Source organism: Streptomyces sp. BYX5S (genome assembly GCF_054724165.1).
The window spans coordinates 5,087,012-5,143,882 of the sequence record NZ_CM138829.1 but is presented as its reverse complement, the minus strand read 5'-3'; the positions used below and the strand labels follow the sequence as shown (position 1 = coordinate 5,143,882).

Sequence of the window (56,871 nt, the reverse complement as noted above, 5' to 3'; positions counted from 1 at the left end):
GGCCGGAACCCTGTGGCCGGACGTCGCCGAGGAGCGGGCGCAGGGCAGCCTGCGCACCGCGCTGTGGCGGCTCCGCCGCGCGCCCCGCCCGCTCGTCGACGGCGGCCACGACACGTTGACCATCGCGGACGGCGTACTGGTCGACGCGCACGGCCTGGCGTCCACCGCCTTGGACCTCGTGTCCATGCCGAGCCGGGGCGACGAGGTGCGGGCACTGCTCGGACGGCTGCGCGGCGGCGAACTGCTGCCCGGCTGGGACGAGGACTGGGTGATGTTCGAACGTGAGCGGCTGCGGCAACTGCGGCTGCACGCGCTCGACACGCTCTCCGCCCGCCTCGTGGAACAGGGCTGCCACGCGCTCGCCCTGGAGGCCGCGCTGGAGAGCGTACGCATCGAGCCCCTGCGCGAGAGCGGACACCGGGCGGTCGTCGCGGTCCACCTTGCCGAGGGGAACGCGGTGGAGGCCGGCCGGCACTACGCGTCCTACGAGCGGTTGGTGCGCGAGGAGCTGGGGGTGCGGCCGTCCGACCGTTTCGCGGTGATGCTGCGCGGGACGTCCGCGCTCGACTCGCCCCCGACCTCCCCCGATGATCCGCCGCTGACGGTGCGGTGACGCGGCCGCGCGACAGTGAAGGCTTCGCCGACGCCCTCCGAGGAGCGGATCGTCATGGACGAGGTTCCCGCGTCGCCCGGTGCCGTCCTGCTGATCAGTGTGTGGTGGGAGGGAGCGCCGCCCGGCCTGCGGGCCCGCCTCGTGCGCACCCTGGACGTCCGCGAGCCCGGGGGAGAGGCGCTGCTCCTGGCCGGGCGACGGGACGTGCTCGCCGCGGTCGAGGACTGGCTCGACTCCTGGGAACGCGCGCACGATTGACGGCCGCGTGACGGACCGATGACACCACGCTCCTAGCGTTGGCGGCCACCGAATCCCCACGGGGGCAGCGATGGGAACCGCGTATCCGGACGATCTCGCTCACGCGATGGGGTGCCTCGACGCCCTGCTGCGCGACACGGTGGCGCGCGTCCTGGCCGCGTACGGGGGACAGGCGGCCGACGATCCGTTCCGCGGCCTCTACATCAGTCGGGCGGACATCGGCAGGATGCTCGACACCTGGGACACACCCCCGGCCCACGCCACCGGGGACGCTCCGCCGCTGCTCGACGGATTCGTCGGGCCCGACGCCCTCGACGGCGGATCCCGGCTGCTCCGGCTGGTGCGTACGTACGGCCTCGACGAGACCGATCTGTGGTTGCTCCTGATCGCGCTCGCACCCGAGGTCGACCTGCGTTACGAGCGGTTGTACGGCTTCCTCCAGGACGACGTCTCCCGCCGGCGCCCCGGCGTGGACCTCGCGCTGACCCTCCTGTCCGCCGATCCGGCCGGGCGGTTCGAGCGGCGTGCGCGACTGACGGGCGACGCCCCGCTCGTCCGGCACGGACTGATCGAACTCCGTGACGAGTCGCAGGGCGCGCGGTGGCCGGTGCTCGCGCACTCACTGGTGCCGGACGGCGCGGTGGTGCAGTACCTGCTCGGGTTCGATGAACTGGGGCCCGAAGCAGGGGAGTTCAGCGCGCTCCTGCCTTGCCCGAGTGCGGCGGCTGCCGTGCCCGCGGACGTGCTGCCGCCCGGGATCCGGCGGCTGCCCCGCCCGATCGGCGCGGACCCCTTGCTGCTGTACTTCTCGGGCCCTCCTGGTGGTGTCCGTCGCCAAGCGGCCGAACGGCTCGCCGCCGAAGCCGAACGTCCCTTGCTGACCGCTGACTTGGACGCCGCCACGCTCCGCGGAGGGGACTGGCCCCGGATCCTGCTGCGGGAGGCGTCGCTGCGTGGGGCGGTCGTCTACGCGGAGCCGTACGACGCGCTGCTCGGCGAGGAGCGGACGACGCAGCGGCGGGCGTGGGACCGGGCGGTGGCGGCATATCAGGGCGCCGTGATCGTCGCCGGTTCGCCGGGACGTCCCGATGCGGCCGGGCGAGCGTTCCACGTGGCGTTTCCCCGCCCGGCGGCCCCGGAGCGGGGCGCGCACTGGAGCCGTTGCCTGGAGCGGGCGGGGCTGCCGGCGCGCGCGGACTGGGCGGCCGTACTGGGCGGGCGCTACCGCCTGACCTACGACCTGATCGAGGCCGCGGTCGCGCAGGCCGCCACCGGGGCGAGCGCCCCCACGCTCGCCGACCTGTCGCGAGCCGCCCGCGAGCAGTCCGCCCCCGAACTGGGGGAGCTGGCCCACGCCATCGAGCCCGTGCACGGCTGGGCGGACCTGGTGCTGCCCGAGGACACGCGCCGACAACTGGGCGAGCTGTGCCACCAGGTCGAATGCCGCCAACTCGTCCTGCACGAATGGGGATTCGGACGCCGACAGACCCTCGGCAAGGGCACATCCGCCCTGTTCTGCGGTCCGCCGGGAACCGGCAAGACGACGGCAGCCGAGATCATCGCGGCGGAACTGGGACTCGGCCTCTACAAGATCGACCTGGCCGGGGTGGTCAGCAAGTACATCGGAGAGACGGAGAAGAACCTGCGGCGCATCTTCGCCGCTGCCGAACACGCCGACGCCGTGCTGTTCTTCGACGAGGCCGACGCGCTGTTCGGGCGACGCTCCGAGGTGCGCGACTCCCACGACCGGTACGCCAACATCGAGATCGCCTACCTCCTGCAACAGTTGGAGAGCTACGAGGGCGTGGCCGTCCTCGCCACCAACCTGCGCCGCAACATGGACGAGGCGTTCGTGCGTCGCCTGCAGTTCGTCGTCGAGTTCCCCTTCCCGGACGAGCACCAGCGCGCCGACATCTGGCGCCTGCACTTCCCGCCGGAGGCTCCACGCGACCCGGACCTGGAACTGGGGCTGCTGGCCCGCCAGTTCAGGATCACGGGTGGCTCGATCCGCAACGCCGTACTCGCCGCGGCCTACCTCGCCGCAGCCGACTCCCGACCGGTCACCCTGCGGGACCTCCTGCACGCCACGACCCGCGAACTCGCGAAAGCGGGGCGGGTGGTGGCGGGGGAGGAGCTGGAGTTGTTCGAGCGAGTGAGGGCGCGATGAGGACCACCGTGCAGCGAAAGGCGCCGTCCCCGCCCGTCCGCGAGGCCGAACGGCGGGCGTCCGCGGGCCAGAACGGCACGCTTGATCCGATGGCTCTGGTCCAGCTCTGCCGAGCGGGCGGAAACAGCGCGACCGAAGCGCTCGTCCAACGCAAGACGCGGGTGAGCCGACCCGGCGACCCGCATGAAAGGGAGGCCGAACGGGCCGCCGAGCAGGTGTTGCGGACACCCGGCAACGACAACGGGCCCGAGCCCGATCTCACGGGACCACCTCCCCGGATCACGCCGCTGCGGGCGGGCGGTGCCCCCCAGCTGTGTCAGAGGTGCGCCACCGCGGAACACCGGGTGGGCGAACCCTCCACCGGCCAGTGCTGCGGTGGGCAGGTCCAGCGGCAGGCGGAGGAGGAGAGTCCGCAGCCGCCGGAACCGATGGAACGGGTCGCCGGTCCCGCTACGAATGGACAGCCCCTCACGGACGAGGACCGGACGTTCTTCGAGGACCGCCTGGGCCGGGACCTGAGCGCGGTGCGTGTGCACACCGGTGGCGACACCTCCGCGACGGCGCGGGCGTTGCGGGCCCGTGCCTACACGATCGGGCACGACATCGGATTCCGCTCCGGTGAGTACGCCCCGGGCACCCCTGCCGGGCGACGGCTGCTGGCCCATGAACTCGTTCACGTCGTGCAGCAGGAGTCGGACGGCGGGAGCCGGACCGCTGTGCAGCGGGCGACCGACCGTCAGGGGACGGCAGCGGACGACTCCTTCTGGCCGGTGCGGGCGGCGATGTACGCGCTCACCGGAAACGTCGTCGGGCTCGTCGGTGAGGTGTGGCTGCACCTGAGCCGTGAGCACAAGGAGAAGTACCTCGACCAGGCGCTGGCGGGGGCGACCGAGGCGATCTCCGTGCTGCCCGCCGATCCGGCCCTCGGGCTGCTCTGGCCCCTGTACCACGCCGGGCTGAGGGGATTCGTGGCGCGACTGCGCTCACCGAACATCTCCACGGCCGAGAAGATCCAGGCGATGGACAAGATCGCCGGGGTGGTCACCGGCCGCAGCACGGGATTCAACCTTGCTTTCCTCAAAGGGCTCGCCAAGGGCTTCTTCCTGGACGGCATGCTCGGCATCTTCCTGCTGATTCGCGACGTGTGGAAACTGGTGCCCCGTCTGTGGGGCGTGCTCGGCCAGGTGGCCCACGCGATCGGCGGATTCCCGCCGCAACTCGCCCACGCCATCCAGGGGTTCAAGGATTCCTTCGCGCATCTCAGCGCGGAGTCCGTCGTGGAACAGGTCGTTGCGCTGGCTCGGGATCCGAGGCCGCTGCTCGACGCGGTCGCCGGGCTCGGGGAGAGCGCACGGGAGATCGCCCGGGAGCAGGGCGGAAATCTAGCCGAGTTCCTGGTGCGCGCCGTCAACAAGCCGGGCAGCGAGGAGACCTTCGGGGACGAGGCCGGAAAAGCCGTGGGGCAGGTCCTCTGGGAGGCAGTGTTCGCAGTCGTCACCGCCGGTGGCGGAACGGCGCTCACCGGAGCGAAGGCGGGCCTGCGGGCGGTGCTCGGTGTCCTGGGCAAGCTGGGCGGCAGGATGTCCGGCGGCAGTGCCTTCATGTCTGTTTTCCGGGCTGTGCACGTGGCGCTCGGAGCGGCGGGCGAATGGATTCGCAAGGCAGCGCTTGTCGTGAAGGGGCGACTGGCGAAAGTCGGCGAACGCTTGGGTGAGCTGCTCGGAAGGGCGCGCGAGTTCTTCGCCCTCCTGTTTCGCAGCTGCCATGCAAGCGCGCTGCGCTGCAAGCTGCCAAACTTCAAGGTTCCGGCGAGGGGAAAGACCAGTGAGCTGAAGAAGCTGGCGAAGGAGCTCAGTGAGCAGCTGGACATTCCTGTCGACTACCGAATGATCATGGAAGCTCCCTGGGTCGGCAGAAAAGGGAGATTCGAAGAATACAGCAATGCGGCGGGCTACCTCCGCAGTAGCCGAAAGTTCTGGAAAGCGTACAGTCAGCATTTCGCGATGCACTCACATTTGGTGGGGAAAGGAAAGGTAGTGACGAAAGACCTCGCGGCAGTGCTCGGCTGGACCGCGCGGGTGGCCGAGTGCAAGTCGCTGATCGGCGGCAAGATGGTTCACCATCACATCCGCAAAGGCAAGTACGTCGTGGCGATACCCGCATGCCTGCATCTGTCGCGGTCCAAGCGCATTCACTAGTCGGAAAAGACTCCGGGGGAGGTGAGACAGCAATGTTCCATGACCTGGACAGCGCTCTGGCGCGGTTATTGCACGATGCGCCGGTTGTCGAGATGCCTGAGCTCCGGGCCGCCGACGTGAGTTTCGAGACGCCGGACAAGGTTTTCGCGCCCGGGAACGCGACCGTGGACCTGTTCCTGTACGAGGTGCGGGAGAACCGGGAGATACGGGACCCCGTGCCCGTCGTCGAGCGGGTCGGCGCCGGTGGCACGGGCGGATATGTGCGGAGGCGCCCACCGCTGCGGGCCAACTGCTCGTACATCGTGACGAGTTGGGCGTCGGGTGTCATTGGCGCCGCGCGCGTGGTCGCGGAGCACCGGCTGCTGGGTCAGGCGCTGGGGTGGGTCAGCCGGTTCCCAAGGATCCCTGAGGCGTATCTGGTGGGGGCGCTCGCCGGCCCGCACCGTGTCTTCCCGCTGCCCACGATGATCGCCCAGCTCGACCCGAACCAGCACGCGGGCGACTTCTGGGCGGCGATGGGGATCGCGCCGCGTCCCGCGTTCTATCTCACCGTCACCACCGAACTGCCGATGGGCTTCCCCATCGAGGGGCCGCTCGTGACCGCGGCCGTCGTCGACCACCAGCAGGACATGAATCTCGCCACCCGCGAAACGCTGATCGACTTCGGCGGCACCGTCCGCACCGCCGCCGGTGAGCCGGTGCCAGGGGCCTGGGTACGGCTCGATCCCCTCGGGCGGACCGAGACGAGCGACGACGACGGAAGGTTCCGGTTCAGCCAGGTCGTCCCGGCGCCGGGACACACCCTCCGGGCCCGTGCGCCGGGGCTCGGAGACGTCACCCGGAACGTCGACGTGCCGGAGCGGAGCGGCGACTACGACCTCCGGTTCACGTGACCCGTCGCGACGGAACGCAGAAGAAGGAGCGAGATCCATGGCCGTATCCACGAACTATCCCGGGGTGTACATCGACGAGTTCGAGCCCGCGCCGCCCATCCAAGGCGTCGGCACCTCCACCGCCGCCTTCGTCGGACGCGCTCTCAGCGGGCCGGTGGGCGTGCCCGTGAAGGTGACGCGCTGGGAGCGTTTCCAGGACGTGTACGGCACCGTCCCCCGGCCCGGAACGTACCTCTGGTACGCGGTCCGAGGCTTCTTCGAGAACGGCGGAAACACCTGCTACGTCGTCAGGGCCAGCGACGCCACGACCGGGCAGGCCACGTTCGACAACCGGGCGGGCCACGCGATGTTCACGGTGCGCGCCCGCCGCCCCGGCCGGTCCCAACCTGCGATCACCGTCACCGTGAGCCGAAACCCACTGGTGTCCGGTGCCGAGTTGTACCGGCCGACCGGGAACGTCACCGTGGCCGCCGTACGCGAGTTCACCGCCGACTCGGAGGACGTGGCCCGGCGCTTCCGGCCGGGCGACGAGGTGGACTTCGGCGGGGCGGACCGGCGCGTGCCGATCGCCTCGGTCTCGGGCACGGCCGTGCGGACGACCGTGGACCTCCAGCAGGCCGTGGGCACCGCCGGCGCGCTGAGGCTCGTGAACACCCGGATCGACACACGCACCGTCCGGATCGCCGCCACCGAGGAGATAGCTCCCAAGGATCTGGTCGCGGGCACCGTTCTGACGATCACGCAGGGCGCGGGGGCGAACCGGGCGGCCGCGACCCGGGTCGTCGAGTCCGCGCAGGCCGAGGGCGTCGCCGAATCGGCGGCCGGCACCGACACGTGGACGTACCGGGTCACGTTCCGTACGGGACTCGACGCCGTGTTCGACCTGGCCCCCGGGGACCCGCCGGGAGCCGCGGGTGTCGAGTCGGAGGAGTTCGACATCACCGTCGCCCCGGCGGACGACCCCCTCTGTGAGGGCCTCTCGGCGGACCCGGCGCACCCCCGCTATTTCGTCCGGGTCGTCAATGCCGCCGACCTCCCGGCCAGTATCGAGCCGGAGGATCCGCCCCCTGCCGACACCCTGCCGGACGCGCTGCCCGCGCAGGTCGTGGCGACGGCGTTGCCTCCCGGGCAGGACGAGACGGTCGGCCCGCTCGGCGCGGGTCCGTACACCACCGCTGTCGGCGCCCTGCGTACCACGGGGGACGTCAACCTCGTCGCCGTACCGGACAGCACCGATGGCGATGTGCAGCGGGCCGTGCTCGACCAGTGTGTGCTGCTGAGTGACCGGTTCGCGGTCATGGACGCCCAACCGGGTCTCGCGCCGGGGGACGCTGCCCTCCAGACTCAGCGGAACGGCCTGGAGAGCGTGGGCGGCTTCGCTGCGCTCTACTACCCGTGGCTGCGCGTGCCCGCCGCCGACGGCTCGGGCTCACTCCTGGTGCCGCCGTCCGGCCACGTCTGCGGCGCGATCGCCCAGGTCGACGGCGCCCAGGGCGTGTTCAAGGCCCCGGCGAACGTGCGGTTGAACGGGTGCAGTGACATCCAGGCCAGCGGCGCCATGACCAACCAGGAGCAGGGCGGCCTGAACCTGCTCGGCATCAACGTCATCCGTGTCTTCCGCAGCGGCGGACCACCCACCCTCTGGGGCGCGCGCACCGCCACCACCAACACCAACTGGGTGTACATCAGCACGCGGCGGCTCTTCCTCTTCCTCGAAGAGTCCATCCAGGAAGGCATCCGCTGGGCGGTGTTCGAGCCGAACGACCTCGCCCTGTGGCAGAAGCTGAAGCGGTCGCTGACCGCCTTCCTGTTCCAGCAGTGGCGGGACGGCGCCCTCTTCGGGGAGACCGCCGAGCGGGCCTTCTACGTGCGCATCGACGAGGGGCTCAACCCGTTCAGCCAGCGTCAGCTCGGCCGCCTCAACATCGAGATCGGCGTGCAGCCCGCCTACCCCGCCGAATTCATCGTCGTACGCATCGGCATCTGGGACGGCGGGGCGGAGATCACCGAATAGCCTCAGAAGGAGGGGACGCATGCCACGCGTGGACCCGTACCGGAACTACAACTTCTTCGTCGAGCTCGACGCCCTGATCGTCGGTGGATTCACCGAATGCACCGGATTCGGCGCGAGCGTCGATCCCATCGAGTACCGCGAGGGGAACGAGGCGCCGACGGCCCGCAAACTCGCCGGACTCACCAAGTACACGAACATCACCCTGAAATGGGGGCTCACCGACTCCCGCGTGCTGCACGACTGGTTCATGGGATTCACCAAGGGCATCATCGACCGGAAAACCGGCAGCATCGTGCAGGTCGACATCGACGGCGTCACCGAGAAGACCCGCTGGAACTTCTACGAGGCATGGCCCGTGAAATGGGACGGCCCCGACTTCAACGCCACGGCGAACGCCGTGGCCATCGAAACCCTGGAACTCGCCGTCGAACGCATGGAGAGGGCCTGACCTGCCATGATCGCCACCGAGCATCCGTTCACCCTGCCCATCGGCTACCTCGACGAGGACGGCACGCTGCACCGCGACGGCGTGATGCGCATGGCCACGGCGGGCGACGAGATCCTGCCCCTCAAGGACCACCGGGTCCAGGCCAACGAGGCCTATCTCGTCGTGCTGCTCCTGTCCCGCGTCGTCACCCAACTGGGAACGGTCCCGAGCGTCAATCCGAAAGTCGTCGAAAACCTCTACGCCAAGGATCTGGCCTTTCTCCAGGACTTCTACAACCACGTCAACCAGACCGGCGACAGCACCCTGCATGCCGCATGTCCGCGGTGCGCGCACGAATTCGACATGGAGGTGAGTGGTGCGGGGGGATCGTAGGCTACCGACTCGTCTCGCTGTACGAGGAGGTGGCCTTTCTCGCCTACCACTTCCACTGGCCGCTGACGGAAATCCTCGCCATGGAACACGCCGAGCGGCGGCAGTGGGTGGAGCAGATCTCGTCGATCAACCGGCGGATCTCGGAGGCCACGGAAAGGGGGACGTCATGAGGAGAATCGCCGTGGGGGCGCTGCGCCGGCGGTGCTGGGGTGCCGAGTTGGCGGGCCGGTACCGAGGCCGCGGCGGTGGCTACGGGCGAGGCCCGAGGTTCACCTTCGTGGGCCGCCGCGCCGGGGTGTGCCACGGGCGGGCGCGTGCCGTGGCACTCACGGTGCGTACGGTCGGGAGAGTCGGACCCGCCGGCCGGGCGGGGCGCAGTGCGGTGGCGGGCGCGACGCTCCGAGTGGTGAGGGAGCAGCGGCCAAAGCCCCGGCTGCGGAAGTGGGTTCGTCCGTCCGTCACGCTCCTGGTTCCTGTGCTCCACACCGAGCGCGTGGCCGGACCGCCGGTCACCGTCGGTCTGCTCGGTCCGGCGCCCAGGCGTCCCGCGCCGCCGATCCGGCCGCCGCGCGGACAGGACGCCCCTCACCTCCACCCGTCAACACCGGCTCGTGCACCGCGACGTGGTGGCGGTGGCGCCGGACCCTTCCCTGGAGCGCGGCAGACACCACGCGTGCGCACAGCGCAGCCGTACTCGCGTCAGCCGTCGGCCGCACCGAACACGAGCGCATCAGGCGTCGCCCTCATACGCACCCTCGCCCCCAGCCGTCGAGTCGAGCGCCTGGTCCCGGCCGCGCCCCCGGCCGTGGCGCCGCCCCCGGTCGTCCCGCCACTCAGGCAAGCACCCACTGCTCCACCCCGGCCGCAAGAAACCCGGTCCGTGCAACTGCCGAGTCCGGCACCGGCGCCAGCCGCGCCGGACCTGGGCCGGATGACCGACGACATCGTCCGGCGCATCGACCGCCGCATCACCGCCCACCGTGAACGCCTCGGCCGCATCTGAGACCCGGGAGCCGACACCATGCCGATGAAGAAGCTGACCCTCACCCCGCTCGACGGCGACGGACGGCCCCACACGGGCCGGACGGTCACCGTGGACTACAACCCGGAGGAGTTCAGCGTCAGCAAGGACAACAACTTCGCCGTCCAGGGCGTCCCCGGTCTCGGCTCGCCCGTCGTGCAGTTCGTCCATGGCAACCAGCGCACCCTCGACGTCGAGCTGTTCTTCGACACCTACGACACCCCGCACGCCGCCAAGCAGGACGTACGAGAACTCACCCGACAAGTAACCGACTTGATGGACCTCGACCCCGAACTCCACGCTCCGCCCGTCGTGGTGGTCGCCCTGGCCGGGTTCCGGTTCACCGGTGTACTCGCCCGCGCTCAGCAGCGGTTCCTGCTGCTCATGCCCGACGGGAAGCCCGTGCGGGCCCGGGTGACATGCGGCTTCATCGAGTACAAGGAACCCGCGCGGGCAGCGGTCGAGGCCAACCTCCAGACCGCCGACTTCAGCAAGGTCCACACCGTGCTGCCCGGCGAGACGCTGAGCGCGATCGCCGCCGCCCGGTACGACGATCCGGCGCTGTGGCGGCCCCTCGCCCTCGCCAACGGGATCGTCGACCCGCGTGCCGTCCGCCCGGGGCAGAGCCTGCGCGTCCCCGCGCTGCCGTACACCGACCCGCGTACCGCGGAGGTGCTGACATGACGGCGGCCGCCCTCCCGCGGCACACCTACGCGCCGGCGTTCGAGGTCACCGTCGGCGGGGCGCCGCTGCCACCGGGGATGCGTGCCGCCGTGACGGCACTGCGCCATCAGGACGGCATCGAAGGAGCCGACCGCGTCGAACTCACCATCGCCGACGACCGCGGGCGCTGGCTCGACCACCCCCAACTCGCCCTCGACGCACCCTTCGAGCTGCGCATGGGCTACGCGCCGCACGTCCTGGACCAGGTCTTCACCGGCGAAGTGACCGGCGTCGACGCCGCGTTCCCCGCCTCCGGCAGCCCCACGGTCACCGTCGTCGCCCACGACTTCCTGCACCGGCTCACCAAGGGAGCCAAGGACCGGGCCTTCGCCCTGAGCCTGCCCTGCATCGGGAAGTTCCCGCTGCCCGACCCCGTGATCGTCGCGGCGGTGGCGGCGACCGACCTGCTCGTCCCCGTCGTCGATCCGGCCGGGGCCGCGCTGTCGTTCCTGACGCTCCTCGCGACGTATCTGATCGACCCGGCGGACGCCTCGCGGTCCATCCGAGTCCAGAAGGGCCAGAGCGACTTCGACTTCCTCGCCGGGCTCGCCCGGCAGAACGGCTGGGACATGTACATCGAGCACGGCGCGCCGCCGAGCGGGCGGGTGCTGCGCTTCCTGTTCCCAGGTCCCGAGCTGCCGCCCGCCGTGCAACTCGACCGGGGGACCACGCTCGTGGACTTCACGCCGCGGGTCAGCGAGGTCGGGCAGGTGGTGGCGGTCGCGGCGCGCATCTGGGTGTCGGCGCTGAAGGCCGAGTTCGTCGTGGTGCTGGGCTGGGACCACGACCGGGCCGCGTTCGACCTCCAGGTGTTCCCGGGACTCGGCGATCTCGACGCCCTGCTGGGCGAGGAGAAGGCGCGCGGCACCCTCACGGTCACCGCCGACGGACCCGCGACCGCGCCGCGCCGCGTCCTCGGTGAACTCCTGCCACGGCTCAACAACCGGCTCACCGCCAGCGGTTCGGCCGCCGGAGACCCGCGGATCAAGGCCGGAAGGGTCATCGCGGTGTCCGGCGTCGGCCTCCGGTTCAGCGGCCTGTACCGGGTGGTCTCGGCCACCCACACCCTCGACAGCGGCGGCTACCGCACCTCTTTCGACCTGCGCCGCGAGGTGTGGTTCCCGCCGCTGCCCGTGCCCCGGGGAATCCGTCTCCAGGGCCGGCGACTGCTGTGAGGAGGTGAGCACGCCATGGCGTACACGCTGTACGAGTCCGGGGCGGGCGCCGCGAAGGAACCGCCCGTGCCCACCACTCGCCTGGTCAGCGGCACCGTCGTCAACGACTGCGAGGGCGCGGTCCACGGCAACGTCCTCGTGCGTGTCCCCGCGCTCGGCGAGGAACTGTGGGCCCGCCTCGTGGTGGCCGGCGGTGGTGACGGCGCCGGGTTCTACTACCAGCCGCGGGTCGGCGACGAGGTCCTCGTCGGCCTCAGCGGCAACGACGCCTTCGTCATCGGCGGGATGTTCGGCCCCAAGTCCGGCCCTCCGGTCGAGACCCCGGCGGCCGCGCAGACCCAGCGCGTCATCCGCAGCGGCCTGCGCGGACAGCGCGACGGGCACCGCATCGAACTCGACGACGCCCGCCGTTCCCTCAGCCTCACCAGCACCACCGGGCAGCAGGTCACCCTCACCCCGGACACCATCACGGTCTCCAACAAGGCCGGCTCGGTGAGCATCACGCTCGCCGACCGGGACCAGCGGATCACCGTGAAGGGCGCCGACATCGAACTCCAGGGCACGACGTCCCTGACGCTGAAGGCGCCCAAGGTCGACATCACGGCGACCACCGGCGCCGTCACCATCAGCGCACAGACCGGCGCCACCGTCATCAGCGGCCGCCCGATCAAGCTCAACTAGTGGGAACGCCGGGCGGGTTCACCCGCCCGGCCCAGGAGGTGACCAGACATGCCACCAGCGGCCCGCACCGGTGACACCACCAGCCACGGGACCCCGCTCACCCCGGCGGCCCCGCCCGGCGGCAGCCCCGACGTGCTCATCGGCGGCAGCCCCGCCTGGCGCGCCGGAGCCGACACCCACGTCTGCCCGCTCGTCTCGGTGAACGTGCCCCACACCGGCGGCGTCGTCGCCCAGGGCAGCACCACCGTGTTCGTCGACGGGCTGCCCGCCGCCCGCACCGGCGACCGCGTCATCGAGACCGGTCCGCCGAACCCCATCGGCGCGGGCTGCCCCACCGTCCTGATCGGAGGCTGAACCGATGGATGTCGCGGACCGCGCACCCGAGCCGAGGGACGACCGGGCCGAAATGGACCCGGCACCGGCCTTCCTCGGTACCGGCCTCGCCTTCCCGCCGCACGTCACGGCGGACGGCCGGATCGCCGAAGCCCAGTACGAGGACGACGTGCGCCAGGCCGTCCTCGTCGTCCTCGGCACCGAACCCGGCGAACGCGTCATGCGGCCCCGGTTCGGTGCGGGCCTGCGCACCTTCGTGTTCGAACCGCTGACGGTCGCGCTCACGGCCCGTATCGCGGAACAGGTACGCGGCGCGCTCACCGACTGGGAACCCCGGATCGACGTCGCCTCCGTCGACGTGACGGATCGCGACCGTGCCCGGGGTGTCCTGAACATCGACATCACGTACCGGGTGCGCGCGACCAACACACTGCGGAACCTCGTGTACCCCTTCTACCTGCGAGAGGGGGACGGAACATGAGTGTCCCCCGCGGCCCCGCCACCGGAGCGGGGGTCGACGAGTTCCTCGGCAGGCTGCGGGAGTTGAGCCCCGGTCTCGCGCCGGAATGGACACCGGGTGAACACGGCGCGGACGCCGCGCTGCTCCGCGTGGCGGCCCACCTCCTGCACACCGTCGCACAGCGCCTCGCCCAGGCCCCCGACAAGGACAGGGCAGCGCTGCACGCCCTACTCGGGCCGCACCGGACCGCGCCCCGACCCGCCAGGGTGCCGGTCGTGTTCCGGCTGGCAGAGGGGGCGAGCGAGGTGCGGCTGCCCGCGGGCAGCCGGGTCGCGGTGCCCCCGCCGCAGGAGGGCGGTACTCAACTCGTCTTCGAGACCGCACAGTTCACGACGCTCTGCGCCGCCGGGCTGCGCGAGGTCGTGAGCCTGTGGCCGGGCCGGGACCAGTACACGGACCACAGCGCGGACCTGGAGAACGGGCTGCCGCTCCGCCCCTTCGACCGGCAGGCGCTGCGCCCCGTCCCGCACGAGCTGTACCTCGGCCACGACGTACTGCTCGCCCTCGCGGGACGGAGCAGCACCACCGTCTCCTTCGACCTCACGACACCGGGCAGCGAACCCCTCGACATCCGCTGGGAGTACTGGGACGGCACCGGATGGCGTGCTTTTCTCGCGACGGACGAGGGCCGCGACGGTACCGGTGGGCTGCGGCACAGCGGCACCTACCGCCTGGAGACCGACTGCGCGGAGGCGGCTCGGACGACGGTCGACGGCGTCGAGACGCACTGGGTGCGGGGCCGTCTCGCCGCCTCGGAGCCGCTGCCGCCCGACCCCGGACGGGTGCTGCCCGAGATCGACGCGATCCGGCTGAGCACCGTGGCCGGGCACGGCTACACGAAGGTGTGGCGGGTCGCCACCGGCGACGGCACCCCACCGGCGGGCGAGGTCGCGGTACTCGTGCGGGACGCGACCGGGGTGCCCTTGGAGAACGTGGAGGTACGGATCGAGGGCGGAGAGCGGAAGCGGACCGGCCGCAAGGGCCTCGCCCAGCTCACCGCCGCGCCGGGCGACACCCTCGTCGTCGCCCTCGGGGCGTTCGAGCAGGAGCAGCGGATCGCCGTGGGAGCGGGCCACCTCGTCTTCACCCTCGATCTCCTTGGCCCGGACCGCGCGGTCGCGGCCGACGGCGCCGAAGTCGACCTCAGCGGCTCCTTCCAGCCTTTCGGTGCCCAGCCGCAGCCCGGCTCCGTCTTCCACTTCAGCTGCGAGGAGGCGTTGAGCAGGCCCGGGGCCCGGCTGCGCGTCTACGTCCGCCCCGCACCCCTCCAGCCCGCCGACGGCAGAGCCGCACGGCACGTGGTGAGCTGGGAGTACTACAACGGCCGGGCCTGGACGTCGCTGCGCACCGACGACACCCGCTCCCCGGGCGACCTCACCCGGCACGGCTTCGTCGACCTCCCTCCGGTGCCCGCCGACATGACGGCCGTCGAGGTCGCCGGAACCACCGCCCACTGGCTGCGGGTCCGGCTCGCCGGCGGCGGCTACGGCGCCACCCGGACCATCGCCGTCGGCGACCGCCCGACCGAACTGACGCTGTACGAGAACCGCCCGCCCGTCCTCGCCGACCTCCGCCTCGGCTACGCCTGGCAACAGGGGCCCGTCGCGCCCCAACACGTCCGGACCCACAACGACTTCGGATTCCAGGACCGCACGGCGCAAGCCGCCTGGCCCGGAGGCTCGTTCCAGCCGTACACACCGGTCGCGGAGGCGCTGCCCGCGCTCTACCTCGGCTTCGACGGCCCGCTGCCGGAGGGCCGCTTCGGGCTGTACCTGGACGCGGCGGAGCAGTCCGACAGCGTGCTCCCCCCACCTCTGGTGTGGGAGTACTTCGACGGCTCGGCGTGGGCCCGCCCGACGGTCGACGACGAGAGCCGGGACCTGCGGATGCCCGGGGTCCTCGCGGTGACCGGGATGGTCGGCGGGGCGCCGCTCGCGCGGTTCGGGACGGCCCGACACTGGCTGCGGGCCCGCCTGGCGCAGGACGGGCCGCCGCCGGCCGTCGTCCTCGGCGCGGTGCGGCCGAACGCCGTGTGGGCCGAACAGCGGCAGACCGTCCGGGCGCAGCCGCTCGGCACCAGCACGGGTACCCCGTCCCAGGTCCACGCCTTTCCACAGGCGCCCCTGCTCCCCGGCCGACGCGTCGAGGTGCGGGAGCTCTCCGGGCCGCGGGCGGCCGTCGAGTGGCGCGGCGTGGCAGCCCAACTCCTCGACGCGGAAGCCCCTTTGCTGTACGGGCTGGAACGAGACCTGGCAGCCGCCGGAACGGGTGAGGTGCGTCGCGGACCGCTGCGGCTGCACCGCGACCGACAGGGGAGGGTCGACGAAGTGTGGGTGCGTTGGGAAGAGCGCGCCACCCTCGCCGCGTCCGGGCCGCACGAGCGTCACTGCGCCGTGGATCCGCTGCGCGGCCTGCTGCAGTTCGGCGACGGGACGCACGGCCGGGTGCCACCGCCCGGCGCTTCCGTCGTCGCCGAGCTGTACCGGACCGGCGGCGGCAGCGCGGGAAACGTCCCGGTGGGCGCCGTCAACCAGGTCCTCGGCGCGGCCGCGGGCATCGAGGAGGTCACCAACCCGGTGGCCGGTGCGGGCGGCTCCGACGCCGAGACCGTCGAGCAGCTGCTGCGCCGGGCGCCGACGACCCTCAGGGCACGCGGCCGGGCCGTGACCGCCGCGGACTACGAGGCCCTCGCGCGCGCCGCGTCCCCGTCGGTGGCCCGGGTGCGCGCGTACCTGGGCCGCGACGCGGGCGGCCGTCCGACGCCCGGCCGGGTCACGCTCGTGGTCGTGCCCCTCGGTGAGCAGCCCCGGCCGGGACCGTCGTTCGGACTGCGCGAGACGGTGCGGCGCGCCGTCGCGGCGCTCGCACCCGCCGGTCTCGCCGACGCCATCACGGTGACCGGTCCTGCCTACGCGGAGGTCGACGTCGAGGCGACCCTCGTGGCCGCCGACCCGCCCGTCGGACCGGAGCCCGACGTCCTGCCGGTCGCAACGGCCGACGAGGCCGCCCGCCACGCCCTCGCCGCCTTCTTCGACCCCGTGCGGGGTGGCCCCGAGGGCGAGGGCCCGGAACCGGGAGCGGCGGTCTACGCATCCGATCTGGCGGCCGTACTGGGCGCGTTGGACGGTGTCGACAGAGTGCGGCAACTCGCCCTGAAGTACGCCGGGGTGGAACACGGTGACGTGGTGCGGCTCCCCGCCGGCCGGGTACCGGCCGCGGGCGCGCTGCGCATCCGGTGGGCGGGGGAGTGAACCATGGACCTGTCGCTGCCCCGCCTCGACGACCGGGCCTGGGCGGACCTCGTCGAGGAGGCCCGCTCGCTGATCCCCGTGTACGCGGCCGAGTGGACCGACCACAACGCCTCCGACCCGGGCATCACCTTCATCGAACTGCTCGCCTGGATCGCCGAGATGGACATCTTCCAGCTCGACCAGGTACCCGAACCGCTGCGCCGCGCCTTCCTCGCGCTCGTCGGTGTGGCACCGGCCGCGGCGACGCCCGCGCGCACGGTCGTCGAGGTGACCCTGCGCCCCGGCGCCCGGCCGCTGACACTCCCGGCCGGAGTGGAATTCGAGGGACACGACCCGCACGGCCGCGCGACGCGAGTGCGCACACTGCTTCCCTTGCGGGCCACCGCCTCCCGCCTGACCGCGCTGCACGCGGCGTCCGGCGACGGCCACTCGTCCCTCGATCTGGCCGCGACGCTGAGCCGTGGCGCTCCCGCGCTCCCGTTCGGAGACGACCCACGACCCGGCGACAGCATGGTGCTGCACATCGACCCGCCGGTACCACCACGCACGCCTTTGACGGTCGTTGCCGCGCCCGAATACCCCGATGCACAGAGCCCGTTGGAGCACCACAGCGCGCGCACCCAATGGGACGTGGCCAGTCCCTCCGGCCGGTGGCGGCCCTTGTCCGCGCGCGAAGTCCGTGATGCCACCCGGTGCCTCACCCGTACCGGCACGGTCGTGATCACCGCGAAGTCCGCGTTCTCACGGCTGCGGTGCCGCCTGGTGCGGGCCGGGTACGACGCCGCTCCGGTCCTGTCAGGGCTGGCGGTCAACGCCGCCCCGGCCGAGCAGTCGGTACCGGTCGGCACGGCGCGCTGGGAGACGGCCCCCGGAGCGGACGTTCCCGCCGCGGTGGCCCCGGGGCGGACCGTGCGGCTCGGTGTCCGGCTCGACGCGCACGGCCGGGTCACCGGCTGGGACCCGGGCGACACCGCGGCACCCACCGCTCTCGTGCTCGACCGGGGGCGGGACCACGTCACCGTGGAGGCCGCCGACCTGGGGCCCGCAACCGGCGCGCCCGAGCAGTCGTACGCCCTCGCCGGAGAACCGGCCCGGCTCTCCGGGCTGTGGACGCTGGAGGTGGAAGGCGACCAACACGTCTGGCGGCGCTGGTGGTTGAGGCCGAGCCTCACAGGCTCCGGCCCCGCCGCTCACCACGCGGCCGCGGATCCCGCGACCGGGCGGATCACCTTCGGTGACGGGGCGCACGGCCGTGTTCCGCCGCTGGGCGCCCGGATCCTCGCCGTCGGCCGCACGTCGGCGGGACCGGCCGGGAACCTGCCCGCTGGACACATCACCGCACTGGCCGACGGCGCCCACAACCGGGCCGTTCTCGCCGCCGCCCGCATCGCCCCCGAAGAGGTGCGGGCCGTCGCCAACACCATGGCCCTGAAAGGAGGTTCGGCGCCCGAGGCGCTGCCCCAGGCGGAAGCCCGTGCTGCCCGCACCGTTGAGGAGACGCCGCGTGCCGTCACCCTCGCCGATCACGAACGCCTCGCGCTGGGGACACCGGGCGTGCGCCTGGCCCGTGCGGCGGCCCGCGCGAACCGGCACCCGGCGTTCCCTTGCGTCACCGCGCCGGGCGTGGTGTGGCTGACCGTGCTGCCGTACCTTCCCGCCGGGCGGCCCGTGCCCGGCCCGGGGCTGCTCGCCGCCGTGCGCGCCCACCTGCACGCGCACCGCGTCCTCGGCACCCGGGTCGAGGTCACCGGCCCCGTCTACCGACGGGTCACGGTGCGCGCCCGGATCGAGGCCCGCGGGCCGGACGCCCCCGCCGACCTGGCCCGCGCGGCCGTACGTGCCCTCGACGCCCACTTCGACCCGCTCACCGGCGGTCCGCACGGCGAAGGCTGGCCGCTCGGACGCGACGTCGACCGCGCGGAGATCCTCCGCGTGCTCGACGCGGTGCCGGGCGTCTCGCACGCCACCGGCCTCGAACTGCTCACCGACGACGGCACGCACTGCGGCCGCGTCCGCGTCCCGCCGGGCGGCCTGGTCGAGTCCGGCCCTCACGAGATCGAGGTCCTCCGGACATGACAGCGCACCGGCAACGTTCCCTGGAAGTGAGCAGGTTCATCCACGAACCCGGCCAACTGCTGCGCGCCCGCGACCTGCGCGACCGGTTGTCGCAGGACGAGGAGATGCGCTGGTGGCACCACCGAGCCGTCCACACCGGACTCGGCGTGGTCGAGGGACTGGCCGTCGGCCTCACCGAGGGGGACCGGTCGGCGGTCGTCGCGCCCGGCATCGCGTACGACCCCCGGGGCCGAGAGGTCGTCCTCACCGCCCCGGTCACCCTGGCCCTGCCGGGCCGCCGCGCCACCCTGGTCGCCCGCCGCCGCGGGCCGGACCGTGCGTCCCTCGTGTGGCGGCGCACGGACGACGACATCGAGCCCTGCGCCGACGTGCTCCTCGCCGTCCTCACCTACGACGCGAAGGGCGCGCCCCGTCTCGCCTCCGCACGTCCGGAACACGAGCCACCCGCTCTCGGCTTCGGCACCACTCCCGCGGACGGTACGGAGTGGCAGCCCTGGGAGCCGCCGGAACTGGCCCCCATGGTCACCGGAGCGCTCGGCCTGACCGCGGCCGTCGACACCACCGCCGCCGCGTTCACCGGCACCCCTTGCTACTTCGCCTGGCTGCGGTGGCCCGCCCCGCCGCCCCCGGCCCTCCGCGCGCCGCAGCTCCGCATCGCCCAGCAGTACGTGGAGGAGTCCACGCCCCACGGCTTCCTGTTCCGGATCGCCCTGTCGCCCAGACTGCGGCCCCCGCACGGGGACACCCTCCCGGGCCCGCGCGACCTGCCCGACCGCACGCAGCTCCGCCTCGCCCGCGCCCAGCGCCTCTCGGTGGCCTGGCTGGGCATCGGCCACCGTGAAGGGACGTGACCGACCGATGAATCCCACCGCACCCGACCAGGATGCCCTGGAACGCCCGCTGTTCTTCGACGGACAGCAGCTGTACGCCGACAACCTGCAAGGCCTGGAAGCACACCACCGTGCGCTGCGCCGTCTCCACAACCGCAGCCTGCACCAGCCGGGCGTCGGCAGCGGCCTCGCCGTCGCGGGCCGCAGGGGCGAACGCGAAGTGCGGATCCAGCCCGGCTACGCGCTGGACGCCGCAGGCCGTGAACTGTTGCTCGGCGAGCCGGTCACCGAACCCGTGCCCCCGGTCGCGGGCGAACCGGACGGCGGCCCTGCCCACTTCGACCTGGCCGTCTCCCATCCCGCGGACGAGGACCTTGAGGAGACCGAGACCCGCGTCGGCGTGTGTGCGCCACGCGGCGCGGTACGGCTGCGCGAACACCCCCGGCTGGACTGGGTGCGGCTGCGGCCCGACCCGAGCGGCGAGCTGCTCCCCGTCGACGACGCCCAGCGCCTCGCCCTCCAGAACGGGCAGCTCATCGCGCTCGGCCGCGCCGCCGTCCGCGACTGCCGCCTGGACGCCGACGTGTCACGCGTCCTGCGCCGTACCGCACGTCCCCCGCAACGTCCCCGGGTCCGCTGCGGCAGCGCCTCCGTGACCTGGCTGCCCTGGTACGCCGACCCCGACGACGTCGAGTCCGCCCTGCTCGGCCTGCGCACCGAAGACCCCGTGGGCACCGGAGGTCTCCCCGCCACCCCCTGCTACACCGCCCGGGTCGAGGGCTGCCGCCCGCTGGTGCTCTCCGGCGGCGCCGACGAGCAGGCGCTGGTCGTGCTCGACGGGCCCGCATACGTGCAGGACCCGACGCCGTGGGGGTTCGTCTGCTGCGTACCGCTGCTCGTGTACGCCGGTCAACTCGGTTTGATATCAGACAAGTGGCTCAAACACGCCAACGCTCTCTGGCGTGTCATGTGGTACGCGATCGAGGAGTAGGCCATGACCGAGCCGCCCGCCTACCGCTGGCTGAACAGAGAGGGTTGCTGGCGCGGCATGAACCGTGCCGGACTGGAACTCGCCCCCGACGGCAGCCTCCGCCTCCAGCCGCTGCCCGCCGTCGACAGCCCGATCCCGGCCGACCCTGGACAGGGCGGCGGTATCGCACCCGGCGCGACGCGGGAGCTGCTTCCGGCGGGCCTCGCGGCACTGCCGACCGGAGACGTCTTCCTGACCTGCCCCGACACCGACCAACTCCTCCTCGTCCGGGCCTGCGCCCCGCAGGCGCCGCCGGTACCCTGCCCAGTCGGCCCGGCCCGGCTGTGCGGGCCACGCGGGCTGGCGTGGCATGCCGACCGCCGGGCCCTGCTGATCGCTGACAGCGGCCACGGCCGGATCGTGCTGCTGGACCCCGATCGCCTGCAACTCCTCGACATCTGGGAGGATTTCACCGCACCGAGCGGCGTCGCGACCGGCCCGGCGGGCCAGGTGTACGTCGTCGACGGAGGCCTCGTCCTGGCGCGCGACCGGTGGGGAAGCCCACTCGCCGGATTCCGCTGCGCGCTCCCGGCCCCGGCCGTGGACATCGCCACGACCGGCTCGGGCGACGCCCACCGCCTCTGCGTACGGGACGCGGAGGGACACCTCCACCTGCGCGCCGCCGACGGCACGCCGCTGGACGACTGGGCAACCGGCCTCGAACAGCCCCTCGGCCTCGCCGCCGCGGACGCCACCGTGTACATCGGCGACAACGCCGACCGGCACATCCACGTCTTCGGCACCGACGGACTCCGCATCGGCACGGCCCACGGGTACGAGCACGCCGTGACCGCCCTCGCCGTCGACCACCGCGACGGTCTGCTCGCGCACACGGGTGCCGCGACGCACCCGGTCCACCTCGCCCGGTACGGCGCTCGCCGCACACACGGAACACTGGTCGGCGGCCCGTACCGCAACCCGCGCTCCCGGGGTACCCCGCTGCACCTGGTGCGGGCGCACATCGCCAACTCCGGTACGGGCGCCGGGTTCCGGCTCCACGTGTGCAGCGCCGGCGGCGGTCGCGCCCCGGACGACTCGGCAGGCGCCTTCACCGACCCGGGCTGGCGGACGGTCGCGCGCGACGCCCCGTACACCCTGCTGGCGGGAGCGCCCGAGGACGACGTGTGGGTCGGGGTGTCCTTCGAGGGCGACGGGCACGACACCCCCGTCCTCGCGCAGATCCGCATCGACTTCGATCACGACACCTACCTGCGCCACCTGCCGGAGCTCTATCAACAACCCACCGGGCACGGCGACTTCCTCGCGCGCTGGCTCACCATCTTCGAAACCGCCTTCGACGACCTGCACAGCGGCATCGAGGAACTCCCCACCCTCTTCGACCCGATGGCCGCACCTCCCGCACACCTCCCGCGCCTCGCCGACTGGCTCGCCGTACCGCTGCCGCCCGGCGCCCCGGATCCGCTGCGCCGCCGACTGCTGCGCGACGCCGCGAGGGCCGACGCGCGCCGGGGCACCGCCGCCGGACTGCGCGACGCGATCCACGTACGCACCGGAGTGGACGCCACCGTCGACGAGCCCGTCGTCCACACCGATTGGTGGGCCCTGCCCGGGAGCGCACCCACGCCACCGAGTGGCACACCGACGGGACTCGGCCTCGACACCGTGCTCGCCGCAGCCGACCCCCAAGGCGCGGTGATCGGCTCGAGCGCGGTGCTCGACGGTTCGGTCCTCGCCGCGCACGACGCGTACGCGAGCCATCTCTTCGCAGAAGTCGCCCACCGGTTCACCGTCCGCTACCGCACGGACCGTGCCGACGACGCGCACGGCGAACGCACGGCCGCCGCCGTCCGGGCCGTCGTCGACGCCGAGAAGCCCGCTCACACCACGTACCACCTGTGCGCGATCGAACCCCGCATGCGCCTCGGTGTCCAGGACCGTCTCGGCGTGGACACCGTCGTCGCCGGCCCACCCCGGGCGACCCGACTGACGGCACCCGGCACCGCCCGGCTCCGCCTCGACGGCCCCGTGCCCGACCGGATCGGCACCACACGTCTGGGCCATCACCGAGAAGGAGACACCCCGTGACATCCCTGCATGGGCGGCGGCACACCGGACGCCCCGCCGCCATCGAGGCACCGGCCCGCAACCACTACTTCCACGGCCGCCTGATGAACGTGCCCACCTTCGAGCTGGAGACCGAGTACTTCCTGCGCCGTGACCGCCTTTTCACCCGCCTCGCCCTGGGGCCCGGGGTGGTCCGCGGCCTGGACGTCGAGGTCACCGACGACGACCGTGTCCGGATTCGCCCGGGGCTCGCCGTCGACGGCTGGGGGCGCCGCATCGCCGTCCCCGAACGCACGGACCCGCTGGAGATCCCGTACGACGTCATGGAGAGCGCCGTTCAACGCGCGGGTGCCTGTCGCGACGACGCCGCCGTGCAGCTCGTCCTCTGCTACCACGAGTGCCTGGACGACCCGGTCCCCGCGTACGCCGATGACTGCGGTGACCCGCGGGCCTGTCAACCCAGCACCGTCCGCGAGCGTCACCGCGTCGAGTTCCGGGACCGACCGGCCCGCAAACCGCCGCCAGGGCCGCTGGTCGCGGGTCTGCTCCGCGACGGCCGCGTCGACCAGGACGTACTCGCCCGATGGGTCTCCCGCGAGTGCCGCGTCCCGACCGCCGATCCCTGCGTCCCGCTGGCCAACCTCAAGGTGACCCCCGACCCGGACGGCTCGCTGCGCTGCCCGCCCGACGGCGCCGACATCACCGTACGCCCGGTCGCGCCCACGAACGCTGTCCTGACGGCGCTGCTCCTCGCGCTCCTCGACTACCCGCCGCCCGGCTACTGAGAAGGTGCCCACGATGTGTCCGGAACCGGTCCCCGGCGTCGTCCACCAACGGCCCCGCTACTTCCCGCGCCAACTCGTCACACCGGCTGAACTCAACCTCGCCAACCAGTACTTCATGGACCGCATGCGACGCCACAACCGGCTCCTGCACGGCTGGGGCGTCGTCTGCGGAGCCGTGGTCCGCCCGGCCGCCGCCGCGGACGGCGGCGGCCCCGAACCGTGGAAAGTCGTCATCGCCCCGGGCTGCCTCCTCGACCCGCAGGGCAACGAGATCCTCATCGAGGAGCCCCGCACCGTGGACCTGCGCACCGAAGGTGTCACGGCCATGCCCGACGATCCCCCCGGTGAACTCGACGACCCCTGGTGCGCGCACGAGCCGTCGGCCGCGCCCCGCGCCGGCCGCTACTGGGTCGCCGTCCGCTACGAAGAGGCGCTGGCCCGGCCGGTGCGCGTCGAGCCCGCGGGCTGCGGCTGCTCCGGCGCCGACTGCGAGTACTCGCGGTGGAGCGACGGCTACCGGGTGCGGTTCCTGTCCGAGTGCCCGCCGTCCCACCGGGGCGATCCGCCGCCCCTGGACGAACTCGTCACCGGCCACGGACCTCATGTCCCGTGCCCGGTGCCGGAGTCGGGGCCGTGGGTGGTGCTCGCCACCGTGGACGTGGCCGCCGACGGCGCCGTCACCTCTGTCGACCACCACGACTGTCGCCGCATGGCCCCCTCGCTGGCCCCGCACTGGTGGCGCGTCGACGCGGTCGCCCCCACCATCCGGTCCGTCACGACGGATCCGCCCGGCCCGCACGCACCGGGTGCGGGAAACGTCACCGTCACGGTGCACGGGACCGGACTGGCGGCCGTCACCACCGCCACCCTCGGCGGCAGGACCCGCTCCGCCTCGCTCACCGCCGCCCCCGACGGACGAACAGCTCGCTTCACCCTGCGCGTCCACCGCAACAGCCCTCCCGGCCCCCGCACTCTGACCCTCACCACCGCGGACGGGACGCAAACCGTGTTCCCGGAGGCGGTGACCGTCGGGGAGTCCCCATGAGCTGACCGGCACCCGGCCGTACGCTGCCACCGGGCCTCGCCGACGGGACCGTCGAGGCGTTCGTTCCCCCGTACAACCCGCCCACTCCCTCAACGGTCACACCCCGTGAACCCACCCGCTCGCCGCCGACCCACCGGAGCTCCCCGTGCCACACAGACGCCGCACCCTGACCTACGCCACCGCCGTCGTCGTCGCGGCCACCGCCGGGTTCGTGTTCCCGGCCGGGGCCACCGCCGCCACGCCCGGCGCCGCCACGAGCGACTTCAACGGGGACGGATACGCGGACCTCGCCGTCGGCGTTCCGGACGGCACCGTCGGTGGGCAGGCCAAGGCCGGGTACGTGAACGTCGTGTGGGGTGGGCCGAAGGGGGTCGGTGCCCACGGGAGCATCCGCGTCACCCAGGCCACCGCCGAGGTGCCCGGGTCCCCGGAGGCGGGCGACCGGTTCGGCGCCTCCGTGGTCCTGACCGACCTCAACGGTGACGGCATCGCCGAACTCCTCGCCGGTGTCCCCGGCGAGGACATCACCGGCCGCGGTACGGACGCGGGCATGGTCATCGCCGTGGGCGGCTCGACGAGCGGGCCCGGCCCGGGGTCGTCGGTCCTCACCGGGCCGTCGTCGTCGGCCGCGTACGGCAAGTCGCTCGCCGCGGCCGACCTCACCGGCACCAGCGACGGCAACAAGGAGATCGTGATCGGCGGCAACGACAAGGTCGTCGCCCGCGTCATCCAGGGTGAGGACAGCATGGTGACGACCGTCGTCGCCGCCCCCATGGGCGGACGCGCGCCCGTCCTGGCCACCGGCGACTTCGACAGCGACGGCGTGGCGGACCTGGCCGTGGCGTACTGGACCAAGGGCACCCCCAACACGCAGTCACACGTGCGCCTTTGGAAGTGGGACGCCCCACAGGGCGGGATGGCCAACATCTGGAACACGGACAACGCCGGCGTCAGCGCCCTGGCCGCCGGTGACTTCGACGGCGACGGACACGACGACCTCGCGCTCGGCGAGTGCCGCGAGATCGCCGACGAGAACATCGACGACCCGTGCGGCCCCGAGCCGCTCGCCGAGGGCGGCGGCATCCACGTGCACTACGGGAGCGCCGCGGACGGCTCGTTCGGCAGCCGTGCCCAGACCCTGAACCAGGACACGCCGGGCGTCCCGGGCGTGGCCGAGGACGGCGACCGCTTCGGCTCCGCGCTCGCCGTCGCCGACATCGACCGTGACGGCCGCGACGACCTGATCGCCGGCGCCCGCGGCGAGGCCATCGGAAGCAGGGCCGACGCGGGTGCGGCCTGGCTGCTCCACGGCGGCGCCCGCGGGCTGCTCGACGCGAGCGGCGCGGCCAGGTCCGTCGCCTGGAACCAGGACACGGCGGGCGTCCCGGGCGTCGCCGAGGCGGGCGACGCCTTCGGCGCGGCGGTCGCAGCGGCCGACCACAACGGCGACTCCGTGCCCGACGTCACGGTCGGCTCCCCGGGCGAGAACGCCTCCCTGGGCGCCGCGTGGCTCCTCCCCAAGGCGACGACCACCAACTCGGCGGCCTTCTCGCCCCGCACCCTCGGCCTCCCGTACCTGTCCACGGCCCACAAGTACGGGAATCCGTTGAACAGCCACTGACCGACGTGCGTCGGACGCGTCAGATGTATCCGTCCCGCCCCCGGTCGTGGCGCTCCCGCCGGGCCTCGCGGCGTCCTCGTACGAAGGTCAGCAGCGGGGTCCGGAAGGCCAGCAGGGCCACCAGCGCGACCGCGACCCCGCCCCACGCCACCACTTCGGCGCGCAGCCAACTCACGCTGTGGGACACCGTGTTGTGCGCCTCGAAGCGGATGGTGAGCGGCGGGTTCAGCGCGGCGAGCGCCTGGTCCGATGTGCCGCGGAAGGTCGTCATGCCCAGCTTCAGGGCGTACACCCCGGGCCGGTCCGCGGCCACCGCCCACTCCCAGAAGGCGGTGTCTCCCGTCTCGGCGATGACCTGCTCGGCCTTGCTGTCACCCAGCGACCGGACCTCGACGTGACGGCTCGTGGCGGTCAGCGAGGCGCCCTGCACACCGCCGACCGGGAAGGCCCACCTCTTGACGGCTCCTGTCGGCGGCGCGGAGTCGGCGACGGCCGATGCCGGGACCGCCCTCAGGCGAACACCGAAGACGACCGAATCGCCCACGTCCGCCGAGAGCCGCTGCCGACAGCTGATGACCCCGGCCAGCAAGGACCGTCGATCCGCGGCGACGTCGTCCCGGAACACCGCTTGGTCCGGCTTGCCGCTGGGCGGTGCGCTGGCCGCGGCGCTGGAGGTGGGCGCGTTCCCGGCCGGCGGGGCGGCGCCGTGATCCTGGTTCGTCAGCAGGAAGCCGACGCCGACCAGCGCGCCGGTGAGTCCCAGGAGGACGCCGACGACCAGCACCCACACGCTTCCCCGCCACCGCCCCCGCCTCGCGCTCGGCGCATTCCCGGCGGGCCGTCCCCTGTTCTGTGCAGCGTTCATCGCGATTCCCCCGAAACGCGGGGCTCCCCCGAGGGGAAGCCGGATGCCGCCATTCTCCTACCGGGGCGGGGGCCGCGCAGCCCTCCGGCCGGCTCTCACAGATGGTCCCGCAACGCTCCGATCGCCGAAGCCGCGTCCAGCACCCGTGGAATCGCCCTGTCCGCCAAGGACGGATCCGCGGTGACGATGTTGACCGCCGCGCGGACCGGCCAGCCGGGCAGCGGGGCCGCGACGGCGTGGGCGCCGACGTTGACCTCGCAGTGCGTGACGACGTAGCCCGCCGCGAGAGGCGGTGCAGGGCGGGCTCGGCGACGGTACGCAGGTTGGGCCGCGTACCGCTGAGGAGCCCGGCCACGGACGGGCCGACGACGTAGCGGCCGTCGTCGTCGCGCGAGGCGAACCCCGTCCGGTGGAGCGACACGAGCAGGCGGTGCGCGATGGAGCGGTGGAACCCGGTCGCGGCCGCACCACTTCCTTGCGCATCTGAACGGTGTGAAGCCGACCTGCGCGAATCCGGGCCGCGCGAATCCGAGCCGTGTGAATCCGAGCGGCGCGAAACCGCGCTATACGGTCGGGAGGATCTTGCCACGGACCTCGCCGAGGCCGATGGGCCCCCGGGCGCCCGGCGCGGAGTAGCGCAGGACGACCTCGTCGCCGTCCTCCAGGAACGTGCGCTCCTGACCTCCGGCGGTCCACGTCTTCGTCCCGCCCCAGGACAGTTCGAGGAACGAGCCGCGCTGGTGCTCCTCCGGACCCGAGATGGTGCCCGACGCGTAGAAGTCGCCGACCCGCAACGAGGCCCCGTTGACGGTGAGATGGGCCAGCATCTGCGCGGGCGACCAGTACATGCACGAGTACGGCGGGTGCGCGACGACGGTGCCGTTCACCTCGACCTCCACGGCGATGTCGTAGCCCGAGGGGCCCTTCTCCTGGAGGTAGGGGAGGACGGTCGGGTCCTGGCCCGGGAGGTCGACGCGGGCGTGCTCCAGCGCGGCGAGCGGGGTGACCCACGCGCTGATGGTGGTGGCGAAGGACTTGCCGAGGTTCGGGCCGAGCGGCACGTACTCCCAGGCCTGGATGTCGCGCGACGACCAGTCGTTGACGCCGGTGACGCCGAAGACGGTCTCGCTGAACTCCGAGGTCGCCACGCGCTGCCCCAGCGGCACCGAACGGCCCACCACGAAGCCGAGTTCGGCCTCGATGTCCAGGCGCAGCGACGGACCGTACGTCGGCGCCGGGTCGGCCGGAGCCTTGCGCTGGCCGGAGGGGCGGTGCACGGGGGTGCCGGAGACGACGATGGAGCCCGAACGGCCGTGGTAACCGACCGGCAGGTGACGCCAGTTGGGCATCAGCGCGTCCCCGTCGGGGCGGAAGATCCGGCCGACGTTGGTGGCGTGGTCGACGGAGGCGTAGTAGTCGACGTAGTCGCCGACCTCGAACGGCAGGTGCAGGGTGGCCTCGGCCAGCGGTACGAGCCGCACGTGGTCGCGGTGGGCGGCGTCCGTGAGCAGCTCGACCGTCCAGGAACGCACGGCCGCCCAGGTCGCGGCACCGGCGTTCATCAGCGGGTTGAGCGCGGGCGCGTCGAGCAGCGCCGTCCACTCGGGGCGCAGCGCGGCGGCCGCGGCGCCCAGGTCGAGCACGTGGTCACCGATCCGGACGCCCACACGACGGCCGGCGTCGGCGGCCGAGAAGACGGCGTACGGGAGGTTGTCGACGTCGTACGCGCTGCCGGCCGCGGCCTCGACCCAGGTGACGGGTGAAGTGGTCATGTGTGGGGCCCTTTCGGATACGGAGTTCCGTGGTGGCTCGGGGAGGGGCGGGTGCGGTGGGTCGCGCGACACCCTAACGCAGGGCCATCGAAATGCGAACGCCCGTGTTCGCTTATCGGTCAAGCCGGGGGAGTCGTGGCGCCTCGACTTGAGCGACGCGGCGGCGGAGAAGCGGGCCGTGGAGCGCGAGAAGCCCCGCCGCTCGGATTCCAGGACGAGCGGCGGGGCTGGAGGGCTGCGAACGGCGGAGGAATGTGCACCCGTACCGCCATGGCACTCCGTTCGCATGCCCACGGGCCGTACAACCCGCCCAGCGTGAAATGGATGCGCCTGACGCAAGGAATCACCCGTACGTGTGCGTGAGCGGTGCTTGCAGGGGCGGGAACCGCGCGTTTCCCGTCTATAGCTACCCGTGAGAGGCGTGAGAGGCGTGAGAGCCGTGAGAGCCCGTCCCGCTCACGTCGCGCTGCGTTCGCTCGCCTCGCGGTACTCGTGTTCCAAGGCCCGGACACTGCTCTCCTCCGGGCGTCCGCTGCGCAGGAGTTCGCGCCACTGTTCGACGTTCCAGTCGCCGGGAGCGGTGGTGGCGATGAACTCCTCCAGGAGGCGCACGAACCGTACGGGTTCGGTGTGGTGCGGGAAGTGCCCGGCGCCCGCGAAGACTTCGAGCCGGCTGCCGGGCATCGCCTCGTGCGCCGTGTACGCGTGCGCCACCGGCAGCACGCTGTCGCGATCACCCCAGACGAGGAGGGTGGGGAAGCCGCGCGCCAGATAGCAGCGGTCCAGCATGGTGACGACCTGGCCGCGCCAGTCGACGACGGCGCGCAGGGTCCGGGTGAAGGCGTCGCGCGACTTCTGGTCGGGCAGGGCGTCGACCACGTTGACGAGGTCGGGCGCGTCCACGCCGAGCCCGGTGTCCATCAGCCGCAGGGCGCGGACGGCCGCGGTGACCGGCAGGCGCGCCCCGGCCACCTTCAGCAGGCCGAGCGCGAGCCCCGCGCCGGGCAGTGTCGCGGCCCGCAGGAGGGGTGTGACCTGGGGCCCGACCCCGCCGGTCGAGATCAGGACGAGCCGGTCGACGCGCTCGGGGAACTGGTACGCGAACTGCATCGCCACCCCGCCGCCGAAGGAGTGCCCGACGAGGGTGACGCGGTCGATGCCGAGCACGCCCAGCAGGTCGCGCAGACCGTTGGCGTACGCGGCGACCGAGTAGTCCGCGCGCGGCTTCGCCGAATCGCCGTGCCCGAGCAGGTCGGGGGCGATGACGGTGTGCCGGCGCGCCAGGGCGGCGATGCAGTCCTCCCAGTGCGCGCAGGACGCCCCGACGCCGTGGATGAGCAGCACCGCGGGGCCCTCGCCCGCGATCCGGTAGGCGCGGCGGTAACCGTGGACGGTGGCGAAGGAGAGCGCGCCGGCGGTCTGCGGCGCGCGTACGGCGGGCGTGCGGATCGGAATGACGTGCCCCATGGCCCTTCTCCCCGTGCCGGTGCTCTGCGGGCGCGCGCCGGATCGCGGTGTCCGGGCGCGGTACGGCGAGCGTACGGAGCGCGATGCGGCGCGGGGTTTCGGGCCGGTTGCGGGCACATTCCGTTTCCTGGGCGAAGGCTCCCTAGAGAAGGTCCCTGGGCGTCACACCCCGCCCCACACCTCCTCCGCCGTCTCCACGATGAGACGCAGCTTGGCCGACTGGTCCTCGGCCGTGAGCTTGTTGCCCTCGACGGTGGAGGAGAAGCCGCACTGCGGGGACAGGCACAGCTGATCGACGTCGATGTAGCGGGAGGCCTCCTCGATGCGCCGCTTGAGGGTGTCCTTGTCCTCCAGCCGAGGCCGTTTGGTGGTGACGAGGCCGAGGACGACCTGCTTGCCCTTCGGGACGTAGCGCAGCGGTGCGAAGCCGCCGGAGCGCTCGTCGTCGTACTCCAGGAAGAACCCGTCGACGTCGAGACCGCCGAAGACGGCCTCGGCGATGAAGTCGTAACTGCCCGAAGCGGCCCAGGAGGAGGCGAAGTTGCCGCGGCACATGTGCGTGGTGACGCGCAGGTCGTCGGGGTGGCCGGCGAGCGCCCGGTTGATGTTCGCGATGTACGTCTCGTGCTGGTGTTCCGCGTCGCCGCCGATGGACGCGACGTAGGAACGCTGCTCGGGATCGTTCAGGTACGCGAGCGAGGTGTCGTCCAACTGGAGGTAGCGGCAGCCCAGTTCGTGCACGCCGCGGATCTGGGCCGCGTAGGCGTCGGTGAGGTCGGACCAGAAGGCGTCGAGGTCGGGGTAGACGGACGCGTCGATCGCGGCGCGGCCGCCGCGGTAGTGGACCATGCTCGGCGAGGGGATGGTCAGCTTCGGGGTGACACCCTCGGCGACGGTGTCACGGAGGAAGGTGAACGCGTCGGCGAAGATGGTGCGCTCCAGTGTCACCTTGCTGTCGACGCGCGCGGAGGGCGGCGCGAACTCGATGTCGCCGTCCTCGTTGTGGAAGCGCACGTGCAGCGACTCGTCCTCGACGCGCCGAACGCCGCCGAGGGCGTAGATGAAGTCCATGTGCCACGAGGCACGGCGGAACTCGCCGTCGGTGGCGCTGCGCAGCCCCGCCTCCCGCTGCATCGCGACGACCGCGCGCACCGCCTCGTCCTCGGCGGCGGCGAGTCCCGCGTCGTCGAGCTTCCCGGCGGCGTGCTCCTCGCGGGCCCGGCGGAGCGCGGGCGGGCGCAGCAGGCTGCCGACGTGGTCGGCGCGGAACGGGGGCTGGGTGGTGGCGGCCATGGCGGGACATCCTTTCCTCGGCTACGGCCAACACCATCACCCGAATCATTGCGCTCATCAACCACTTCGACCGGTCGGCGACCGAACTGCTTGCGTTCCGGCTTCACGGGGTACCAGAGGTCCATGATCAACGACGGCTCCCACTCCTCCGGCTCCTCCAGCGGCCCCGTACCGTCCGGCCCCGTACCGTCCGGCATCGACGTACCGGCCCTGACCGCGCTGCTCGACGGCGAGTACGCCGAGATTCGCGATCTGGTCCGTACGAACCTGTCGGCGCACGCCTCCGTCCTCGAAGAGGCCGAGGAACTCGGTATGGGCGCCTTCCGCGAGCGGGTCCGCGAACTCACGGTCGAACTCGCCGCGACGGGCCAGACGGGGATGGGGTTCCCGAAGGAGTACGGCGGGGGCGGCGACCTCGGCGCCTCGATCGCCGCGTTCGAGACGCTCGCCTACGGCGATCTGTCGCTCCTGGTCAAGGTGGGCGTGCAGTTCGGCCTCTTCGGCGGAGCGATCCTGCACCTCGGCACCGAGCGGCACCACCAGGCGTATCTGCCGGACCTGATCACCGGGAAGCTGATGGGCTGCTTCGCGATGACCGAGACCGGGCACGGTTCCAACGTCCAGGCCCTCGGCACGGTGGCGACGTACGACGCCGACAGCCAGGAGTTCGTGATCACTACGCACGGCGACGCCGCGCGCAAGGATTACATCGGCAACGCCGCCCGGCACGCCGAACTCGCCGTCGTCTTCGCCCAGTTGAAGGTGGGCGAGACGGAACAGGGGGTGCACGCGTTCGTCGTGCCGGTCCGTGTCGACGGCGCACCGGCACCGGGCGTACGGATCGAGGACGCCGGCCGCAAGATGGGGCTCAACGGCGTCGACAACGGCCGCATCTGGTTCGACGGCGTCCGGGTGCCGCGCGAGGCGCTGCTCAACCGGTTCGCCGACGTCACCCCCGACGGCGTGTACGAGAGCCCGATCGAGAACCCCAACCGGCGCTTCTTCACCATGCTCGGAACCCTCGTCCAGGGACGGGTCAGCGTCGGCGGCGGCGCGATCAACGCGGCCAAGGTCGCCCTGGCCGTCGCCACGAAGTACGCCGTGCGCCGACGGCAGTTCGAGACGGCGTCGGACGGCGAGGAGCAGCTGCTGCTCGACTACGGGATGCATCAGCGCCGCCTGCTGCCGCTGCTCGCCCGCACCTATGCCCTGCACTTCGCGCAGGACGTGGTCCGTACCCAACTGCACGAGGTCTTCTCCGGCGGCCAGACGGGGGACCGCTCCGGTGAGCGGCCCGGGGACGGGGCCGGGGAGGGCTCGGCGGGCCAGGACGACGGCACGCGACGGCGGGAGCTGGAGTCCCGGGCCGCGGGCACGAAGGCGCTGGGCACCTGGCACGCGACGCGCACGATCCAGGAGTGCCGCGAGGCGTGCGGCGGCGCGGGCTACCTCACCGTGAACCGGTTCGCCGCGCTCAAGGCCGACAGCGACGTCTTCACCACGTTCGAGGGCGACAACCACGTCCTGCTCCAGCTCGTGGCGAAGGGGCTCCTCACGAACTACGCGCACGAGTTCGAGGACCTCGACCAGCTCGGCATGGTCCGGTTCGTGACCGGTCAGGCCGTGGAGACGGTCATAGAGAAGACGTCGGTGCACAAGCTGCTGGAGCGCGTGCGCGACCTGCTGCCCGGGGGCGACGAGTGGGACCAGGAGGCCGGTCTGCTCGACCCGGACTACCAGCTCGCCATGGTCCGTTTCCGTGAGGAGCACATGCTCGCGGGGCTGGCCCGGCGGCTCAAGCGCGGGGTGGACGAGGGCCGGGACCCCGGCGCCGTCTTCTCCCACGTCCAGGACCACGTGATCTCGCTGGCCCGCGCGCACGTCGAACGCCTGGTCCTGGAGGCGTTCGTCGACAAGCTGCGTGAGCTGCCGGACGAGGACAACGACAACAAGGCCGCGCTCGGCATGCTGTGCGACCTGTTCGCGCTGTCCACGATCGAGGCCGACCGGGCGTGGTTCATGGAGCACGGCCGGCTGACCGTCCAGCGCTCCAAGGCGATCAGCCGCGAGATCAACCATCTCTGTCACCGGATCCGGCCCCTCGCGGTCGACCTCGTCGACGCGTGGGGCATCCCGGCGGAGATGCTGCGCGCGCCGGACCTGGTGGGCTGACGCGGTCCGCCTCAGTGCGCGGCGTCGTGCTGAAGTTCGAGCTCGCGCTTGAGGTTGCGCAGCGTCACCTCGATGTTGCGCTTCTGGAAGACGGCGAACGTCTTCCCCGAGGTGGCGACACGGTCGAAGGCGTTGGCCGCGAACGTCGGCCACGCCCGCCGGTCGTCGGTCCACGTCTCCGTCACGCGGGTGCCGCCGTCTGCCTCCTCGAACCGGTACTCCCAGGTGGCGATGGGGCCGGGCAGGAAGGGCCGCTTGAGCCCGATCGCGTGCACGCGGAACGCGAAGCGGCGCCCCGGCTCGGCCGCGGTGACCGTGCACCGGGTCGCCCACCGGAACGCTCCGCGCTTGTTGCGTCCGACGAACGTGGCGCCGACGCTCATCGGCCCCGCGGGCGACTCGCTGGTCGTACCGAGGTTCTCCGGGCTCCAACGCCCCATGTCGGCGGGGCGGCTGACGGCCTCGTAGGCGGCGTCCGGGGACACGGCGATGGTGATGCTGTCGCTCACGGTGAAGACGCGGGCCACGGGGTTCCTCCAACGGTGGGGGGCGGTTGAGGGCGTGCGGCGTGCGGCTGAGCGGTTCATGTCCTCGCGCCACGAAGCTACCGCTGAGTAGGATCATGGCATGCCCGAGCCGTGAGGGACATGGGGCGAGGGGTGCTGAAGGAGCCGGTCGTGCGCCGCGTCGCGGCCCCGTGCGGTGCGCCGGGCGCCGTGTCTCGGCGCCCGGCCCCGCGTCCCGGCGCCAGGCGTGCGCCGCTCCGTGCATCAATCTCCCGCCGTGCGCCGTGGGCTCACCCTCTGCGCGTGCGGTGCGCCCCCCGGGCGGGGCTTCGCGCCCCACAACCCGGGTGATACCGCTGGAGATACGGTTCTCCGGCAAGGGGGCGAAAGGATTCGGCATGGCATCTCAGGCACACCTCGAGGCAGGGCGGCTGTCCGCCATAGCGAAGATTCTCGACCGGGCCGACGGCCATCTCAGCGCGGCCGTGCGCAAGGAGGCCACGGTTCCGGCCCACACCGACGACCCGGACCTCCAGGTCATCCGATCGCTGCTGGAGTTCTCGCGCAGCGCTTCGAACGACGTGACCCGCGCCGTGCAGCACGCGTGCTCCGGCGATCTGGCCCAGGCGCACGTCCATCTCGAAGCGGCGCGCACGGCGCCCGACAAGCACGACGCCCTCGCGGCCGCCATGCCCTGGCCGCTGCCCGCGGGGGTGCGCACCGCGCTCCAACTCCTGCACGGCATCCGGGGGTTCTTCAGCGCGGAGGTCGAGGACGCCTTCGTACGCGCCCTCAGCTGCGAGCCGCCGCCGCGCCCGGAGCGCGTCGCGAGCTGACCTCGCGCCACCCCCTCACGTCATGACTCCCGGGACACAGGTGTCCGCCGCGTACGGCTGCGGCAGTGCGGCCGCGAGGCCGTGGCGCGGAGGTCAGGCCGCGTGGCCCGGCGGGGCGACGCGGGCGAGTGCGCCGATCTCCAGCGCGGTCCACAGGGCGCCGTCGGGGCCGACGGTGATGCCGTGCGGCTCGGAGTCCGGGGTGGGCAGGTCGTGGACGGTGACGGAGCCGTCGGGCGTGAGCGCGCCGACGCGGTTGGCGCCCCATTCGGTGAACCAGACGGTGCCCTGCCCGTCCGCGGTCACGGCGTGCGGGCGGGCGGCGCGGTCGGGCAGCGGGAACTCGCTGATCCGCCCGTCGGGAGTGATCCGGCCGATCTGACCGGCGGCGATCTCGGTGAACCACAGCGCCCCGTCGGGGCCCGCCGCGATCCCGACCGGACCCGCCGCCTCGGTCGGCAGCGGATGGAGGGTGACCGCCCCGTCCATGCCGATCCGCCCCACGGCGTTGCCCTGGTTGAGGGTGAACCACATCCCGCCGTCGCCGCCGTCGGTGATCGCGGACGGGAACGCGCCCGTCACGGGGAGCGGGAACTCGGTCACGCTGCCGTCGACGGTGATGCGGCCGATGCGGTCGGCGGTGGTCTCGGTGAACCACAGCGCGCCGTCCGGGCCCGCCGCGATACCGAACGGCCCGCGGCCGGACCCGGGCACGTCGAACGCGTCGATCGCGCCGTCCGTGGCGATCCGCCCGATCCGGTCGGCCCGGTACTCGGTGAACCACAGCGCTCCGTCGGGGCCGGGCGTGATCACGGTCGGCCCGCAGTCCGGATCGAGGGCGTGGCTCGTCGGCTCCTCGCCGGGCACGAGGCGGCCGATCCGGCCGCTGTGGACGAGCGTGAACCACAGGGCCCCGTCCGGCCCCGTGGTGAGGGCGTAGGGCCCGGCAGCGGGATCGGCCACCGGGTGCTCCTCGATGGATACCTGGGTCACGTGCTTCACAAGGGGTTCCGCCAGTCGGTTGTCGGGGCGGGGATGCGTGCCGCTTCTTTCGGTACTCAGGTACTTCCGGTACTTCAGGTGCTCCCGGTGTTCCCGGTACTTCAGGTGTTCCCGGTCAAGACGATCAAGCGCGGTTGATGTTGTCAACGGCTGTTCGTGGGAGCCCCGTTCGCGGCGGCGACCCCATGAGGTTCGGCGGAACGCGGCGGTTTCGTGGCGTCTCCCGGCGGCGTGGACCGGGCCAGCCAGAGTCCGGTGCACACGGCGGCCGCCACCGTGACGGCGCCGGCGGCCAGGAAGGCGCTGTTGAGACCGGTCTCGAAGGAGGCGCCGCCGGACTGCCGGGCACGGACGACGGCACCGAGCACCGCCACGCCGAGCACCGCGCCGATCTGCCGGGTGGTGCTGCTGATACCTGACGCGAGACCGCCCTCCTGCGGGTCGACCGCCTGGATGGCGGCGCCCGTCAGCGGCGACATGGTCAGGGCGAAGCCGACACCGACGACCGCCAGCCGCCACCACACGTTCCCGTAGCCGGTGTCGGCGTGCACCGTGCCGAGCGCCAGCAGTCCCAGGCCGGCCAGGGCCAGGCCGACGGTGACCACGCCGCGGAAGCCGTACCGGGCGGCGAGCCGGCCGGCGTACGGGCTGACGAGCACCATCGCGAGGGACACGGGAAGGGTTTGCAGGCCCGCCCGCAGGATCGAGCTGCCCTGGACGTACACGAAGAACTGCGAGAAGAAGAACGACGAGCCCATGAGCGCGAACCCCACCACGACCATCGCGGCGTTGGACACCGTGAACAGCCGCTGCCGGAACAGCCGCAGCGGCAGCATCGGGGCGGAGCGCCGCGCCTCGACGGCGACGAAGGCCGCGAGGAGGAGCAGCGCGGCGGCGAAGCCGCCCAGGATGACCGGTGAGGTCCAGCCGCGGGCGCCGCCCTCGATCAGCCCGTAGGTCAGCACCCCCACCGCCAGGACGGACAGCACCGTGCCCGGGACGTCGATCGCGGGGGCGCTCGGATTGCGGGACTCGTCGAGGCGGCGCAGGCCGACCACCAGCAGGACCACGCCGATCGGCAGATTGACGAGGAAGATGGCGGGCCAGCCGAACGCCTCGGTCAGTACGCCACCGGCCACCGGGCCCGCGGCCAGACCGATTCCGCTGAATCCGGCCCACAGTCCGATCGCCTTCATCCGGTCCCGCGGCGCGGGATGGGCGGCGGCGAGCAGGGCCAGCGAGGCGGGGCTCAGCGCCGCGGCCCCGATGCCCTGGAGCGCCCGGCCGACGATCAGCCAGCCGACCGAGGGGGCGAGGCTGCACACCACCGACGTGGCGGTGAACACCGCGACACCCGTCAGGTACACCCGCTTGCGGCCGAACCGGTCGGCGAAGACGCCGCCGGACAGCAGCAGCATGGCGACGAGCAGGACGTACGCGTCGACGATCCATTGCAGACCGGTGAGTTGTGTGTGCAGCCGGTGCTGCATGTCGGGCAGTGCCGCACCCACGATCGTGTTGTCGAGCAGGACCATGAACTGGCCCAGACAGGTGACCGCGAGCAGCGCGTTCCGGCTCCGGTTCGACCTTCCGTCGAGCCGTCGGGCCGACGTACTGCCTTCGGTCGCATGCGATGCGGCCATGGGATCCCCCTCGTAATCGCCTGACGCCTCACGTCTAACGCAGTCAGCGGCTGCGTTAGGCGACCATAGAGGGATCCACCTCGCTAACGCAAGCGGTGACTGCGTTAAGGTGGGTGCATGAACGAGCAACAGCGAGCCCGGCGGCCCGGCGGGCGCAGCGCCCGCGTCGGCGCGCAGGTGCACCAGGCCGTCACCGAGCTGATCAGCGAGCGCGGTTACGGCAACTTCACCGTCGGCGAGGTCGCGGCCCGCGCGGGCGTGGCCGACAGCAGCGTCTACCGCCGCTGGGGCAGCCTGGAAGCCCTGCTCACCGACGTGGCGCTCACGCGTCTCAACGCCCAGTCGCCGATGCCCGACACCGGAAGCCTGGCCGGCGATCTGCGCACCTACGCGGCCCAAGTGGCCCGCGAGATCACCGGCCCCGACGGGCCTGCGGTGCTGCACCTGGCCGTCGCCCTGTCGGGTGGCAGCCCGCAGGGGCAGCGGGCCGGGGACGACCTGCGCGCCGAACGCCTGCGCCAAATGCAGTCCATGCTCGACCGCGCCCGCGACCGCGGCGAGCGCGCCCCCGACGCGCTGGACGTGCTGGACCACGTCCTGGCCCCGATGTACATCCGCGTCCTGTTCGGCATGGTCCCGCTCGCACCGGACTACATCGACGGGCTGGTCGACCGATTGCTGTGAACGCAACGCGCGCCATAGCGGCGGTGTTCAGCGGGAAGCGACCAGGAATGCGCACGCGTCGGCTCGTCGCCCAGACGCACGGCCACCGCCACCTTCGTCAACGCGCCCGCAGTGCAAGGGCGTTCGGGGCCAAGGAGGGCTCGGCAGTGGTCCGCCTCCAGCCACCCCGGCCCCTCGAACCCGCGCCCTCCTACAAATTCCACTCGTCGGCCAGCAGCCCCACGAGCCTGCGCTGACGCTTCTGCACCACGGCGGGTACCCACTCCTGGTGCTGCAGGACCTGACTGGTCAGGGCGAACGTGGACACACCGTGCCTGCCGGTGAAGTACTTCGTCTTCTTCTGGGCGAAGTCGTAGTTCTGCGCGTACGCGTTCTTCCTCCGGCTGAGCAGGACGAGGTTGCCCAGCCGGTGCGTCCACTGGCCCCGCTGCTCGTCCGTGAAGTGCTGCCGCCACTGCGACACCTGTTTCGGGTTCTGCGGAAGCACGTGCTCGACGGTGATCACGTTGTGGTCGTACGCGACCCCGGGCTTTCCGGCCAGCATCTCGTCCAGGCGCAGCAGTATGTAGCGGCGGGTCCTGGTGACGAGGTAGATGTCGCCGTCGAGGCGCGCGAGCGTCTCGGCCCGCTCCGCGTCCGTCAACGCCAGGGACGGCGCGCCCAGGCCGTGGCCCGCGTTGAGCTCGCGCAGGAGGTCCGCGTACCGCGTGACGCGGGGAGTGGTGTAGGCCCGGCGGATGAACATGCTCGCGGCCAGCCGTTCCAGCGCTCCGAGGAAGCTGTCGAGCCAGGCCGGATCGTCACCGTGGTTGTGCAGCGCCCACAGGGCGGCGGGGTGCCAGTCGTTGTTGTCGATCTGCTGAAGCCGTTTGAACCAGGCGTTGACCTGCTCCGCGCCGGAGGCGGCCGAGTAGGTGGCGTCGCGGATCTGCACGTAGGCGTCCGCGTACGGCACGACGACGTCGTTGACGAACGATTCCGCCTTGCCGGGAAGGTAGTGGCTGAGCACCTGCTCGGGGAACTCCTTGAGCAGTTCGCGCTCGGCCCTCTTCATGGCGAACACCATGCGCAGGTGGAGGAAGAGGTCGGCGAAGTCGTCCCGCCCGAGGGCCTCCTCGGCGTCCTCCCACTTGCGGGCGCACCGCTCCGAGGCCTTCTCGTCCAGCGCGCCGATGATGTGCGACTTGAAGATGTCCGTCGGCGAAAGGTCCATGCCCCGGGAGTTCATCACGCTGAAGATGCGATGCGCGCTGTCCAGGTCGGGGGTGCTGACGACGACCAGAAAGGTGCGCTCGCCCAGCATCTGCACCAGGTCCAGCCGCCGCTCCTCCGACCAGTCGGCGAGTATCGCGTGCAACTCCCGCGCGTTGCGCCGCACGGCCTTCTGGGCGTCCGTGGCGAGCGCTTCCTCCTTCAGCGACCGCAGCGCGTCGGTGGCCCCCTTCGTCTGCACGTACTGCTGGAAGAAGCCGGCGTCCCGGAAGCGCAGGGTGAGCCTGGGTTTCGGGCCGAGCCGCCGCACCTTGTTGCCGGGCTCCGTGACGAGCCGGTCGAGGTCGCCGCGCAGGTCCGGGTCCTCCGCGAGGTCGCGCAGGAGAGCGAGCAGGATCGTCAGGGTGGTGAGGCGCTGCTGCCCGTCGATGACCTCGGCGGACGCGTCCCCCTTGGCCTTGACGAGCACGATCGAACCGAGGAAGTACGGCTCGACCGCCCCTCTGTCCAGCGACTCCTCCAGGTCGGTCAGCAACTGCACGGCCTGCTCGACGTCCCAGGCGTACGGCCGCTGATAGTCCGGAATCCTGAAGTCGTAGTCACTGCTGAACACCTTGTGCAGGGACACTTCCTGCGCCTCGAGTTGTTGCATCCCTCAATGATGAAGGGGGTGCTGTCGGTGTGTCAGCGAAATCCAGGGAGGCGAACGGCCGCACCCCGAGGGACCCGTTGTCGTGGCGCGGTGGCGTGATTCACCGGGGAGCCCATCCGGCGGGCCGCCGTGTCGGTGTCCTGGATCGGCGGGGGACGTGCCGGCTCTTCAGCGTGCCAACTGCGGCCAGTCGCCCGGACCGCCGCCCCGCCACTCGATCAGCGCGGAGAAGGCCACGCTCATCTCGCTGAAGGACCGCAGCCCGGCCCCCTGAAGGATCTCGACCACGTCCCTCGCGCAGAACGCCTGCCCAAGGGTCACACCGTCGATACGGACATGTCGGCCGCCACCTTCGTCGGGCGGGCAGATCACAACTGGCTGCGCAGATGACATGCCGTCATGGTGTGGCAGGCGGTTGCGCCGCGCAGCTTGAGGCGTCCGCTCGGAGTACTCGCCCTGCGGCGTCGCCCACGTCCGCGCGCCCGGCCACGGCGAGCGACCGAGCGGCGCGGCCCATGGGCGCCGGGAGGCTGCTCAGACGCGAGCGCTCGACCGCGGCCGCGCTGTCGCAGGCCGCCGCCCCTCGCCGGTCGGGGCGCCGGCCTCGCCGTCGGGGGCCCGGCCGGTTCGTACGAAGAGGTCCTCTTCGCGGAGCCGGGACGTCGCCCAGACGCTGCCCACCGCGGAGAGGACGAGGTAGCCGCATGCCGGCCAGGGCGAGCCCGAGCCGAGCGCGAGGAGGGCGGTGACCAGCAGAGGGGTGATGCCGGACGCGAAGATGCCGGACACCTGGTAGACGGCCGACATGCCCGTGTAGCGCACGTGCACCGGGAACAGCGCGGCGAACAGGGTGCCCTGCGCCCCGTAGAAGCCCGCGTGCACGATGCCCAGGGCGACTACGAGCGCCACGGCGAAGCCCAGCACACCGCCCGTCTCGAACAGCAGGAAGGCGGGGAAGACCGCTACGCCGAACGCGGCCATGCCCGTCATGTAGGTGCGCCGCGCGCCGAACCGGTCCACCAGCCGCCCGGACACGGGGACGAGCACCGCCATCACCAGCGACGCACCCGTCACCGTCAACAGCACAGCGGTGCGCGGCAGGTGCAGCGTTCCGGTCGCGTACGTGAGGGCGAAGACACCCCAGGTGTTGAAGGCCACGCCCTCGCCCCAGCGGGACACCATGCCCAGCAACAGGTGGCGGCGCGTCAGGCGGTCGCGCACCACTTCGACCAGGGGGACAGCCCGGGGTGCTGTCGTCCGCGCGAGTACGGCGCGGAATGCGGGCGTCTCGTCGATCTTCAGCCGTACGGTCAGACCGACCGCCACCAGAACGAGGCTGGCCAGGAACGCGACCCGCCACCCGTAGCCGAGGAACGCGTCGTCGCTCAGTACGTTGCTCAGGAGCGCGAACACGCCCGTGCCCAGGGCGAGTCCGAGCGCCAGGCCGATCTGCGGGTAGCTGCCGAACCGGCCCTTGCGCCCCTCCGGCCCGTACTCGACGGCCAGCAGGACGGCCCCGGCCCACTCGCCGCCGAGCGCCACGCCCTGCGCGACGCGCAGGACCAGCAGCAGGATCGGGGCGAGCGCGCCCACCTGCTCGTAGGTGGGCAGAAGGCCGATCAGGGCGGTCGAGACACCCATCAGGCCCATGGTGAACGCGAGGGTGCGCTTGCGGCCCACGCGGTCGCCGATGTGCCCGAAGAGCAGGCCGCCGAGCGGACGGGCGACGAAGCCCACCGCGAACGTGGCGAAGGCGAGCATGGTGCCGACGGTGCCGTTCGTCTCCGGGAAGAACAGTTTCCCGAAGACGAGGCTCGCCGCCGTGCTGTAGAGGAAGAAGTCGTACCACTCGACGGTGGTGCCCAGCAGGCTGGACAGGACGACGGTCCGCAACGTGCGGCCGGGGGTGGTGCCGTCGCCGTCCGTGCCGGTGCTCGTTCCCGGCGCCGTGGCCTGAGCATCCGTCAATTGTGCTTCCGTGCCGCTGTTCATGGCCCTGCTCACACGCCCGCGAACGCTACGGTGCCGGGCTCGACGGGCGCCGGGGCGGCCGGGTGGTGCCACAGCCCGCGGCGGGCCAGCACCGGCAGGACGCCCTCGCCGAACCAGTACGCCTCCTCCAGGTGCGGCACGCCCGAGAGCACGAACTCGTCGATGCCCAGCCGGTGGTACTCCTCGATACGGTCGGCGACCTCCGCGTGGCTGCCGACCAGGGCGGTACCGGCGCCGCCGCGCACCAGGCCGACGCCCGCCCACAGGTTGGGGTAGATCTCCAGGTCGGAGCTGGTGCCGCTGGCGTGCAGGGCGCGCATCCGCTTCTGGCCCTCGGACTCGGACGTCGCGAGGCCGTGCTGGACGGCGGCGACACGCTCCGGATCCATGCCCTGGAGCAGTCGCTCGGCCTCCGCCCACGCCTGGGCGGCGGTGTCCCGCGCGATGACGTGCAGCCGGATGCCGAACCGGACGGTGCGGCCCAGGAGTTCGGCGCGCCCGCGGACCTCGGCGATCTTCTCGGCGACGGCCTGCGGCGGCTCGCCCCAGGTCAGGTACGTGTCCGTGTGCCGGGCGGCGACGTCCAGGGCCGCGGGGGAGGAGCCGCCGAAGTAGACCTGGGGCACCGGGTCCGGCAGCCGGTTCAGGCGGGCGCCCTCGACGCGGAGGTGTGCGCCGTGGTGGTCGACCGTCTGCCCGTCCCACAGGCGGTGCACGATGTCGAGGAACTCGCCCGTGCGCGCGTACCGCTGGTCCTTGTCGAGGAAGTCCCCGTAGGCGCGCTGTTCGGCGCTCTCGCCGCCGGTCACGACGTTCAGCAACAGGCGTCCGTGGGACTGTCGTTGATAGGTCGCGGCCATCTGAGCGGAGAGGGTGGGGGAGATCTGGCCGGGCCGGAAGGCGACGAGGAACTTCAGGCGCTCGGTGACCTGCGTCAGCATCGCCGTCGTCAGCCACGCGTCCTCGCACCAGGCGCCGGTCGGCGTCAACGCCCCCTCGAAGCCCAGCTGTTCGGCGGTGCGGGCGATCTGGCCCAGGTACTCCACGGACGCCGGACGGTCACCACCGGCCGCGCCGGGCGTCGAGCCGTGACCGCCGCCGACGACGTGGCGGCTGTCGCCGGTGGTGGGCAGGAACCAGTGGAAGGTGAGCTTGGACATGGCGGGGGAGTACCTCACAGAACGCGTGACTGGTGGGTGTGGGCGTGAGCGCGGCGCGCAGGGCGGGCTTCAGCGCCGACAGCAGGCGCTCATGTGCCGGCACAGGTCGATGTGCCGGCGTGCGACGAGCAGCGCGCCGACGCCGGATCCGCCGTGCGCGGGCCGGGAGGCGGGAGCGGACCACGTCAGACCAAGAGCTTGCACGACCCCTCCTCCCTTCTTGCCTACTATCCCTACCGAATTACTAGGAAAATGTTCCGCACCGGAACCCGCCGGTCAAGTTCCGTCTCAGTGGGCGGACGTGCCGGGGGGTGGGATCCCGCCGTGTCCCAGTGGGGTGAGTGTCGCCAACTGGCTTATGCGGCAACCGTGTTGACTGACCAGGGGGAAGCGGTCCGGCCCTTCGGGGGCCGGCGGTGACCGGGCGCCGGGTGTCGAGCCGGCGGGTGTTCGGTGTCGGTGTCGCGCCTTGGGGGAGTTCCCCTGCTCAGTGGCTGCGATGCGGTTGTCGGTCCAGGGGGAGCGGAGGGCCGTCTCCCGGTCCGGTGTTGGCCAGTACATGACTAACTGGGGCGACTGATCACGGTTAGCGTCTTTCACGCTGGATGTCCCAGCTGACCACATGGAAACAGGGGGAGTCTTCCCATGCGTATGAGAGCCAAGGTCATGACGACGATCGCGGCCGGGCTGCTGGCCGCCGCGGGAATGTCCGCGCCCACCGCCGCGGCGGCGGAGTCCGCCGACCGGGACGTGCGGCCGGTGAAGGCGGCCGACGTGGCCGTCGCCAACACGTGGGTCTACACGTGGACCGGCGCGAACATCCGTAGCTGTGCCTCCACCGCGTGCAGCATCAACTACTCCGTGCCCGCCAACTACCAACTCAGCGCCATCTGTTGGGCGCACGGCCAGTGGGTGAGCCAGAACGGCTACTCCCACGACAAGTGGGTTCTGCTCGGCTCCGGTTCGAGCTGGATCTGGGGCGGCCTGCTGAAGGGGAGCGAGACGGGCAACGTGCCCAACCAGTGCTGAGCTTCGCCTGAGTGACCAGAAGGCCACCAGCTGCGCTCGTGTCCGGCCAGGGCTCCGCTGGTGGCCCGTCGAACGGGGGCGGTGAGGGGGCCCTGGACGGGGCTCTGCTGTCCTTCCTGCTCAGTCCTGCTCAGTCGACGTTCCGGTCGCTGAGCTGCTCCAGCCGCGCCGCCTCCGTGTCGAGGGCCCGCTGTGCCTGTCCCAGGACGACGGAACTGCACGTGCCGCGCGAGCGTTCCCGGGCCAGTCGCCGGGTCTCCGCGTCCAGGACGCGCAGCTTCAACTCCACGTACTGGACGCGCGGATCGAGGTCCGGTGTCGGTGCCGGTTCGGGCATCTCGGAGGGGTCGCGCAGGCGCAGGTCGCGACGGAGCTGATCCAGTACGTCGGGGTCGTACGCGCTGCCGTCGGGGCGGCGCAGGTCCTCGTCGTCGAGAAGGTCGAGCGCCGTGGCGTTGAAGGCCTTGAGGAGCGAGACGTACTCGTCGCGCCGGCGGGCGGTGTCGTCCGGTGGCACGTGCACGGCCCGGATCACCGGGGGCAGGGTCAGGCCCTGGAGCAGCAGGGTCACCGTCGCCACCACGAAGGCGATCAGGATCAGCAGCGGGCGGGCCGGGGTGTCCTCGGGCAGGGTCTGCGCGGCCGCCAGGGTGATGGCGCCGCGCATTCCCGCCCAGGCGAGGACGACACTGCCGCGCCAGCCGAGCTTCTGGGTGGTGTGGAACTCCACGTCCGCGCGCACCTTGGTGACTCGCCGCTGGAACCGCGCGAGCTGCTCGGGTGTGTCGACGCGCGGCCTGCGCCGACGGGTCCGGTGCCGGGGCGGCTCCGTGGTGGGGTGGTGGTCCGGGACCGCGTCGGGGTTGTTCAGGCGTTCCTGGATGCGGTCGAGTACGGGTTTGCTGCGCTCGGCGCGCCGGCTCTCGCGGTGCAGCATCGCGACCAGCGGGCCGGTGAAGGCGATCCGGATGAGGATGACGAGCGCGCTGGCCGCGAGCCCGATCCACAGCGCGCGCCCCATGTCGAGGTGGTCGGTGCGCACCTCGTCCACGAGCGCCTTCACGCTCAGCCCCATCAGCAGGAAGATCGAGCTCTCCAGCAGGAACGCGAGGGTGCGCCAGTTGACGGCCTCGGCGAGCCGGTCCTGTGCCCGCAGGTACCGGGGGCTGAGGTGCCCCGTGACCAGCCCGGCGACCACGACCGCCAGCACCCCCGAGGCGTTCCACTCCTCCGCGGGCACGTAGGCGATGAACGGGACGATGAACGACACGGCCGTGTTCAGTACGGAGTCCCGCAGCAGGCCCCGTACGCGGACGTTGACGATCCCCACGACGAGACCCACCGCGGTCGCGCAGACCACGGCCCACACGAAGTCCCCGATGACACCCCACACGGAGACGGCGCCCGCCATCGCGGCGACGGCCGAGCGCAGCAGCACCAGTGACGACGCGTCGTTGACCAGGCCCTCGCCCTCAAGGAGCGTCAGCAGGCGGTGCGGCAGCCCGAGCCGCCGCCCCACCGACGTGGCGGCCACCGCGTCCGTGGGGCTCACGACGGCGCCCAGCGCGAACGCGGCCGGCCACCCGATGTCCGGGACGAGCCAGTGGAACAGCCACCCGCAGCCCAGCGTCGACAGGGCGACCAGCACCACCGCGAGCCCGGTGATCGGCTTGAGGTTGCGGCGGAAGTCCGTGATGGGCATGTTGACGGCGCCCGAGTACAGCAGTGGCGGCAGCACTCCCGCGAGGATCCACTCCGGGTCGATCTCCGGATGCGGCACACCGGGTACGAAGCTCAGCCCGAGCCCGACCACGACCAGGGCGAGCGGGGCGGCGAGCCCGAGACGGCCGGAGAACACGGCGGTCGCCACGATGCTCACCACCCCCAGGACCGCGACGAGCGTCGTCTCCACAGCCACCTCCGGAGGGTGAGATCGGTCAGGTCCGGGCACGAGCGCCGGACTCCATCCAAGATCACCCGAGCCGGGTGCGCCAGGCACCGGGGGCAACGGGGTGTCAGCGGGTGAACGCCCGCTCGCTGCCGGGGCAGGACCCGGCCGTCGAGGCGGCGCCCCGGCGCCGGGGCCGGCCCCGACGTCCTGCCCGTCGGCGATCAGCGGCGGTGGTGGTCGGTCGCTGTGCTGGTGAGTCGCTGTGGTGGTCTGCCGCGATGATGGTCAGAAGCCGGTGAAGATCCGTCGGAACAGGTCCGTGGCCTCGTCGGCCCAGCCGAGGATCCGCAGGCTCGAATCCAGATTCGCCGGAGGACGGTTGATCAGGGTGTCGTTGCGGATGAGGCGGTCGAAGTCGACGAGCACCGGGTCCTGGCGGGCGGTGCGCCCGTCGGGCCGGAAGAACTCGACCCCCGCCAGCCGCATCACGTTGATCAGCTCCTGCGCGACGATGCCGTACCCGACCGTCGTCGGGTGGACGCCGTCGAGCGAGAACAGGCCGCCGTTCGTGCGCCGTTCCCCCTCTCCCGCGAGGAAGCGGGAGTTCGGCGGCGGCGTCAGCGCCTGGAGCGCCGGCGGCAGCGGGTAGGGCCGCCACCAGTCGGGCCGCGCCGACAGATCGTCGCCGTACCGGCGGGTCGCGAGCCGGTCCAGCAGGCCGCTGGTCTCCAGCAGGTACCAGTCCATTCCGGCGCGCCGGCCCTCGCGGACCACCGCGGTGATCAGGTCGTTGTACGTGTCGATCGTCTCGTCCACCTGCCGCGCCTGCGCACCGGTGATCTTCGGGTCCCGGTCGGGGTCGAAGTCGCGGTCGCTGATCCAGGGGCGGGTGTAGTACCGGAAGTACGGCGAGCCCGGTTCGGTCTTGCCCGCCACGCCACGGGCGATCGGCGCGATGGTGACGTGCGGGACCGTGCACCACACGACGTGGCGTGCCCTGATGTCGGAGACGGCGGCGGCCACCGCACGCAGCTCGGCCTCGAAGTGCTCCGGCCGCCACACGGTGAAACGCCCCTTGCGATCCAGATCGGCGTAATCGGGGGCCTCGCTCCAGGTCACCTTGAGTTCGGTGACCGCCTGGAGGGCGTTGTTGGCGCCGAGGAAGACGACCAGCGTCTCGATGCCGTGCTCGGAGCCGGTGCCGTCGGTGTCCTCGCCGAGCACGGCGGCCGCGCCGAGTTGGGTCAGGGCCCCGGCCGCCGGGGGCTGGGTCGGCAGGACGCGCAGGGCGGCGCGCTCACCCGCGTTCTGGACGATCTGGAAAAGAGCGTCGTCCTTCGGGGTGCCGATCCGCTTGCGGCACGCGTCGGCGGACTTGGACAGCGCGTCCCGCAGGTCCCACCCGAACACGGCGAGGTTGTGCATCACGGCCGTGGTCGAGGGGACCGCCAGACCGGGGCCCCGCTCCCAGTAGTCCTCCACCCGGTCCATCAGCCCCCGCGCCCGGAACAGCGCGAACGGCGCCTCCCACAGATCCACGGACCGCCCGTAACGGTCCGCCAGATCACGCAGGAACAGCTCGATGTTGAACGGCAGCCCGCCGAAACCGTCGTAGCGCGGATACCGGAACTGCTCGGCGCACCCCATCTCGTACGCGACGATCGCCGGGTACGACAGCCCCGTGTTGAAGACGGCGGCGCTCTGGAACCCCTGCGTCAGCGAATCCCCGATCGTGACCAGCCGATGCTTCGGCCTGCCCTCCCGCTCGACGTCGACGTCGACACCCACCCTGGGGTCGGTGACGGGCACGCGCGGCCCCTGACGGCTCACGGAATCGGCCATGGTTCCCCCTGGCCCGTCGTGGCGCACCGGCTGTGCCCGTGAGGGGCCTGCCCCTTGCGTAGCAGAGCGGGGGCGTGGGTGGCAGATGCCGGGCGCGGAGTTACGCAGAACTCAATGCCGCTCCGGGCATGCACCCAACGGCACGACGCCCCGCCGCCCCGACGCTCCGGCATCCGCGCGCTTCGGCATCTGCGCGCCTCGGCGCGAAAGGCGGCCTCAGTCCCGCGAGTTGCCGAACAGGAGCCGGTAGCCGATGAGGAGGACCAGGGAGCCGCCGATCGCGGCGACCCAGGTGGGCAGGTCGAAGAAGTCCTTCGTGATGGGGCGGTCGAGGAGGCGGGCCGACAGCCAGCCGCCGACGAAGGCGCCGGCGACGCCGATGAGCGTGGTGCCGATGAGGCCGCCCGGGTCGCGGCCGGGGAGCAGGAACTTGGCGATGGCTCCGGCTATCAGGCCCAGGAGGATCCAGCTGATGATGCCCATGTGGAGGTCGGTCTCCGTTCGTGTTCGTACGTTGCTTGGTTGCGCAACTCTATAGCTGTGCAAGGGGATGCTGGTACGGCCACCCGTTCTGCCTCGCGCTCACGGACTCGCCCGGTCGAACCCGTAACGCAGTGGCGCTTGCTGTACGTGCAGGTCGCGTCGGTAGACGTAGAGGGCCTCGGCGCGCAGGCCCTGTGAGGCGGGTGGCTCCTCCATGGCGCAGGGCCGGGTCACCTGCACCACCGGTGGGCGGTCCGTGACGTGCAGGCGCAGTCCGTGGGCGGGGCCGCCCTCAAGGATCGCCAGCTCCTCGGCGGAAGTGTCGCCGGTGGCGGGGATGTTCGCGGGCGGGGATTTCGGCATGACACTTTCCCTGGACTCGTGTGATGCGGGCGTGACGTCGGTCAGGTGGCGTCGGGGTCGAAGGCGGGCGGCGCGCCGTGGGGTCCCCCGCTCTTCGCAAGGCTGACCGCGGGCTTCGTGGCGGTGGGGGCTGTGGTGACGGCGGTGGTGGTGGTGGCGGCCGGATCGCGTCGTGGGTCGAGTGCTTCCTGGAGTTCGCCCAGTTCCCGGCCGAGATCGGTGTCCGGGTTCAGTACGTGCTTGCGTACGAACGTCTTCGGGTGCAGGTCCCGGACGTCGAAGTCCTCGAACTCCGGGCCGAGGTCGGAGCGGATCTCCTGCTGGGCGCTGTCGGAGAACTCCCGGATCTTCCGCACGGTGCGGGCCGCGTTCTGCAGGAACTCCGGCAGTTTGTCGGGGCCGAACACGAGCACGCCGATGGCGGCGATCGTGAGCAGTTCCAGCGGGCCCACATCCGAGAACATCCGGCACTCCTTGCCTGGCGGCGGCGCGGCGCGGCACCACAGGTAACGCTTTCAATATTGCGCAACCAATAGAACCATTGCCGCGGCGCCGCCCGCGCCCCGGGGTGGCCTTGGGCTCAGTCCGAGGCCTGCCGCTCCAACTCGCTGAGCTCCGCCGTGAACTGCGCGCCGGCGAGCAGCGCGAGGTTGGACAGCCACAGCCAGATGAGGAAGACCACGGCGCCCGCCAGAGAGCCGTAGAGCTTGCTGTAGGTGCTCAACTGCGAGGTGTAGAAGGCGAATCCGGCGGAGACGCACAGCCACAGGAAGGCGGCCAGGGCGCCGCCGGGGATGCTGTGGGCGCGGACGCGGGCCTGCGCGGGACCGGTGCGGAAGACGATGACGACGAGCAGGGCCACCACGCACAGCAGCATCGGCCACCGCAGTAGGCTCCACGCCCACGCGGCGGCGGTGCCGAGGCCGAAGTAGCGGCCCAGTGTCCCGGCGACCGGGCCGGTCAGCAGGAGCACCAGGGCGCTGAGCACGAGGATGCCCAGCAGGGCGAGCGCCGTGCCCAGGATGCGGTGGGCCTTGTGCCAGGTCGAGCGGCGGTCCGCCACCCGGTGCATGCGGTGCACCGCGCGCCGGAACACCGCGAGGTAGCTGGACGCCGACCACAGGGCGCTGACCGCGCCGACGCACAGCAGGGTCCAGGCGGCCGTGCCGTGGCGCAGCGCGCGGGAGAGCACGTCGTGCAACTGGTTGCCGGACTGGCCGGGGGCGTACTCGCTGACGTGGGCGACGAACTCCTGGGCCGTGTCCGGGCTGATCAGGCTGAACGCCAGGGAGATGACCAGCAGGGAGGGCAGAACGGTCAGGATCGCGTAGTACGTGAGCGCCGCCGCGGAGTCCGTGATGTCGTCGCGCCACATCGACACCGGGGTGCGGCGCAGGGCGACTCTCCACGCCGACACAGGGGGTGCGGGGATGTCACCTCTGGGGAAGAGACGGCGCGGGCCGCGGCCGCGCGACGATCTGTCGACGGCGTCCGGTTCAGCGGACATGCGGCCTGCGATGGGCGCGGGCGGTGAAGCGGATATGCATGCGGAAACGGTACGGCGCGAGAGCGTCCCCCGTGTCGGAGGCGATCCTGGTGAGCGGGGGAAGGACGGTGGAGGGTGTGGTGTCTTGGTGGAGACGCACCCTCACCACGGCGTCCAGCCGGCCCGTTCGCGACCCGCCCCGTACGCGCGGCCGGCAGTCGGCGACCCCGTCGATGTCCTCCACGAGACCGGTCAGCGTGTCCTCCAGCGCGCGGGTGCGCAGTCGGCTGCGCGACGCGGGCAGGGCCACCGTGCGGTGGCTTCCGGTGCGCAATTGCCGCGCGGCCCACCACGCGAGCAGGACGGTGGCGGCGAGGGAGACGGCCATGACGGTGGGCGTCCACCACTCCTGGGCGCGCAGCGAGGCCAGCCGGTCCGACGGCACGAGCGGCGTGCGGGCGCCGAGACCGGACCACGCGTCGAGGGCGGCGGGCCGCCACGAGGTCCGCCCCAGGCAGAGCCACCCGGCCACCGCCACGGCGAGCACGCCGCACGCGGCCAGTGCGATCCGGTTGAGGAACGTACGACTACGGGGCATCAGTGGCACGGCCCTTCTGCTCGCGAGGTACTTCTGGTGTGTCGGTGCCGTTCTCGGTGTCGGTGTCGGTGTCGGTGTCGGTGTCGGTGCCTGTTCCGGTTCCTGTGTCGCCGGGAGTACGTGGTCCCGGCGCGGTCGCCGTCCCAGCGCTCCAGGCCTCGCCGGGACGGACCTTCACGCGCAGTCCCGGCGCGCGGCGCAGGCGGCAGTCGTCGAGGACGCCGCGGGCCGCGGCCCCGACGGCGGCTCGCGCGACCGCCCTGTCCCCGAAGGCCAGTTGGGCCCGGACGACGACGCGACGCCGCCGCACCCGGACGCGTACGGTGTCGATCCCCGCGACGTCCCCCACGGCATCCCGCACCACCAGCGCGATGGCCGGGCGGTCCATGGCCGCCCGCAGCGGTGCGGCGGGGGAGACCACGGTGAGCAGCCCACGGCGCCCGGGGCTGACCGCGAGGACGATCATCAGGACGCCGAGGACCGCGAGCGCGGCGGCGGCGATGCCCACGAGCGGGGCGTCGGGGCCGTGCCGCTCCAGCCAGTGGACCGTACCGGTGCGCCAGGAGGCGGCGGTGCGGTCCGCCCAGTGCACCCTGACCAGGTCGACCGCCAGCGCGCCGCAGACGGTGGCGGCCGCCAGCGCGAGGAGCGCCGCCGGCAGCCTGCGCGGCGACCACCAGCGCAGGGGCGTACGGGAGCCCGAGTCACCGGGACCCAGGGGCTTGGCGCCCCCGGCGCCCGGACCACCAGCCACCGCGCCCGCCGGACCGGACGCACCCAACACACCTGCCGCGCCCGCCGGTCCGGACCCGCCCGACACACCTGCCGCGCCCGCCGGCCCGGACCCGCCCGACACACCTGCCGGCCCCGCCGAGCGCGAAGCGCCCCGCACGCCTGTCGCCGCCCCAGCCCCCGCACCCGGCACAGGCAGCAGTTCGGTGACCTGGACCCGGGCCGGAGTGACATGAAGGCCCGTCAACTCGCGGGTCCGGTCCGTCACATGGGCCTCGATCAGGCGGGCCGTCTCGGGCAGCGGCGCCGGGAACGGCAGCGCCACCTTCACCCCGACGTCCGCCCGGCGCCCCCGCACGGTCGCGGTCCCCGACCCCGTACGGACGGGGGTCGCCGTGGCCTCGCCTGCCGCGCGCCCGGCGATCCTGCGGACGGCCCTGCCCGAGACGACGGTCGTGCCCCGCTCGGCGGCCCCGGTCATCGCCGGCCCCGTTCCCAGCTGCCGCGCAGGTCCTCGACACGCCCGCCGGTGTCGAGCCAGTGCCCGACCGCCCCGCCCAGCGCGCCGAGGGCGGCCACGAGCAGGAACGCCCCGAAGCCCCCGAAGAACCCCGCGAACGCCAACGCCATCCCGGCGAGCACCCCGGTCGTCGCTCTGGTCACTGCCACCTCACCCCTTCTCGGCCGGTGCCGCCCTCGGCCCGGCCTCCTTCCGTCGGCCCGTACGTGCGACGCCGAACGGTCACTCCACGCGGGTCTCCGCGGCGGGGGCCTCGTCGTCCTCGGGCAGGTGCACGTCGTTGATCGTGACGTTCACCTCCACGACCTCCAGACCGGTGATGCGCTCCACCGCGGAGATCACGTTCTCGCGCACGTCGCGGGCCAGGTCCGAGATCGGCACCCCGTACTCGACGACCAGGTCGATGTCGATGGCCGTCTGGCGCTCGCCGACCTCGACCTTCACACCCCGTCCGACGTTCGGCCGGCCGCCGGGGACGCGGTCGCGCACGGCGCCGATGGTGCGCGAGAGGCCGCCTCCCATGTCGTGGACGCCGGGGATCTCCCGCGCGGCGATACCCGCGATCTTCACGACGACGACATCGGCGATGGACGTCCTGCCGCGGTCGGCGGCGGGCTGGTCGGTGCCCGTCGCGCCGCCGAACACCGCGGTCGTCTGCGCCTGCCGGCCGGTGCGCTCCAGCGGCACGTTCTTGGCGGCCGGTGCGCTCTGCGTGTTGGTGCTCATGGCGTGTCCCTCTTCCTGCGGTCGGTCAGATGTCCTTACGTGGATAGACCCGCCGCGGACGCATCTGTGACGCACGAAAGGAAAGAACTTTCCGACGCCGAGGGCCCGACGACGAGGGTCCGACGTCGGAACGGCCGGCGCGGACCGGCCCCCGCCGGTCTCGGCCACCCCCGTCGCATCGGGCCGCGAAAATGCCGCGTCACAGATGCGGCCCAGGTGTGTCCAACGGACAGGAAGAGACGAGAGGAGCCGCTCAGTGGTGGGCGCCCCCAGAGATACCGCACCCCCGGAGGGCCGCGGCGCGACCGATGACGCGCTGCTGACGGTCCGGGCCGCGGAAGGAGACGAGGACGCCTTCGCCGTTCTCGTCCAGCGGCACGCCCCGGCGCTGCTGCGACTGGCCACACGGCTGCTCGGCGCGCGCACGGAGGCGGAGGACGCCGTGCAGGACGCCTTCGTCAGCGCGTGGCGGCGGCTCCCCGAGTTCCACGGCTCGGCGTCGTTCGGCACCTGGATGTACCGCATCGTCACCAACCGCTGCCTGAACATCCTGCGTTCGCGCAGGGCGGTCGTGCCGCTGGAGACGGCCGCGGAGGTCCCCGCGCCCGAGTACGCGGTGTCACCGGCCCGGATCACCGAGGCCCGCGACGCCGTACGTGAACTGGGCGCGGCCCTCGACCAGTTGTCGGCCGAACAGCGCGCGTGCTGGGTGCTGCGCGAACTCGACGGCCGGCCCTACGACTTCATCGCGGACGCGGTCGGGATCAGCCAGGAGGCTGTCCGCGCCCGTGTCTTCCGAGCACGACGCAGCCTGACTCAAGCACTGGGGGCCTGGCGATGACCGCTCACACCGACCCGCCCAACACGCACACCGAGGACCCCGACGACGAGCGACTGCCGTGCGGTCGGCTGCTGTCCCAGGTGTGGTCCGCGTGGGAGGACCAGTCGGACGACCCGCACCTGGGCGCCTGCCCGCACTGCGGGGCCGCCGCCCGGGACCTCGACCAGCTGGAGTCCGTGGTGCGCGACCTGGACGAGGCCTCCCTGGACGGCGCCGTCCACGACGACGCGGCCGCGCTGACCCGCCGCGTCATGGACGTCGTACGACTCGAACTGCGTCCCGGCCGTCCGCTGCCCCTCGGCGAGCCCGACGAGGACCTGTGGGTCATGGAGGCGGTCGCCGCACGGACTCTGCGTGCGGCGGCGGAGACCGTGCCCGGTGTGCGGGCCGGTTCCTGCCGGCTGCGGATCCTGCCCGGTCAGGGCGGACCGGAGCGGGTCGACGTCAGACTCGAGATCCACGCCCCGTTCGACGCCTCCCTGCCCGACATCGCGGTGGACGTCCGTACGAAGGTGTGGCACGCGGCGGACCGCGACCTCGGTGTGCCCATCGGATGTGTGGACATCCGAGTCACCGACCTCATCGACCCGACCGACAGCACGCCGGATGGCCAGGAAGGCGGCCGCCCCTCATGACCGGTACCAGCATCCTCGCCCAGCTCATCGACGACATCGCCCGCGCCGTGGCCGAACTGCCCGGCGTGGCCTTCCTCAAGCCCGACCTCGCCGGACGCCTGCGCTCCGCGCTCGCCCGCCCGGTGCCGCCCGCGGGCGGCAGGCCGTCCGGGGTGCGCCTCACCCCGCCGCGGGACGCCGACGGCCCCTGGCGCATCGAGATCCAACTCGTCGCGCTCGCCCACGCCCGCACGGTGGACGTGGCCCGCGCCGCCCGCCGTACGGCCGAGGAACACCTGGCCAAGTCCGTCCCGAACGGTGACACGCGGGCGCGGGTGACGGTCACCGTGACGGGACTGGTGTGACGGGGGCCTTTCCTGCCGACCGCGCGGCGGGACAGTACTGTCGGCGCCATGACTGACGACGCACTGCGCTCCGTGTCCATCGAACGTGCCGGTCCGGGCCGGTTCACCGCGACCAACGCCCGTGGGGGCACGCTGACCTTCGGGACCGGCGAGGGGAGCGACTTCACCCCGGTCGAGCTCTTCCTCGCCGCGCTCGGCGGCTGCACCGCGGTCGACGTGGAGGTCGCCACGACGCGGCACGCCGAGCCGGACGCGTTCACCGTCACGGCCTCCGGGGACAAGGTCGTGGACGAGGGCGGCAACCGGATGGCGGGGCTCGCCGTCACCTTCCACGTCGCCTTCCCCGAGGGGCCGGAGGGTGACCGGGCCCGCGCGATCCTGCCGCGGGCCGTGAAGAGCTCGCACGACCGCCTGTGCACGGTGAGCCGCACGGTCGAGGCGGGCACACCGGTCACCGCCACCGTCTCGGAGGCCTGACCCCTGCTCTCAGCTCAACGCAGGCCGTAGTAGAGCGAGTTGCTCGCCGTGACCGGCAGGTACAGCACGTCGTTCCCGTCCGAGTCACGGCGCACCGCGAGCCGGTCCGCGCTCACTCCGGGCGCGGCGGACTCGGCGGTCCAGGTACCGTCCGCCGTCTGTGTCGCCATGAAGACGCGGTCGGTGCCGGACGCGGTCACGTAGTAGATCCGCTTGGTGTCGGTCTCGTCCCAGGTGATGCCGAGGGCGGCGTTGGTGGCTCCCGCGTACACCGTCTTGCGGAGCCATCCGGTGCCGCTCGGGTACGCGTAGTACACGTGGAAGTCGCCCCCGCTCTCGGCCGAGCGGTAGCGGTAGGCGACCTTGGGTGTGTCGCCGTCCAGGGTCAGCTTGGCGCTCTGCACCGTCGGGCCCGTGTAGCCGGCGTTGTCGATGCTCCACTCCTCACCCGTGGTCAGGCCCTGGATGACGTCGGAGGTGTCGGGCGTGGTCGGCACGGTGACCGCGGCCCCGTCGTGATCGGCGAACCGGCCGGTGCCGGGGTCGTAGCGCAGGTAGGACAGCTGGTGGCGCCAGGCCGACGCGGGTGCCTTGGCCCACTCGTACAGCAGGTGCACCCGCCCCGACGCGTCGACGGTGAGGTCGTCGGGGTAGACGGACCGGTTGAGGGCGGAGCCGAAGGTGGCCACCACGCTCCAGGTGCCCGCCGCGTTGTCCCAGCGGTAGAGCTTGCCGTCGCGCTGCGTGTTGCCGCAGCCGACGCGGGCGGCCAGGTACAGGTCACCGTTGGGGGCGGTCGTGAGCACCGGGTAGGTGATGCCCTGGCCCTGGTCGGGCAGCCCGGACGCGTGGTCGGTGACGGCGCCGCCCGGGGCGTCGGTGCGGAAGTAGCGCCAGCTGTCGCAGTGCATCGACGTGAAGACGTGCAGCCGTCCGCTGCCGTCGCGGGCGATCGAGGGCTGGTTGTGGCCGTTGTCGTCGGCGAACTCGGCCTGCTGCCCGTCGCTGCCCAGCAGCGGCAGGCGGCTCCAGACGCCGTCCGGGTCGCGGCGCGCGACGGCCGAGCGGTGCGTGGCGGCCGTCGTGCCGGGCTCGTTGAACGCGAAGTACGTGTACTGGCCGCGGCCCTTGTACGTGGCGGCGGGCGTCCACCAGGCGGCCTGGTTGGACGAGTCCATCGCGTACGGGACCTTCTCGATCGCGGTGGCCGCGGCCGTGGCGGTGGCCTCCGCGCCGTCGGCGTGGGCGGCCGGGAGGGGCATGAGCAGGGCGGCCAGGGCCGCGGCGGAGGCGGCGGACGTGCGTGCCGTGGGACGTCGCAAGACGAGCTCCTTCGATGGTGTGTGGGGACCTACGAGGGCGTGCTGGGCGTGCTTCGCGTGCTGCATGGCGAAGGGCCCGGTGAGGGTCGTTCGACGGTCACCGGGCCCGGTCGTGGGGGTGTGCGCCGGGTCGGCGCGTGACGGGGGTCCGCCGGGTCAGCGCTTGATGAGCGCGGCGACTTCCTCGCCGGCCTGCTTCATCGCGTCCTTCGGCTTGGACTTGCCGACCAGGACGGCCTGGACCTGC

The 56,871-nt window shown here is 72.4% G+C and carries 55 protein-coding genes (2 of these 55 only partly in view); 31 read left to right on the top strand and 24 right to left on the bottom strand.

The annotated features are described in order from the left end of the window. The 23 genes from ACYBSK_RS23445 to ACYBSK_RS23335 form a co-directional block, all read left to right on the top strand. Positions 1–613 carry the 3' portion of an AfsR/SARP family transcriptional regulator gene (locus ACYBSK_RS23445; RefSeq protein ID WP_457479195.1) on the top strand. It extends 140 nt beyond the left edge of the window, so 613 of the gene's 753 nt are visible here — the last part of the coding sequence; its start codon lies beyond the left edge, outside the window; its stop codon occupies positions 611–613. Between the two features lie 54 nt (positions 614–667). Further along, a complete protein-coding gene (locus ACYBSK_RS23440; protein ID WP_457479194.1) occupies positions 668–871 on the top strand; it encodes a hypothetical protein in 204 nt (67 codons plus the stop codon). 70 nt (positions 872–941) lie between these two features. Further along, entirely contained in the window at positions 942–3,038 is a 2,097-nt protein-coding gene (locus ACYBSK_RS23435) for an ATP-binding protein (protein ID WP_460243202.1), read from the top strand. Next, entirely contained in the window at positions 3,035–5,236 is a 2,202-nt protein-coding gene (locus ACYBSK_RS23430) for an eCIS core domain-containing protein (protein ID WP_460243201.1), read from the top strand. The genes ACYBSK_RS23435 and ACYBSK_RS23430 overlap by 4 nt, the downstream gene beginning before the upstream one ends. 92 nt (positions 5,237–5,328) lie before the next feature. Further along, the gene (locus ACYBSK_RS23425; RefSeq protein ID WP_460243200.1) at positions 5,329–6,129 is read left to right on the top strand and encodes a Pvc16 family protein; all 801 of its coding nucleotides are present in this window, start codon (positions 5,329–5,331) and stop codon (positions 6,127–6,129) included. Between the two features lie 37 nt (positions 6,130–6,166). Then, positions 6,167–8,143, top strand: coding sequence for a phage tail sheath subtilisin-like domain-containing protein (locus ACYBSK_RS23420; protein WP_460243199.1), 1,977 nt, complete (start codon positions 6,167–6,169; stop codon positions 8,141–8,143). Positions 8,144–8,162: 19 nt separating this feature from the next. Further along, entirely contained in the window at positions 8,163–8,591 is a 429-nt protein-coding gene (locus ACYBSK_RS23415; RefSeq protein WP_457479189.1) for a phage tail protein, read from the top strand. A 6-nt stretch (positions 8,592–8,597) separates the two neighbouring features. Further along, on the top strand, positions 8,598–8,963 hold the full coding sequence (locus ACYBSK_RS23410; protein ID WP_457479188.1) for a hypothetical protein: 366 nt from the start codon (positions 8,598–8,600) through the stop codon (positions 8,961–8,963). A 29-nt stretch (positions 8,964–8,992) separates the two neighbouring features. Continuing rightward, a complete protein-coding gene (locus tag ACYBSK_RS23405) occupies positions 8,993–9,133 on the top strand; it encodes a DUF6760 family protein (RefSeq protein WP_460243198.1) in 141 nt (46 codons plus the stop codon). Positions 9,134–9,843: 710 nt separating this feature from the next. Next, positions 9,844–9,966 (top strand): hypothetical protein, encoded by a 123-nt coding sequence (locus ACYBSK_RS23400; protein WP_460243197.1) that lies wholly within the window; start codon positions 9,844–9,846, stop codon positions 9,964–9,966. A gap of 18 nt (positions 9,967–9,984) precedes the next feature. After that, positions 9,985–10,668 (top strand): CIS tube protein, encoded by a 684-nt coding sequence (locus tag ACYBSK_RS23395; RefSeq protein ID WP_460243196.1) that lies wholly within the window; start codon positions 9,985–9,987, stop codon positions 10,666–10,668. Continuing rightward, positions 10,665–11,882, top strand: a complete 1,218-nt coding sequence (locus ACYBSK_RS23390) for a phage late control D family protein (RefSeq protein WP_460243195.1) — start codon at positions 10,665–10,667, stop codon at positions 11,880–11,882. The genes ACYBSK_RS23395 and ACYBSK_RS23390 overlap by 4 nt, the downstream gene beginning before the upstream one ends. A 15-nt stretch (positions 11,883–11,897) precedes the next feature. Further along, complete coding sequence (locus ACYBSK_RS23385; protein WP_457479184.1) at positions 11,898–12,563, top strand: phage baseplate assembly protein V; 666 nt, start codon at positions 11,898–11,900, stop codon at positions 12,561–12,563. A 48-nt stretch (positions 12,564–12,611) separates the two neighbouring features. Beyond that, entirely contained in the window at positions 12,612–12,917 is a 306-nt protein-coding gene (locus ACYBSK_RS23380) for a PAAR domain-containing protein (RefSeq protein WP_460243194.1), read from the top strand. 4 nt (positions 12,918–12,921) lie between these two features. Then, positions 12,922–13,377: a GPW/gp25 family protein gene (locus ACYBSK_RS23375; protein WP_457479182.1), complete on the top strand. Its 456-nt coding sequence runs from the start codon at positions 12,922–12,924 to the stop codon at positions 13,375–13,377. After that, the gene (locus tag ACYBSK_RS23370; protein WP_460243193.1) at positions 13,374–16,667 is read left to right on the top strand and encodes a putative baseplate assembly protein; all 3,294 of its coding nucleotides are present in this window, start codon (positions 13,374–13,376) and stop codon (positions 16,665–16,667) included. The genes ACYBSK_RS23375 and ACYBSK_RS23370 overlap by 4 nt, the downstream gene beginning before the upstream one ends. Before the next feature lie 3 nt (positions 16,668–16,670). Continuing rightward, positions 16,671–18,743: a putative baseplate assembly protein gene (locus ACYBSK_RS23365; RefSeq protein ID WP_460243192.1), complete on the top strand. Its 2,073-nt coding sequence runs from the start codon at positions 16,671–16,673 to the stop codon at positions 18,741–18,743. A 26-nt stretch (positions 18,744–18,769) separates the two neighbouring features. Then, positions 18,770–19,594, top strand: a complete 825-nt coding sequence (locus tag ACYBSK_RS23360; protein WP_460243191.1) for a hypothetical protein — start codon at positions 18,770–18,772, stop codon at positions 19,592–19,594. A gap of 7 nt (positions 19,595–19,601) precedes the next feature. Further along, on the top strand, positions 19,602–20,564 hold the full coding sequence (locus ACYBSK_RS23355) for a hypothetical protein (RefSeq protein ID WP_460243190.1): 963 nt from the start codon (positions 19,602–19,604) through the stop codon (positions 20,562–20,564). Positions 20,565–20,567: 3 nt separating this feature from the next. Further along, entirely contained in the window at positions 20,568–22,649 is a 2,082-nt protein-coding gene (locus tag ACYBSK_RS23350; RefSeq protein WP_460243189.1) for a phage tail protein, read from the top strand. Beyond that, positions 22,646–23,413 carry a hypothetical protein gene (locus ACYBSK_RS23345; protein ID WP_460243188.1) on the top strand — a complete coding sequence of 256 codons (768 nt, stop codon included), beginning with the start codon at positions 22,646–22,648 and terminating at the stop codon, positions 23,411–23,413. The genes ACYBSK_RS23350 and ACYBSK_RS23345 overlap by 4 nt, the downstream gene beginning before the upstream one ends. A 13-nt stretch (positions 23,414–23,426) precedes the next feature. After that, positions 23,427–24,458 (top strand): hypothetical protein, encoded by a 1,032-nt coding sequence (locus tag ACYBSK_RS23340; RefSeq protein ID WP_460243187.1) that lies wholly within the window; start codon positions 23,427–23,429, stop codon positions 24,456–24,458. 145 nt (positions 24,459–24,603) lie between these two features. Further along, a complete protein-coding gene (locus tag ACYBSK_RS23335; protein ID WP_460243186.1) occupies positions 24,604–26,079 on the top strand; it encodes an FG-GAP repeat protein in 1,476 nt (491 codons plus the stop codon). A gap of 19 nt (positions 26,080–26,098) precedes the next feature. Here the strand turns inward: ACYBSK_RS23335 and ACYBSK_RS23330 are convergent, their stop codons facing one another. The 4 genes from ACYBSK_RS23330 to ACYBSK_RS23315 all read right to left on the bottom strand — a co-directional run bounded on the left by ACYBSK_RS23330 (position 26,099) and on the right by ACYBSK_RS23315 (position 31,476). Then, entirely contained in the window at positions 26,099–26,863 is a 765-nt protein-coding gene (locus ACYBSK_RS23330) for a hypothetical protein (protein ID WP_460243185.1), read from the bottom strand. 644 nt (positions 26,864–27,507) lie between these two features. Then, complete coding sequence (gene fahA, locus ACYBSK_RS23325; protein WP_460243184.1) at positions 27,508–28,716, bottom strand: fumarylacetoacetase; 1,209 nt, start codon at positions 28,714–28,716, stop codon at positions 27,508–27,510. 456 nt (positions 28,717–29,172) lie between these two features. Next, entirely contained in the window at positions 29,173–30,183 is a 1,011-nt protein-coding gene (locus ACYBSK_RS23320) for an alpha/beta fold hydrolase (protein ID WP_460243183.1), read from the bottom strand. Between the two features lie 162 nt (positions 30,184–30,345). Further along, positions 30,346–31,476: a 5-methyltetrahydropteroyltriglutamate--homocysteine S-methyltransferase gene (locus ACYBSK_RS23315; protein WP_460243182.1), complete on the bottom strand. Its 1,131-nt coding sequence runs from the start codon at positions 31,474–31,476 to the stop codon at positions 30,346–30,348. A gap of 123 nt (positions 31,477–31,599) precedes the next feature. On the opposite strand from ACYBSK_RS23315, the gene ACYBSK_RS23310 reads away from it, so the two are divergent. After that, positions 31,600–33,648, top strand: coding sequence for an acyl-CoA dehydrogenase family protein (locus ACYBSK_RS23310; RefSeq protein WP_460243181.1), 2,049 nt, complete (start codon positions 31,600–31,602; stop codon positions 33,646–33,648). 11 nt (positions 33,649–33,659) lie between these two features. On the opposite strand, the gene ACYBSK_RS23305 is transcribed toward ACYBSK_RS23310, so the two are convergent. Continuing rightward, entirely contained in the window at positions 33,660–34,175 is a 516-nt protein-coding gene (locus tag ACYBSK_RS23305; protein WP_457479167.1) for an SRPBCC family protein, read from the bottom strand. 377 nt (positions 34,176–34,552) lie between these two features. On the opposite strand from ACYBSK_RS23305, the gene ACYBSK_RS23300 reads away from it, so the two are divergent. After that, complete coding sequence (locus ACYBSK_RS23300; RefSeq protein WP_457479166.1) at positions 34,553–34,990, top strand: hypothetical protein; 438 nt, start codon at positions 34,553–34,555, stop codon at positions 34,988–34,990. A 93-nt stretch (positions 34,991–35,083) separates the two neighbouring features. Here the strand turns inward: ACYBSK_RS23300 and ACYBSK_RS23295 are convergent, their stop codons facing one another. Then, positions 35,084–35,983, bottom strand: coding sequence for a Vgb family protein (locus ACYBSK_RS23295; protein WP_460243180.1), 900 nt, complete (start codon positions 35,981–35,983; stop codon positions 35,084–35,086). 152 nt (positions 35,984–36,135) lie between these two features. Then, a complete protein-coding gene (locus tag ACYBSK_RS23290) occupies positions 36,136–37,635 on the bottom strand; it encodes an MFS transporter (RefSeq protein ID WP_460243179.1) in 1,500 nt (499 codons plus the stop codon). Between the two features lie 117 nt (positions 37,636–37,752). On the opposite strand from ACYBSK_RS23290, the gene ACYBSK_RS23285 reads away from it, so the two are divergent. Further along, entirely contained in the window at positions 37,753–38,319 is a 567-nt protein-coding gene (locus ACYBSK_RS23285) for a TetR/AcrR family transcriptional regulator (protein WP_460243178.1), read from the top strand. Positions 38,320–38,509: 190 nt separating this feature from the next. Here the strand turns inward: ACYBSK_RS23285 and ACYBSK_RS23280 are convergent, their stop codons facing one another. From ACYBSK_RS23280 to ACYBSK_RS23260, 5 genes are all read right to left on the bottom strand, one after another. Continuing rightward, positions 38,510–40,183: a DUF262 domain-containing protein gene (locus ACYBSK_RS23280; RefSeq protein ID WP_460243177.1), complete on the bottom strand. Its 1,674-nt coding sequence runs from the start codon at positions 40,181–40,183 to the stop codon at positions 38,510–38,512. A gap of 168 nt (positions 40,184–40,351) precedes the next feature. After that, positions 40,352–40,576, bottom strand: a complete 225-nt coding sequence (locus ACYBSK_RS23275) for a hypothetical protein (RefSeq protein ID WP_457479159.1) — start codon at positions 40,574–40,576, stop codon at positions 40,352–40,354. Positions 40,577–40,717: 141 nt separating this feature from the next. Continuing rightward, the gene (locus ACYBSK_RS23270) at positions 40,718–42,151 is read right to left on the bottom strand and encodes an MFS transporter (protein WP_460243176.1); all 1,434 of its coding nucleotides are present in this window, start codon (positions 42,149–42,151) and stop codon (positions 40,718–40,720) included. A 32-nt stretch (positions 42,152–42,183) separates the two neighbouring features. Continuing rightward, the gene (locus tag ACYBSK_RS23265; protein WP_460243175.1) at positions 42,184–43,335 is read right to left on the bottom strand and encodes an LLM class flavin-dependent oxidoreductase; all 1,152 of its coding nucleotides are present in this window, start codon (positions 43,333–43,335) and stop codon (positions 42,184–42,186) included. Positions 43,336–43,404: 69 nt separating this feature from the next. Beyond that, positions 43,405–43,539: a hypothetical protein gene (locus tag ACYBSK_RS23260; protein ID WP_460243174.1), complete on the bottom strand. Its 135-nt coding sequence runs from the start codon at positions 43,537–43,539 to the stop codon at positions 43,405–43,407. A gap of 441 nt (positions 43,540–43,980) precedes the next feature. Here ACYBSK_RS23260 and ACYBSK_RS23255 point away from each other — a divergent pair, with 441 nt between their 5' ends. Further along, positions 43,981–44,364 carry a hypothetical protein gene (locus tag ACYBSK_RS23255; RefSeq protein ID WP_460243173.1) on the top strand — a complete coding sequence of 128 codons (384 nt, stop codon included), beginning with the start codon at positions 43,981–43,983 and terminating at the stop codon, positions 44,362–44,364. A gap of 130 nt (positions 44,365–44,494) precedes the next feature. Here ACYBSK_RS23255 and ACYBSK_RS23250 read toward each other — a convergent pair whose 3' ends face one another. The 10 genes from ACYBSK_RS23250 to ACYBSK_RS23205 form a co-directional block, all read right to left on the bottom strand. Then, positions 44,495–46,282, bottom strand: a complete 1,788-nt coding sequence (locus ACYBSK_RS23250) for a cation:proton antiporter (protein ID WP_460243172.1) — start codon at positions 46,280–46,282, stop codon at positions 44,495–44,497. Between the two features lie 258 nt (positions 46,283–46,540). Continuing rightward, positions 46,541–48,097, bottom strand: coding sequence for a hypothetical protein (locus tag ACYBSK_RS23245; RefSeq protein WP_460243171.1), 1,557 nt, complete (start codon positions 48,095–48,097; stop codon positions 46,541–46,543). A gap of 216 nt (positions 48,098–48,313) precedes the next feature. Next, positions 48,314–48,580 (bottom strand): GlsB/YeaQ/YmgE family stress response membrane protein, encoded by a 267-nt coding sequence (locus tag ACYBSK_RS23240; protein ID WP_457479152.1) that lies wholly within the window; start codon positions 48,578–48,580, stop codon positions 48,314–48,316. A 99-nt stretch (positions 48,581–48,679) separates the two neighbouring features. Further along, on the bottom strand, positions 48,680–48,943 hold the full coding sequence (locus ACYBSK_RS23235) for a hypothetical protein (RefSeq protein WP_460243170.1): 264 nt from the start codon (positions 48,941–48,943) through the stop codon (positions 48,680–48,682). A gap of 41 nt (positions 48,944–48,984) precedes the next feature. Beyond that, positions 48,985–49,407 (bottom strand): sec-independent translocase, encoded by a 423-nt coding sequence (locus ACYBSK_RS23230; RefSeq protein ID WP_460243169.1) that lies wholly within the window; start codon positions 49,405–49,407, stop codon positions 48,985–48,987. Between the two features lie 116 nt (positions 49,408–49,523). Then, on the bottom strand, positions 49,524–50,450 hold the full coding sequence (locus ACYBSK_RS23225; protein ID WP_460243168.1) for a YihY/virulence factor BrkB family protein: 927 nt from the start codon (positions 50,448–50,450) through the stop codon (positions 49,524–49,526). Continuing rightward, entirely contained in the window at positions 50,440–51,027 is a 588-nt protein-coding gene (locus ACYBSK_RS23220; RefSeq protein WP_460243167.1) for a hypothetical protein, read from the bottom strand. The genes ACYBSK_RS23225 and ACYBSK_RS23220 overlap by 11 nt, the downstream gene beginning before the upstream one ends. After that, a complete protein-coding gene (locus ACYBSK_RS23215; protein ID WP_460243166.1) occupies positions 51,017–52,240 on the bottom strand; it encodes a DUF6286 domain-containing protein in 1,224 nt (407 codons plus the stop codon). Before ACYBSK_RS23215 ends, ACYBSK_RS23220 begins: the two co-directional genes overlap by 11 nt. Beyond that, positions 52,237–52,428: a hypothetical protein gene (locus ACYBSK_RS23210; RefSeq protein WP_457481987.1), complete on the bottom strand. Its 192-nt coding sequence runs from the start codon at positions 52,426–52,428 to the stop codon at positions 52,237–52,239. Before ACYBSK_RS23210 ends, ACYBSK_RS23215 begins: the two co-directional genes overlap by 4 nt. Positions 52,429–52,501: 73 nt before the next feature. After that, a complete protein-coding gene (locus ACYBSK_RS23205; protein ID WP_457479146.1) occupies positions 52,502–53,005 on the bottom strand; it encodes an Asp23/Gls24 family envelope stress response protein in 504 nt (167 codons plus the stop codon). A gap of 256 nt (positions 53,006–53,261) precedes the next feature. Here ACYBSK_RS23205 and ACYBSK_RS23200 point away from each other — a divergent pair, with 256 nt between their 5' ends. Genes ACYBSK_RS23200 through ACYBSK_RS23185 form a run of 4 tightly spaced genes read left to right on the top strand, consistent with a single transcriptional unit; the run spans position 53,262 to position 55,302 of the window. Further along, the gene (locus tag ACYBSK_RS23200) at positions 53,262–53,846 is read left to right on the top strand and encodes an RNA polymerase sigma factor (protein ID WP_457479145.1); all 585 of its coding nucleotides are present in this window, start codon (positions 53,262–53,264) and stop codon (positions 53,844–53,846) included. Continuing rightward, a complete protein-coding gene (locus ACYBSK_RS23195; RefSeq protein WP_457479144.1) occupies positions 53,843–54,481 on the top strand; it encodes an Asp23/Gls24 family envelope stress response protein in 639 nt (212 codons plus the stop codon). Before ACYBSK_RS23200 ends, ACYBSK_RS23195 begins: the two co-directional genes overlap by 4 nt. Then, a complete protein-coding gene (locus ACYBSK_RS23190) occupies positions 54,478–54,825 on the top strand; it encodes a hypothetical protein (protein WP_460243165.1) in 348 nt (115 codons plus the stop codon). The genes ACYBSK_RS23195 and ACYBSK_RS23190 overlap by 4 nt, the downstream gene beginning before the upstream one ends. 48 nt (positions 54,826–54,873) lie before the next feature. Continuing rightward, on the top strand, positions 54,874–55,302 hold the full coding sequence (locus tag ACYBSK_RS23185; protein WP_460243164.1) for an OsmC family protein: 429 nt from the start codon (positions 54,874–54,876) through the stop codon (positions 55,300–55,302). Positions 55,303–55,316: 14 nt separating this feature from the next. On the opposite strand, the gene ACYBSK_RS23180 is transcribed toward ACYBSK_RS23185, so the two are convergent. Both ACYBSK_RS23180 and ACYBSK_RS23175 read right to left on the bottom strand, forming a co-directional pair. Continuing rightward, complete coding sequence (locus ACYBSK_RS23180; protein ID WP_460243163.1) at positions 55,317–56,624, bottom strand: BNR-4 repeat-containing protein; 1,308 nt, start codon at positions 56,622–56,624, stop codon at positions 55,317–55,319. A gap of 156 nt (positions 56,625–56,780) precedes the next feature. Continuing rightward, positions 56,781–56,871: the 3' end of a sugar ABC transporter substrate-binding protein gene (locus tag ACYBSK_RS23175; RefSeq protein WP_460243162.1), read on the bottom strand. Its footprint extends 1,211 nt past the window's final position; the window shows 91 of its 1,302 coding nt (coding positions 1,212–1,302); its start codon lies beyond the right edge, outside the window; it ends in the stop codon at positions 56,781–56,783.

Bases quoted from the DNA above. Each gene is read 5' to 3' on its own strand.
- ACYBSK_RS23440 (WP_457479194.1), top strand. From the start codon at position 668: ATGGACGAGGTTCCCGCGTCGCCCGGTGCCGTCCTGCTGATCAGTGTG.
- ACYBSK_RS23435 (WP_460243202.1), top strand. From the start codon at position 942: ATGGGAACCGCGTATCCGGACGATCTCGCTCACGCGATGGGGTGCCTC.
- ACYBSK_RS23430 (WP_460243201.1), top strand. From the start codon at position 3,035: ATGAGGACCACCGTGCAGCGAAAGGCGCCGTCCCCGCCCGTCCGCGAG.
- ACYBSK_RS23425 (WP_460243200.1), top strand. From the start codon at position 5,329: ATGCCTGAGCTCCGGGCCGCCGACGTGAGTTTCGAGACGCCGGACAAG.
- ACYBSK_RS23420 (WP_460243199.1), top strand. From the start codon at position 6,167: ATGGCCGTATCCACGAACTATCCCGGGGTGTACATCGACGAGTTCGAG.
- ACYBSK_RS23415 (WP_457479189.1), top strand. From the start codon at position 8,163: ATGCCACGCGTGGACCCGTACCGGAACTACAACTTCTTCGTCGAGCTC.
- ACYBSK_RS23410 (WP_457479188.1), top strand. From the start codon at position 8,598: ATGATCGCCACCGAGCATCCGTTCACCCTGCCCATCGGCTACCTCGAC.
- ACYBSK_RS23395 (WP_460243196.1), top strand. From the start codon at position 9,985: ATGCCGATGAAGAAGCTGACCCTCACCCCGCTCGACGGCGACGGACGG.
- ACYBSK_RS23390 (WP_460243195.1), top strand. From the start codon at position 10,665: ATGACGGCGGCCGCCCTCCCGCGGCACACCTACGCGCCGGCGTTCGAG.
- ACYBSK_RS23385 (WP_457479184.1), top strand. From the start codon at position 11,898: ATGGCGTACACGCTGTACGAGTCCGGGGCGGGCGCCGCGAAGGAACCG.
- ACYBSK_RS23380 (WP_460243194.1), top strand. From the start codon at position 12,612: ATGCCACCAGCGGCCCGCACCGGTGACACCACCAGCCACGGGACCCCG.
- ACYBSK_RS23375 (WP_457479182.1), top strand. From the start codon at position 12,922: ATGGATGTCGCGGACCGCGCACCCGAGCCGAGGGACGACCGGGCCGAA.
- ACYBSK_RS23370 (WP_460243193.1), top strand. From the start codon at position 13,374: ATGAGTGTCCCCCGCGGCCCCGCCACCGGAGCGGGGGTCGACGAGTTC.
- ACYBSK_RS23365 (WP_460243192.1), top strand. From the start codon at position 16,671: ATGGACCTGTCGCTGCCCCGCCTCGACGACCGGGCCTGGGCGGACCTC.
- ACYBSK_RS23355 (WP_460243190.1), top strand. From the start codon at position 19,602: ATGAATCCCACCGCACCCGACCAGGATGCCCTGGAACGCCCGCTGTTC.
- ACYBSK_RS23350 (WP_460243189.1), top strand. From the start codon at position 20,568: ATGACCGAGCCGCCCGCCTACCGCTGGCTGAACAGAGAGGGTTGCTGG.
- ACYBSK_RS23340 (WP_460243187.1), top strand. From the start codon at position 23,427: ATGTGTCCGGAACCGGTCCCCGGCGTCGTCCACCAACGGCCCCGCTAC.
- fahA (WP_460243184.1), bottom strand. From the start codon at position 28,716: ATGACCACTTCACCCGTCACCTGGGTCGAGGCCGCGGCCGGCAGCGCG.
- ACYBSK_RS23320 (WP_460243183.1), bottom strand. From the start codon at position 30,183: ATGGGGCACGTCATTCCGATCCGCACGCCCGCCGTACGCGCGCCGCAG.
- ACYBSK_RS23315 (WP_460243182.1), bottom strand. From the start codon at position 31,476: ATGGCCGCCACCACCCAGCCCCCGTTCCGCGCCGACCACGTCGGCAGC.
- ACYBSK_RS23310 (WP_460243181.1), top strand. From the start codon at position 31,600: ATGATCAACGACGGCTCCCACTCCTCCGGCTCCTCCAGCGGCCCCGTA.
- ACYBSK_RS23300 (WP_457479166.1), top strand. From the start codon at position 34,553: ATGGCATCTCAGGCACACCTCGAGGCAGGGCGGCTGTCCGCCATAGCG.
- ACYBSK_RS23290 (WP_460243179.1), bottom strand. From the start codon at position 37,635: ATGGCCGCATCGCATGCGACCGAAGGCAGTACGTCGGCCCGACGGCTC.
- ACYBSK_RS23285 (WP_460243178.1), top strand. From the start codon at position 37,753: ATGAACGAGCAACAGCGAGCCCGGCGGCCCGGCGGGCGCAGCGCCCGC.
- ACYBSK_RS23280 (WP_460243177.1), bottom strand. From the start codon at position 40,183: ATGCAACAACTCGAGGCGCAGGAAGTGTCCCTGCACAAGGTGTTCAGC.
- ACYBSK_RS23275 (WP_457479159.1), bottom strand. From the start codon at position 40,576: ATGTCATCTGCGCAGCCAGTTGTGATCTGCCCGCCCGACGAAGGTGGC.
- ACYBSK_RS23265 (WP_460243175.1), bottom strand. From the start codon at position 43,335: ATGTCCAAGCTCACCTTCCACTGGTTCCTGCCCACCACCGGCGACAGC.
- ACYBSK_RS23255 (WP_460243173.1), top strand. From the start codon at position 43,981: ATGCGTATGAGAGCCAAGGTCATGACGACGATCGCGGCCGGGCTGCTG.
- ACYBSK_RS23245 (WP_460243171.1), bottom strand. From the start codon at position 48,097: ATGGCCGATTCCGTGAGCCGTCAGGGGCCGCGCGTGCCCGTCACCGAC.
- ACYBSK_RS23240 (WP_457479152.1), bottom strand. From the start codon at position 48,580: ATGGGCATCATCAGCTGGATCCTCCTGGGCCTGATAGCCGGAGCCATC.
- ACYBSK_RS23235 (WP_460243170.1), bottom strand. From the start codon at position 48,943: ATGCCGAAATCCCCGCCCGCGAACATCCCCGCCACCGGCGACACTTCC.
- ACYBSK_RS23230 (WP_460243169.1), bottom strand. From the start codon at position 49,407: ATGTTCTCGGATGTGGGCCCGCTGGAACTGCTCACGATCGCCGCCATC.
- ACYBSK_RS23225 (WP_460243168.1), bottom strand. From the start codon at position 50,450: ATGTCCGCTGAACCGGACGCCGTCGACAGATCGTCGCGCGGCCGCGGC.
- ACYBSK_RS23220 (WP_460243167.1), bottom strand. From the start codon at position 51,027: ATGCCCCGTAGTCGTACGTTCCTCAACCGGATCGCACTGGCCGCGTGC.
- ACYBSK_RS23215 (WP_460243166.1), bottom strand. From the start codon at position 52,240: ATGACCGGGGCCGCCGAGCGGGGCACGACCGTCGTCTCGGGCAGGGCC.
- ACYBSK_RS23205 (WP_457479146.1), bottom strand. From the start codon at position 53,005: ATGAGCACCAACACGCAGAGCGCACCGGCCGCCAAGAACGTGCCGCTG.
- ACYBSK_RS23195 (WP_457479144.1), top strand. From the start codon at position 53,843: ATGACCGCTCACACCGACCCGCCCAACACGCACACCGAGGACCCCGAC.
- ACYBSK_RS23190 (WP_460243165.1), top strand. From the start codon at position 54,478: ATGACCGGTACCAGCATCCTCGCCCAGCTCATCGACGACATCGCCCGC.
- ACYBSK_RS23185 (WP_460243164.1), top strand. From the start codon at position 54,874: ATGACTGACGACGCACTGCGCTCCGTGTCCATCGAACGTGCCGGTCCG.